52 protein-coding genes and 1 pseudogene (2 of these 53 running past the window's edge) are annotated in these 56,126 nt (G+C 73.8%); 25 read left to right on the plus strand and 28 right to left on the minus strand.

What is annotated here, in order from left to right; all coding sequences use genetic code 11:
• Positions 1-393: the 5' portion of a two-component system response regulator AfsQ1 gene (gene afsQ1 / locus ABT345_RS19425; RefSeq protein WP_185993866.1), read on the minus strand. The gene continues 285 nt to the left of window position 1, outside the view; 393 of the gene's 678 nt are visible here — the first part of the coding sequence; it begins with the start codon at positions 391-393; its stop codon lies beyond the left edge, outside the window.
• 289 nt (positions 394-682) lie between these two features.
• Between afsQ1 and ABT345_RS19430 the strand changes: the two genes are divergently transcribed.
• On the plus strand, positions 683-1,441 hold the full coding sequence (locus ABT345_RS19430; protein ID WP_345090010.1) for a SigE family RNA polymerase sigma factor: 759 nt from the start codon (positions 683-685) through the stop codon (positions 1,439-1,441).
• Between the two features lie 368 nt (positions 1,442-1,809).
• Here the strand turns inward: ABT345_RS19430 and ABT345_RS19435 are convergent, their stop codons facing one another.
• Positions 1,810-2,301 carry an OsmC family protein gene (locus ABT345_RS19435; protein WP_345090007.1) on the minus strand — a complete coding sequence of 164 codons (492 nt, stop codon included), beginning with the start codon at positions 2,299-2,301 and terminating at the stop codon, positions 1,810-1,812.
• A gap of 72 nt (positions 2,302-2,373) precedes the next feature.
• A complete protein-coding gene (locus ABT345_RS19440) occupies positions 2,374-3,069 on the minus strand; it encodes an ATP-binding protein (RefSeq protein WP_345090003.1) in 696 nt (231 codons plus the stop codon).
• A 207-nt stretch (positions 3,070-3,276) separates the two neighbouring features.
• Between ABT345_RS19440 and ABT345_RS19445 the strand changes: the two genes are divergently transcribed.
• Entirely contained in the window at positions 3,277-3,663 is a 387-nt protein-coding gene (locus ABT345_RS19445) for a hypothetical protein (RefSeq protein ID WP_345090001.1), read from the plus strand.
• 68 nt (positions 3,664-3,731) lie between these two features.
• Here the strand turns inward: ABT345_RS19445 and ABT345_RS19450 are convergent, their stop codons facing one another.
• From ABT345_RS19450 to deoC, 3 genes are read right to left on the minus strand one after another with little or no spacing between them, the layout of a single operon-like run.
• Positions 3,732-4,592, minus strand: coding sequence for an aldehyde dehydrogenase family protein (locus ABT345_RS19450; protein WP_345089998.1), 861 nt, complete (start codon positions 4,590-4,592; stop codon positions 3,732-3,734).
• The gene (locus ABT345_RS19455) at positions 4,585-6,060 is read right to left on the minus strand and encodes an aldehyde dehydrogenase family protein (RefSeq protein WP_345089995.1); all 1,476 of its coding nucleotides are present in this window, start codon (positions 6,058-6,060) and stop codon (positions 4,585-4,587) included. Before ABT345_RS19455 ends, ABT345_RS19450 begins: the two co-directional genes overlap by 8 nt.
• A 7-nt stretch (positions 6,061-6,067) precedes the next feature.
• Entirely contained in the window at positions 6,068-7,063 is a 996-nt protein-coding gene (gene deoC / locus ABT345_RS19460; protein WP_345089993.1) for a deoxyribose-phosphate aldolase, read from the minus strand.
• Positions 7,064-7,327: 264 nt separating this feature from the next.
• Between deoC and ABT345_RS19465 the strand changes: the two genes are divergently transcribed.
• On the plus strand, positions 7,328-7,951 hold the full coding sequence (locus tag ABT345_RS19465; protein WP_345089990.1) for a PH domain-containing protein: 624 nt from the start codon (positions 7,328-7,330) through the stop codon (positions 7,949-7,951).
• Positions 7,952-8,430: 479 nt separating this feature from the next.
• Here ABT345_RS19465 and ABT345_RS19470 read toward each other — a convergent pair whose 3' ends face one another.
• The 3 genes from ABT345_RS19470 to ABT345_RS19480 all read right to left on the minus strand — a co-directional run bounded on the left by ABT345_RS19470 (position 8,431) and on the right by ABT345_RS19480 (position 11,739).
• Entirely contained in the window at positions 8,431-10,110 is a 1,680-nt protein-coding gene (locus ABT345_RS19470) for a phospho-sugar mutase (protein WP_345089987.1), read from the minus strand.
• Between the two features lie 207 nt (positions 10,111-10,317).
• Positions 10,318-11,139 (minus strand): purine-nucleoside phosphorylase, encoded by an 822-nt coding sequence (locus ABT345_RS19475; RefSeq protein WP_345089984.1) that lies wholly within the window; start codon positions 11,137-11,139, stop codon positions 10,318-10,320.
• A 162-nt stretch (positions 11,140-11,301) separates the two neighbouring features.
• On the minus strand, positions 11,302-11,739 hold the full coding sequence (locus ABT345_RS19480; RefSeq protein WP_345089979.1) for a gamma-glutamylcyclotransferase family protein: 438 nt from the start codon (positions 11,737-11,739) through the stop codon (positions 11,302-11,304).
• Between the two features lie 114 nt (positions 11,740-11,853).
• Here ABT345_RS19480 and ABT345_RS19485 point away from each other — a divergent pair, with 114 nt between their 5' ends.
• The gene (locus ABT345_RS19485) at positions 11,854-13,299 is read left to right on the plus strand and encodes an NAD(P)H-quinone dehydrogenase (RefSeq protein WP_345089976.1); all 1,446 of its coding nucleotides are present in this window, start codon (positions 11,854-11,856) and stop codon (positions 13,297-13,299) included.
• 236 nt (positions 13,300-13,535) lie between these two features.
• Positions 13,536-14,492 carry a DeoR/GlpR family DNA-binding transcription regulator gene (locus tag ABT345_RS19490; protein ID WP_345089973.1) on the plus strand — a complete coding sequence of 319 codons (957 nt, stop codon included), beginning with the start codon at positions 13,536-13,538 and terminating at the stop codon, positions 14,490-14,492.
• A gap of 78 nt (positions 14,493-14,570) precedes the next feature.
• On the opposite strand, the gene helR is transcribed toward ABT345_RS19490, so the two are convergent.
• Both helR and ABT345_RS19500 read right to left on the minus strand, forming a co-directional pair.
• Positions 14,571-16,742, minus strand: coding sequence for an RNA polymerase recycling motor ATPase HelR (gene helR / locus ABT345_RS19495; protein ID WP_345089970.1), 2,172 nt, complete (start codon positions 16,740-16,742; stop codon positions 14,571-14,573).
• A 405-nt stretch (positions 16,743-17,147) separates the two neighbouring features.
• A complete protein-coding gene (locus tag ABT345_RS19500; RefSeq protein WP_345089967.1) occupies positions 17,148-17,765 on the minus strand; it encodes a TetR/AcrR family transcriptional regulator in 618 nt (205 codons plus the stop codon).
• Positions 17,766-18,101: 336 nt separating this feature from the next.
• Here ABT345_RS19500 and ABT345_RS19505 point away from each other — a divergent pair, with 336 nt between their 5' ends.
• Positions 18,102-19,286: an alpha/beta hydrolase gene (locus ABT345_RS19505; RefSeq protein WP_345089964.1), complete on the plus strand. Its 1,185-nt coding sequence runs from the start codon at positions 18,102-18,104 to the stop codon at positions 19,284-19,286.
• Between the two features lie 131 nt (positions 19,287-19,417).
• Here the strand turns inward: ABT345_RS19505 and ABT345_RS19510 are convergent, their stop codons facing one another.
• Complete coding sequence (locus tag ABT345_RS19510) at positions 19,418-21,187, minus strand: acetyl/propionyl/methylcrotonyl-CoA carboxylase subunit alpha (RefSeq protein ID WP_345089961.1); 1,770 nt, start codon at positions 21,185-21,187, stop codon at positions 19,418-19,420.
• Positions 21,188-21,687: 500 nt separating this feature from the next.
• Between ABT345_RS19510 and ABT345_RS19515 the strand changes: the two genes are divergently transcribed.
• A complete protein-coding gene (locus ABT345_RS19515; protein ID WP_345089958.1) occupies positions 21,688-22,155 on the plus strand; it encodes a hypothetical protein in 468 nt (155 codons plus the stop codon).
• Between the two features lie 174 nt (positions 22,156-22,329).
• Here ABT345_RS19515 and ABT345_RS19520 read toward each other — a convergent pair whose 3' ends face one another.
• The 4 genes from ABT345_RS19520 to ABT345_RS19535 all read right to left on the minus strand — a co-directional run bounded on the left by ABT345_RS19520 (position 22,330) and on the right by ABT345_RS19535 (position 25,197).
• Positions 22,330-22,941, minus strand: coding sequence for a Maf family protein (locus ABT345_RS19520; RefSeq protein ID WP_345089954.1), 612 nt, complete (start codon positions 22,939-22,941; stop codon positions 22,330-22,332).
• A 142-nt stretch (positions 22,942-23,083) separates the two neighbouring features.
• Positions 23,084-23,212 (minus strand): morphogenic membrane protein MmpB, encoded by a 129-nt coding sequence (gene mmpB, locus ABT345_RS19525; RefSeq protein ID WP_345089951.1) that lies wholly within the window; start codon positions 23,210-23,212, stop codon positions 23,084-23,086.
• A gap of 164 nt (positions 23,213-23,376) precedes the next feature.
• A complete protein-coding gene (locus tag ABT345_RS19530) occupies positions 23,377-23,583 on the minus strand; it encodes an acyl-CoA carboxylase subunit epsilon (RefSeq protein ID WP_345089947.1) in 207 nt (68 codons plus the stop codon).
• A gap of 24 nt (positions 23,584-23,607) precedes the next feature.
• Positions 23,608-25,197: an acyl-CoA carboxylase subunit beta gene (locus ABT345_RS19535; RefSeq protein ID WP_345089944.1), complete on the minus strand. Its 1,590-nt coding sequence runs from the start codon at positions 25,195-25,197 to the stop codon at positions 23,608-23,610.
• 130 nt (positions 25,198-25,327) lie between these two features.
• Here ABT345_RS19535 and ABT345_RS19540 point away from each other — a divergent pair, with 130 nt between their 5' ends.
• The 5 genes from ABT345_RS19540 to hutH all read left to right on the plus strand — a co-directional run bounded on the left by ABT345_RS19540 (position 25,328) and on the right by hutH (position 31,873).
• Positions 25,328-26,272, plus strand: coding sequence for a biotin--[acetyl-CoA-carboxylase] ligase (locus tag ABT345_RS19540; RefSeq protein ID WP_345089941.1), 945 nt, complete (start codon positions 25,328-25,330; stop codon positions 26,270-26,272).
• 186 nt (positions 26,273-26,458) lie between these two features.
• Positions 26,459-27,721 (plus strand): adenylate/guanylate cyclase domain-containing protein, encoded by a 1,263-nt coding sequence (locus ABT345_RS19545; protein WP_345089938.1) that lies wholly within the window; start codon positions 26,459-26,461, stop codon positions 27,719-27,721.
• Between the two features lie 157 nt (positions 27,722-27,878).
• Positions 27,879-28,667 carry an enoyl-CoA hydratase/isomerase family protein gene (locus ABT345_RS19550; RefSeq protein WP_345089935.1) on the plus strand — a complete coding sequence of 263 codons (789 nt, stop codon included), beginning with the start codon at positions 27,879-27,881 and terminating at the stop codon, positions 28,665-28,667.
• Positions 28,668-28,905: 238 nt separating this feature from the next.
• Entirely contained in the window at positions 28,906-30,153 is a 1,248-nt protein-coding gene (locus ABT345_RS19555; protein WP_345089932.1) for a GGDEF domain-containing protein, read from the plus strand.
• Positions 30,154-30,334: 181 nt separating this feature from the next.
• On the plus strand, positions 30,335-31,873 hold the full coding sequence (gene hutH / locus ABT345_RS19560) for a histidine ammonia-lyase (RefSeq protein ID WP_345090084.1): 1,539 nt from the start codon (positions 30,335-30,337) through the stop codon (positions 31,871-31,873).
• 58 nt (positions 31,874-31,931) lie between these two features.
• On the opposite strand, the gene ABT345_RS19565 is transcribed toward hutH, so the two are convergent.
• Positions 31,932-32,270, minus strand: a complete 339-nt coding sequence (locus ABT345_RS19565) for an LAETG motif-containing sortase-dependent surface protein (RefSeq protein ID WP_345089929.1) — start codon at positions 32,268-32,270, stop codon at positions 31,932-31,934.
• 107 nt (positions 32,271-32,377) lie between these two features.
• Between ABT345_RS19565 and ABT345_RS19570 the strand changes: the two genes are divergently transcribed.
• Together ABT345_RS19570 and ABT345_RS19575 are read left to right on the plus strand one after the other, a co-directional pair.
• A complete protein-coding gene (locus ABT345_RS19570; RefSeq protein ID WP_345089926.1) occupies positions 32,378-32,725 on the plus strand; it encodes a hypothetical protein in 348 nt (115 codons plus the stop codon).
• A gap of 341 nt (positions 32,726-33,066) precedes the next feature.
• On the plus strand, positions 33,067-34,371 hold the full coding sequence (locus tag ABT345_RS19575; protein WP_386459607.1) for a L,D-transpeptidase: 1,305 nt from the start codon (positions 33,067-33,069) through the stop codon (positions 34,369-34,371).
• Positions 34,372-34,472: 101 nt separating this feature from the next.
• On the opposite strand, the gene ABT345_RS19580 is transcribed toward ABT345_RS19575, so the two are convergent.
• The gene (locus tag ABT345_RS19580; RefSeq protein WP_345089920.1) at positions 34,473-35,546 is read right to left on the minus strand and encodes an alkene reductase; all 1,074 of its coding nucleotides are present in this window, start codon (positions 35,544-35,546) and stop codon (positions 34,473-34,475) included.
• 120 nt (positions 35,547-35,666) lie between these two features.
• Between ABT345_RS19580 and ABT345_RS19585 the strand changes: the two genes are divergently transcribed.
• On the plus strand, positions 35,667-36,074 hold the full coding sequence (locus ABT345_RS19585) for a MerR family transcriptional regulator (protein WP_345089918.1): 408 nt from the start codon (positions 35,667-35,669) through the stop codon (positions 36,072-36,074).
• A 301-nt stretch (positions 36,075-36,375) separates the two neighbouring features.
• Positions 36,376-37,581: a DUF2786 domain-containing protein gene (locus tag ABT345_RS19590; RefSeq protein WP_386459674.1), complete on the plus strand. Its 1,206-nt coding sequence runs from the start codon at positions 36,376-36,378 to the stop codon at positions 37,579-37,581.
• Positions 37,582-37,710: 129 nt separating this feature from the next.
• Here the strand turns inward: ABT345_RS19590 and ABT345_RS19595 are convergent, their stop codons facing one another.
• Together ABT345_RS19595 and ABT345_RS19600 are read right to left on the minus strand one after the other, a co-directional pair.
• A complete protein-coding gene (locus ABT345_RS19595) occupies positions 37,711-38,358 on the minus strand; it encodes a GNAT family N-acetyltransferase (protein WP_345089912.1) in 648 nt (215 codons plus the stop codon).
• 101 nt (positions 38,359-38,459) lie between these two features.
• Positions 38,460-39,095, minus strand: coding sequence for a hypothetical protein (locus tag ABT345_RS19600; protein WP_345089909.1), 636 nt, complete (start codon positions 39,093-39,095; stop codon positions 38,460-38,462).
• Positions 39,096-39,249: 154 nt separating this feature from the next.
• Between ABT345_RS19600 and ABT345_RS19605 the strand changes: the two genes are divergently transcribed.
• Positions 39,250-39,765 carry a hypothetical protein gene (locus ABT345_RS19605; RefSeq protein ID WP_345089906.1) on the plus strand — a complete coding sequence of 172 codons (516 nt, stop codon included), beginning with the start codon at positions 39,250-39,252 and terminating at the stop codon, positions 39,763-39,765.
• 48 nt (positions 39,766-39,813) lie between these two features.
• On the opposite strand, the gene ABT345_RS19610 is transcribed toward ABT345_RS19605, so the two are convergent.
• The 4 genes and pseudogenes from ABT345_RS19610 to ABT345_RS19625 all read right to left on the minus strand — a co-directional run bounded on the left by ABT345_RS19610 (position 39,814) and on the right by ABT345_RS19625 (position 44,452).
• Entirely contained in the window at positions 39,814-41,382 is a 1,569-nt protein-coding gene (locus ABT345_RS19610) for a S41 family peptidase (RefSeq protein WP_386459612.1), read from the minus strand.
• Between the two features lie 193 nt (positions 41,383-41,575).
• Positions 41,576-41,671 (minus strand): annotated as a pseudogene (locus ABT345_RS19615) (peptide-methionine (S)-S-oxide reductase MsrA); the annotation flags it as partial.
• Between the two features lie 791 nt (positions 41,672-42,462).
• The gene (gene msrA, locus ABT345_RS19620; protein ID WP_345089903.1) at positions 42,463-43,131 is read right to left on the minus strand and encodes a peptide-methionine (S)-S-oxide reductase MsrA; all 669 of its coding nucleotides are present in this window, start codon (positions 43,129-43,131) and stop codon (positions 42,463-42,465) included.
• 181 nt (positions 43,132-43,312) lie between these two features.
• Complete coding sequence (locus ABT345_RS19625) at positions 43,313-44,452, minus strand: hypothetical protein (protein WP_345089900.1); 1,140 nt, start codon at positions 44,450-44,452, stop codon at positions 43,313-43,315.
• Positions 44,453-44,591: 139 nt separating this feature from the next.
• On the opposite strand from ABT345_RS19625, the gene ABT345_RS19630 reads away from it, so the two are divergent.
• On the plus strand, positions 44,592-45,752 hold the full coding sequence (locus ABT345_RS19630) for a cystathionine gamma-synthase (protein WP_345089898.1): 1,161 nt from the start codon (positions 44,592-44,594) through the stop codon (positions 45,750-45,752).
• 88 nt (positions 45,753-45,840) lie between these two features.
• Here the strand turns inward: ABT345_RS19630 and ABT345_RS19635 are convergent, their stop codons facing one another.
• The gene (locus tag ABT345_RS19635) at positions 45,841-46,341 is read right to left on the minus strand and encodes a MarR family winged helix-turn-helix transcriptional regulator (protein ID WP_345089895.1); all 501 of its coding nucleotides are present in this window, start codon (positions 46,339-46,341) and stop codon (positions 45,841-45,843) included.
• 167 nt (positions 46,342-46,508) lie between these two features.
• Here ABT345_RS19635 and ilvA point away from each other — a divergent pair, with 167 nt between their 5' ends.
• The gene (gene ilvA / locus ABT345_RS19640) at positions 46,509-47,768 is read left to right on the plus strand and encodes a threonine ammonia-lyase (protein WP_345089892.1); all 1,260 of its coding nucleotides are present in this window, start codon (positions 46,509-46,511) and stop codon (positions 47,766-47,768) included.
• Positions 47,769-47,857: 89 nt separating this feature from the next.
• Here the strand turns inward: ilvA and greA are convergent, their stop codons facing one another.
• The gene (gene greA / locus ABT345_RS19645) at positions 47,858-48,355 is read right to left on the minus strand and encodes a transcription elongation factor GreA (protein WP_345089889.1); all 498 of its coding nucleotides are present in this window, start codon (positions 48,353-48,355) and stop codon (positions 47,858-47,860) included.
• A 220-nt stretch (positions 48,356-48,575) separates the two neighbouring features.
• Positions 48,576-48,992 carry a DUF4307 domain-containing protein gene (locus tag ABT345_RS19650; protein ID WP_345089886.1) on the minus strand — a complete coding sequence of 139 codons (417 nt, stop codon included), beginning with the start codon at positions 48,990-48,992 and terminating at the stop codon, positions 48,576-48,578.
• Between the two features lie 128 nt (positions 48,993-49,120).
• On the opposite strand from ABT345_RS19650, the gene mca reads away from it, so the two are divergent.
• The 3 genes from mca (at position 49,121) to ABT345_RS19665 (ending at position 51,029) form a co-directional block, all read left to right on the plus strand.
• On the plus strand, positions 49,121-49,993 hold the full coding sequence (mca, locus tag ABT345_RS19655; RefSeq protein WP_345089883.1) for a mycothiol conjugate amidase Mca: 873 nt from the start codon (positions 49,121-49,123) through the stop codon (positions 49,991-49,993).
• Positions 49,994-49,997: 4 nt separating this feature from the next.
• Positions 49,998-50,252 (plus strand): RAMP4 family protein, encoded by a 255-nt coding sequence (locus ABT345_RS19660; RefSeq protein ID WP_345089881.1) that lies wholly within the window; start codon positions 49,998-50,000, stop codon positions 50,250-50,252.
• Between the two features lie 246 nt (positions 50,253-50,498).
• Entirely contained in the window at positions 50,499-51,029 is a 531-nt protein-coding gene (locus ABT345_RS19665) for a hypothetical protein (RefSeq protein ID WP_345089878.1), read from the plus strand.
• A gap of 498 nt (positions 51,030-51,527) precedes the next feature.
• Here the strand turns inward: ABT345_RS19665 and ABT345_RS19670 are convergent, their stop codons facing one another.
• Positions 51,528-52,595, minus strand: a complete 1,068-nt coding sequence (locus tag ABT345_RS19670) for a helix-turn-helix transcriptional regulator (RefSeq protein ID WP_345089875.1) — start codon at positions 52,593-52,595, stop codon at positions 51,528-51,530.
• A gap of 313 nt (positions 52,596-52,908) precedes the next feature.
• Between ABT345_RS19670 and ABT345_RS19675 the strand changes: the two genes are divergently transcribed.
• The 3 genes from ABT345_RS19675 to ABT345_RS19685 all read left to right on the plus strand — a co-directional run.
• Positions 52,909-53,142 carry a response regulator transcription factor gene (locus ABT345_RS19675; RefSeq protein WP_345089872.1) on the plus strand — a complete coding sequence of 78 codons (234 nt, stop codon included), beginning with the start codon at positions 52,909-52,911 and terminating at the stop codon, positions 53,140-53,142.
• 188 nt (positions 53,143-53,330) lie between these two features.
• Positions 53,331-55,403 carry a thioredoxin domain-containing protein gene (locus tag ABT345_RS19680; protein ID WP_345089869.1) on the plus strand — a complete coding sequence of 691 codons (2,073 nt, stop codon included), beginning with the start codon at positions 53,331-53,333 and terminating at the stop codon, positions 55,401-55,403.
• Between the two features lie 100 nt (positions 55,404-55,503).
• Positions 55,504-56,126 carry the 5' portion of a zinc-binding dehydrogenase gene (locus ABT345_RS19685; protein WP_345089866.1) on the plus strand. The gene runs 382 nt beyond the window's last position, so the window shows 623 of its 1,005 coding nt (coding positions 1-623); its start codon is at positions 55,504-55,506; the stop codon falls past the right edge of the window.

Genomic DNA, 56,126 nt, shown 5'->3' on the forward strand with positions numbered 1-56,126 from the left:
CGAACCGAACGTCGCCGAATCGCTGGACTCCCGCTCCCCGCGGCGCAGCACGGCCCGGATCCGGGCGTCCAGCACCCGGCCCTGCACGGGCTTGACCACGTAGTCGTCCGCCCCGGACTCCAGACCCACCACGACGTCGATGTCGTCGTTGCGCGCGGTCAGCAGGATGATGGGCAGTTGGTCCGTACGCCTGATCCGCCGGCACACCTCGAAACCGTCGATGCCCGGCAGCATCACATCCAGCACGATCAGGTCCGGCCGCTGCTCACGCAGCAGCTGGAGGCCGTCCTCGCCCGACGCCGCGGTCACCACACGGTGACCTTGGCGCGACAGGGAGAGTTCGAGAGCCGTGCGGATGGCGTCGTCGTCCTCGATCAGCAACAGGAAAGGCACGCCCGCCATTCTGGCCCATGGCCCCCCGCCGCATCGACCGGCCGCCGTCGGGGAGCACCGTCCCGTTTCAGGGGCGCCGCCGGCCGCTCCACGAAGAGCGCAAAAAGCCCCCCAAGGCACATCTCCCACCGCTGTGACGTGCACATCGAGCATGTCGCGGCCCCCTGTGACACGGCTGTGACAGTCGACGGACAACGCGATGAAACTGGGTTGGCAGGGTTCTTGGCACCGGGAGGGACACCGACCGGAACAGACCGACGAACCAGGCTCTACCGACGGGGGGCGCGAGATGAACACCAAGCACGCCACGAGCACCAGCGCGGTGATCACGCGTCTCCACGACGTCGCACGGGCCTCCGAGAAGTCCGGTGCTGCGGGAGGGCGGGGGTGCTTCCGCGGCACCGGACGTCAGCGGCAGCCGTACCGGATCGCCGTCGACGCCACGGTGAACGGCCCGGCACCCGCCGCGGCGGCCCCGGAGCGCACCGCGACTGCCGCGTCCGCCGCGTCCACTGCGTCCGCCGCCTCCGACGCCGACTTCACCGCCTATGTGCAGGAGCGCCGCGCCGCGCTCTACGCCACCGCCTACCACCTGACCGGCGACCGCTACGAGGCCGAGGACCTGCTGCAGAGCGCACTGTTCTCGACCTACCGGGCCTGGGACCGGATCAGCGACAAGGCGGCGCTCGGCGGCTACCTGCGGCGCACCATGACGAACCTGCACATCAGCGCGTGGCGCCGCCGCAAGCTGAACGAATACCCCACCGAGGAACTGCCGGAGACGGCAGGCGACGTGGACGCGATGCGCGGCACGGAACTGCGTGCGGTGCTCTGGCAGGCGCTGGCCCGGCTTCCTGAGCCGCAGCGCACGATGCTGGTCCTGCGCTACTACGAGGGCCGCACCGACCCGGAGATCGCGGACATCCTCAACATCAGTGTCGGCACGGTCAAGTCCAGCATCTGGCGCTCGCTGCGCCGGCTGCGCGAGGACGAGGTCCTCAGCTTCGGCCGTGACGAGGAGGAGTCCTTCGGCGAGCTGGTGGCCTGAAGGACGGGGAGAAAGCCCGAGGGGATAAAGGGGCTGCGGACACGTCCCGGACACGGGGGATACGGGGGAGCCGGCCCGAGCGGAGCACTCCGCGACGGCCGGACGTACCCGGGACGCGTCCGCGAACAAGGGGAAAACGGGGGAACACGGGGGGATCAGGGGAAACACGGGGGAAGACGGAGCGGGTTCGGACTGCCGGGGGGGCTGTCCGAACCCGCTCCGTCGTGTGTGCGGGCGGGCGGGCGCCGGCGGCGGCGCCGGGCGGCTGCGGCACGAGGCCCGGGCGAGGCGCCGCCCCACAACGCAGCCCCACAACGCCGCCCCGGGACAAGGCGCCCGCCGGCAGGAACCCTTACCGCCCTACTGCCCTACTGGTATACGTCCGCCTGTACCTCGATCGTCGGCTCGCACCGGACCGGGAACGCCACCGAGTTGGCGATGAAGCACTTGCGGTGCGCCTCCGCATGGAGTTCGAGCGCCCGCTCGCGCATGGTCTCCGACACCACCCGCACCCTCGGGTGCAGCACCGCCTCCGTGAACGCGCCGCCCCCGGCGCCGTCCTCCGCCATCGTGGCGCCGGAGTTGTCCTCGTAGCCGTTGACCGTCACGCCGTTCAGGGAGCACAGCGCGAGATAGGTCAGCATGTGGCACTGCGACAGCGAGGCGAGCAGCAGCTGTTCCGGGTTCCACGCCTCGGCGGAGCCCAGGAACGCCGGGTCGGCGGTGCCGACGAGAGGGGGCGGGCCCGCGGAACTCACCTCGTGCTCGCGGTCGTAGTCGCGGTAGCCGCTGGTGCCCGTGCCCTGGTCGCCGGTCCAGACGACGCGGGTGCGGTAGGTGTGTTCCCTGGCCTTCGGCATGAACGTCCTCCCAAGACGCCGTTCGCGTTCCGGTTGCCGGATCCCGGCACCGGACTCAGGAGCCTACGTGCGTCACTTCCGGCCCGCCGCCCGTACGGGGGATCCCCGCTCTTCGGAGGGCCCGTCCGCCCCGGGGGCCGCGCCGCCCGGCCCCGCCGTCCGCGCCGCCGCTATCCGGGCCAGCGCCTCGGGACGGGCGCACGGATGCGCGCCGAGCGCCGTCTGCCGCGCCACCACGGAGCGTTCGGTCCGCAGCAGCCGCAGCCCGCGGCGTATCAGGTACGGCACCGGCTTGCGGCTCTCGCGCACATCGCGCAGCAGCCGCCGGCGGAACGTCGTGGTCGGGCGTCCGCGCAGGCAGAGCGCGTCGGCGAGCAGTCCGGCCGCCCGGCAGCGGTCGATCACCTCGGCGGCGAAGATGCCCTCCGCGACGAAGAGCGCGGCGCCGTCCAGCGTGACGTCCGCGCTGCCGGTGCGGGCGCTGGCCCCGATGTCGTACACCGGGACGGCCGCGCGGCCCTCGTGGCAGAGGGCGGCGACGGCGGCGAGCGCGGCGTCCGCGTCCCAGGAGAGCGGGGAGTCCCAGTCCGCGCCGCCGCCGTCGGGCAGCTGCGGCAGCGTCGGGTCGGTGCCCTCCTTGTAGAAGTCGTCGAGCCGGAGCACCGGCAGGCCCGTACGGGCGGCGAGGGAGGACTTGCCGGACCCGGAGGGACCGGTCAGCAGCAGGACGCGGGCGGCGGGGTGCCGGGCGGCGGACGGAAAGCTCACGGGAGCCCATTGTCCGGCATACGGCCCGCCGGGCCACCCCCTGGGGCGTGACGTCGTGCCGGACCCGGGGCGTGCCGCCGTCCCGCCGGGAACTGGATCGCCCGGCGGCCCATCAACTACGCTGTGGAGTCAAGCGATTACCAATGGTTCCCTCTCCCGTGGAAGGCTCCCCGTCGGGCGCCTTCCCCCACAGGCAGGTGGCAGCGCATGGCCTCACACGCACGTCCCAAGCCCGCTCGGCTTCCCCGTACGCTCCTGCGGGCCTCGCTCGCGGTCTCCGCGGCCGGCGCCGCGCTCGTGGCGGGCGGCGGCGCGGCGAGCGCGGCGCCGGTGAAATCCAGCGACACCGGCGCCACCGCGTCCGCCCTCACCGGCGCCCTCACCCACTCCCTGGCCGGGGTCACCGGCCCGGTCAAGGGCCTTCAGATCGATCCGCTGGCCAACACCCCCGTCGACCCGCTCGGCAACGCCGTCGGCACCCAGATCGCCGACTTCAAGCCCGTCGGCACCCAGCTGGCGACGGGCCCGGTCACCAAGGGCGGCGCGCTTGAGGACCTGCCGCTGGTCGGGCCGGCCACCCGGCTTCTGCCGTAAGCGCTTCCGGAAAGCCGTACGGGCCCCGATCCGCGGAGGATCGGGGCCCGTATCGCCGTGCCGGGGCGTCAGACGCCCGTCGGGTGCCACACCGTCTTCGTCTCCAGGAAGGAGAGGAGGCGGCCGGTGCCGGGGTCGGCGGACCAGTCCACCGGCGCCGGGCGGCGCACCCGCTTGAGGTTGTCGGCCGCGGCGGTCTCCAGCTCCGCCGCCAGCTCCGCGTCCGCGCCCGCCAGATCGATGGCGTTGACGTCCTGGTGGGCGGCGAGCGGCGCGCCCAGCTCCGCGGTGCGGCCGGAGAGGAGGTTCACCACGCCGCCCGGCAGGTCGGAGGTGGCCAGCACCTCGGCCAGCGACAGCGCGGGCAACGGAGCCCGCTCCGACGCCACCGCGACCACGGTGTTCCCGGTGACGATCGCGGGCGCCAGCACCGACACCAGCCCCAGGAACGACGACTCCTGCGGCGCCAGCACCGCGACCACGCCGGTCGGCTCGGGCGACGACAGGTTGAAGTACGGGCCCGCGACCGGGTTGGCGGAGCCGGCGATCTGGGCGACCTTGTCGGACCAGCCCGCGTACCAGACCCAGCGGTCCACGGCCGCGTCCACCTGCGCCGCGGCCTCGGCCTCCGCCAGCCCCTCGGCCGCCGCGACCTCCGCCGTGAACTGCGCCCGGCGGCCCTCAAGCATCTCCGCGACGCGGTAGAGGATCTGGCCGCGGTTGTACGCCGTCGCGCCCGACCAGCCGCCGAACGCCTTACGGGCCGCGACGACCGCGTCCCGCGCGTCCTTGCGGGACGCCAGCGGGGCGTTGGCCAGCCAGTTGCCCTCGGAGTCGGTCACCTCGTACACCCGCCCGCTCTCGGACCGGGGGAACTTCCCCCCGACGTACAGCTTGTAGGTCTTGAAGACGGAGAGTCGGTCAGCCATGGTGCTCGCCCTTCGGGGTCGACGGGGTCAGATACGCCGCCAGACCGTGGCGCCCGCCCTCACGGCCGTGGCCCGACTCCTTGTAGCCGCCGAACGGCGACGTCGGGTCGAACTTGTTGAAGGTGTTGGACCAGACGACCCCGGCGCGCAGCTTGTTCGCCATCCACAGCATCCGCGAACCCTTCTCCGTCCAGATACCGGCGGAGAGTCCGTACGGCGTGTTGTTGGCCTTGACGACGGCCTCCTCCGGCGTACGGAACGTCAGCACCGACAGCACCGGGCCGAAGATCTCCTCGCGGGCGATGCGGTGCGCCTGGGTGACGCCGGTGAAGAGCGTCGGCGCGAACCAGTAGCCGGACGAGGGGAGTTCGCACTCCGGGGACCAGCGCTCGGCGCCCTCGGCCTCGCCCGCGTCGGCGAGCGCGGTGATCCGGGCCAGCTGCTCGGCGGAGTTGATCGCGCCGATGTCGGTGTTCTTGTCGAGCGGGTCGCCGACCCGCAGCGTCCGCATCCGGCGCTTGAGCGCGTGCAGCAGCTCGTCCGCGACGGACTCCTGGACCAGCAGCCGCGAACCGGCGCAGCAGACGTGGCCCTGGTTGAAGAAGATGCCGTTGACGACGCCCTCGACGGCCTGGTCGAGCGGGGCGTCGTCGAAGACGATGTTGGCCGCCTTGCCGCCCAGCTCCAGCGTCACCTTCTTGTCGGTCCCGGCGACCGTGCGCGCGATGGCCTTGCCGACCTCGGTGGAGCCGGTGAAGGCGACCTTGTTCACGTCCGGGTGCGCGACCAGCGCGGCGCCCGTGGAGCCGTCGCCGGTCAGGATGTTGACGACGCCCTTCGGCAGCCCCGCCTGACGGCAGATGTCCGCGAAGAACAGCGCCGACAGCGGCGTCGTCTCGGCGGGCTTCAGCACCACGGTGTTGCCGGTGGCCAGCGCCGGGGCGACCTTCCACGCCAGCATCAGCAGCGGGAAGTTCCACGGGATGACCTGCCCGGCGACGCCCAGCGGGCGCGGGTTCGGGCCGTAGCCCGCGTGCTCCAGCTTGTCGGCCCAGCCGGCGTAGTAGAAGAAATGGGCGGCAACCTGCGGCAGGTCCGCGTCGCGCGACTCGCGGATCGGCTTGCCGTTGTCCAGCGTCTCCAGGACGGCCAGCTCCCGCGAGCGCTCCTGGATGATCCGGGCGATGCGGAAGAGGTACTTGGCCCGCTCGGCACCGGGCAGCGCGGACCACGTCACGAACGCCTTACGGGCGGCGGCCACGGCGCGGTCGACGTCGGCGGCCTCGGCCTGCGCGACCTCGGAGAGCACCTCCTCGGTCGCGGGGGAGACGGTCTTGAAGACCTTGCCGCCCGCCGCCGGGGCGAACTCTCCGTCGATGAAGAGTCCGTACGACGGCGCGATGTCGACCACCGCACGGGACTCGGGCGCCGGGGCGTAGGTGAAGGGGGTGGATGCGTCGAAAGTCATGGGAGCCTCAGTCCACCGTGACGTAGTCGGGGCCGGAGTAGCGGCCGGTGCTGAGCTTCTGGCGCTGCATCAGCAGGTCGTTGAGCAGGCTGGAGGCGCCGAACCGGAACCAGTCGGGCGTCAGCCAGGGCGCGCCCAGCGTCTCGTTGACCATGACCAGGTACTTCAGTGCGTCCTTGGTCGTCCGGATGCCGCCGGCCGGCTTCACGCCGACCTGGACGCCGGTGGCCTCGTGGAAGTCGCGGACCGCCTCCAGCATCAGGAGGGTGACCGGCGGGGTGGCGTTGACGGCGACCTTGCCGGTCGAGGTCTTGATGAAGTCGGCGCCCGCGAGCATCGCGAGCCAGGAGACCCGGCGGACGTTGTCGTACGTCTGCAGCTCACCGGTCTCGAAGATCACCTTGAGGTGGGCGGCGCCACCGTCGGGACGGGCGCACGCCTCCTTGACGGCCTTGATCTCCTCGAAGACGGAGCGGTACCGGCCGGCGAGGAACGCGCCACGGTCGATGACCATGTCGATCTCGTCGGCGCCGGCGGCGACCGCGTCCCGGACGTCGGCCAGCTTGACCGGCAGCGCGGCGCGGCCCGCCGGGAAGGCGGTCGCGACGGACGCGACATGGATGCCGGAGCCGGCGAGCGCCTCCTTGGCCGTCGCGACCATGTCCGGGTAGACGCAGATCGCGGCGACCTTGGGGACGGAGCGGTCGGTGGGGTCCGGGTTGATGCCCTTGGCGCACAGCGCCCGCACCTTGCCGGGGGTGTCGGCTCCTTCGAGCGTCGTCAGGTCGATCATCGAGACGGCGAGGTCGATGGCGTACGCCTTCGCCGTCGTCTTGACCGAACGGGTACCGAGGGTGGCGGCACGGGCTTCGAGGCCGACCTTGTCGACGCCGGGGAGGCCGTGCAGGAAGCGGCGCAGCGCGCCGTCGTCGGCGGTCACGTCCGCCATCGACGCCAGCCGCCCCGCGGCTTCCTTGCCGTATGCGGGAACTGTGGTGGGCATGGTCACGAGGGGAGCATATCTACGCGCGTAGCGGCCTGTCATCCCCCGTGGGAAGGTCGAACGCGCGGGGGCGTACGGGGGCGGGGCGTGCGCCGGGGCGGGAGCCTTGAGCGTACGGCCAGGGGCGCGGGTCGTGGGGCGCGGGCCGTGGGCGGCGGGCGCGGGTCGTGGGGCGCGGGCCCGCCCGCACCTCCCGGGGCCTTCCGCCCGACCGATGCCGTAACGCAATGTCCGACTTCCGGACGGTCAGGCAGAATCGGCAGCATGACGCGCCAGGAATCCGCCAGCACGGCCCCGCAGACATACGCCGAGCGCAGCTACCGCTCGCCCATGGGCCTGGTCGGTGGCGCCATGCTGATCGCGCTCGGCCTCTGGCTCGGCGGCGACGCCCTGGTGCGCGGCGCCGCGGAAACCAAGCTGACGGCGCTCTTCGCGCTGGTGCTCGGCGTACCGCTGGTGGCCGCGTTCACGCTGCGCCCCGTGGTGAAGGCGGGCGAGGACCGCCTGCTGGTCCGCAACCCGTTCCGCACCCTGACGCTCCCCTGGGGCGCGGTGGAGGACCTGCGGGCGTCGTTCTCCTGCGAGGTGTTCACCACCGGCGGCCGCAAGTACCAGCTCTGGGCGGTCCCGGTCTCGCTCCGCCAGCGCAAGAAGGCGGGCCGCCAGGCGGCGCGCGGAGCGGCACCGCGCCGTTCCGTCCTGGGCGGCGACGCCGGCCCGGTGCCGCGCGCCATGGCCGACCAGACGATGGACGAACTGCGCGAGATCAAGGCACAGGCGACCCACCGCGAGGGCGCGAGCGGGGAGCCGGTGGTGCGGTGGGCGTATGGGGTGATTGCGCCTTGTGTGGTGGGGGCGATCGGGTTGGCGATCATGGCGGCCGTTTAGGCGAAGCTTCGCCCCCGCGGGCGCGGGGTCGACCGCTGCGCCAACTTGGCCCACATCCGGTACTGGGGACCACCCCCGCACCCGCGGGATCGACGTCGCCGTGCCTGTCCTCGTGACCTAGGTCGTGGGACCACCCCCGCACCCGGGGCTCGACTTCCTGTGGGGCTCGGTGCGAGTGCAGCTCATCGGACCACCCCCGCACCCGCGGGGCCAACATCCGGTGGCGCAGCAGCCATCCAGGAACGCGCGGACCACCCCCGCACCCGCGGGACCAACACTCCCTCACCTGCCCCTTTGCCCCAACACACTCTGCTTTTCCTTCAGTTGGTGGGGGCGGGGAGCCCGCATAGCCTACCCGCCCCCCCCGTACGTCAGCAGCGGCGAAGCCGCCCCAGGCCCCCACCGCCACCGGAAATCGCGACGGCGGTACGGCCCCGCCAACCCTGGGCCCGTACCGCCGCGCGAAAGGATGTCGCAGGTCAGATCCCCGCAGCCCGCCCCAGATCCGTCTTCAGCTCCGCCAGAACCTCCGCCGCCCGCTCCCGGGCCGCCGGCAGGGCGTCGAGCGACGCGACCGGCAGGACCACCTCCAGGTAGCACTTGATCTTGGGTTCGGTGCCGCTCGGGCGGACCACGACGCGGCCGGCCGCGACGCCGCGCTCCGGGGCGCCGGCGAGCGTGTAGCGCAGGCCGTCCGTCGGGGGCAGCGACGCGGTGCCGCGGGCCAGGTCCTCGGCCTCGGCGACCGGGAGTCCGGCGAGCGTGGCCGGGGGCGTCTCGCGCAGGCGGCGCATGGCGTTCGTGATCAGGGACAGGTCCTCGACGCGGACCGACAGCTGGTCGGTGGCGTGCAGGCCGTACTCGACCGCGAGGTCGTCCAGCAGGTCGGTGAGGGTCCGGCCGGAGTGCTTCAGTTCGGCGGCCAGCTCGGTGATCAGCAGGGCGGCGGTGATGCCGTCCTTGTCGCGGACGCCCTCGGGGTCGACGCAGTAGCCCAGCGCCTCCTCGAACGCGTACCGCAGGCCGTCCACCCGGGCCAGCCACTTGAAGCCGGTCAGCGTCTCCTCGTACGGGAGCGTGGCGGCGGCGGCGATCCGGGCGAGGAGGGACGACGAGACGATGGTGGTGGCGAAGGTGCCGGCGGCCTGCTTGCTGACGAGGTGGGCGGCGAGCAGCGCGCCGACCTCGTCGCCGCGGAGCATCCGCCAGCCCGCGTCGGTGCCGGGCGCGGGCACGGCCACCGCGCAACGGTCCGCGTCCGGGTCGTTGGCGATGACGAGGTCGACGCCGGGGCCCGCGGCGCGGGCGGTGGCGAAGGCCAGGTCCATCGCGCCGGGCTCCTCCGGGTTGGGGAACGCGACGGTCGGGAAGTCCGGGTCCGGTTCGGCCTGTTCCGCGACGACCAGCGGTGCGGGGAATCCGGCGCGGGCGAATGCGGCCAGCAGCGTGTCCCGGCCGACGCCGTGCATCGGGGTGTAGACGGCGCGGGCACCCCGCGCCGAGCCCGGGGTGAGGACCGCGCCGGTCCGCTCCAGGTAGGCGGCGAGGACGTCGTCCTCCAGGGTCTGCCAGCCGGACGCGGGGCGTGCCACGTCGTGCAGCGAGCCGATCGCGGCGATCTCCGCGGCGATCTCGCCGTCGGCGGGCGGCACGATCTGGGAGCCGTCGCCGAGGTAGACCTTGTAGCCGTTGTCGCGCGGCGGGTTGTGGCTGGCGGTGACCTCGACGCCGGCGACCGCGCCCAGGTGCCGGATGGCGAACGCCAGGACCGGGGTGGGCAGCGGGTGCGGCAGCACCGCGGCGCGCAGGCCCGCGCCCACCATCACGGCGGCCGTGTCGCGCGCGAAGTCGGCGCTCTTGTGGCGGGCGTCGTAGCCGATGACCACGAGGCCGTCGCCGTCGCCGCGGCCCTTGAGGTACGCGGCGAGCCCGGCGGCGGCGCGGATGACCACCGCGCGGTTCATCCGCATCGGGCCCGCGCCCAGCTCCCCGCGCAGCCCCGCGGTGCCGAACTGGAGGGTCCCGGCGAACCGGTCGGCCAGCTCGTTCACGTCACCGGCGTCGATCAGCCGGGACAGCTCGTCGCGGGTCTGCGGGTCGGGGTCCTCGGCCAGCCAGGTCTGGGCGAGACGGATCAGCTCCGCGGGATCGGTGGCCACGTGATGCTCCTGACGACGGTGGGTGGGGCGGGGTTGCGCGGGACGGACCGGGGGTGCGCGGGGACGGGACCGGGGCGGCGTCCGGACGGACGGGCGGGCGCCGGTGGCTTACGGGGCCAGGGCGGGCGGCGGGGCCGGGCGGCGGGGCCCGCCCCGGCCCGGCCGGACGCGGGGTGCCCGCCCGGCCCGCCGCCCCGGCCGCCGGGCTCAGAGCTTGCCGAGCACCTGGGCCAGCAGGCTGCCCATCCGCGTGGCGGAGTCGCGGCCGGCCTGGAGGACCTCTTCGTGGTTGAGCGGCTCGCCGGTCATGCCCGCGGCGAGGTTGGTCACCAGGGACAGGCCCAGCACCTCGGCGCCCGCCTCACGGGCGGCGATGGCCTCCAGCACCGTCGACATGCCGACCAGGTCGGCGCCGAGCGTGCGGAGCATCCGGATCTCGGCGGGCGTCTCGTAGTGCGGCCCGGGGAGCTGCGCGTAGACGCCCTCCTCCAGGGTCGCGTCGACCTCCTTGCACAGCGCGCGCAGCCGCGGCGAGTACAGGTCCGTCAGGTCGACGAAGTTCGCGCCGGGGATCGGGGAGGTGGCGGTGAGGTTGAGGTGGTCGCTGATGAGCACCGGCTGCCCCGGACGCATCCCGTCGCGCAGACCGCCGCACCCGTTGGTGAGCACGATCGTCTTGCACCCGGCGGCGACCGCGGTCCGCACCCCGTGCGCCACGGCGGCCACACCGCGGCCCTCGTAGTAGTGCGTACGGCCCAGGAAGACCAGCGCGCGCTTGTCGCCGATGCGGTACGAGCGGATCTTGCCGCCGTGGCCCTCGACGGCGGGCGGCGGGAAGCCGGGCAGCTCGGTGACGGGGAACTCGTGCTCGGGCGCGCCCAGCTCCTCCGCTGCCGGGGCCCAGCCGGAGCCCATGACCAGGGCGACGTCGTGGCTGGTGGCGCCGGTGAGTTCGCGCAGGCGGGCGGCGGCGTCCCCGGCGGCGGCCTGCGGGTCGCGGGCGGGGTCCGTGGTAACAGATGCGTTCACGCGGACGAGGGTAGCGGGAAATCTCCTACGCGCGTAGATGCCGCTGCGTACACGGCCGGAAGGCGCGGGTGGGAAGGGGCGCGCGGAGGCCCGGTGGTCCTTTTGGGGGACGCCTCCCGGGGGCCGTCGTGCGTGGCGCGCCCGTGGGCGCGCCGGCCGGCCTCAGCAGGGCCGCTTGCGCAGCTCCATGACGTAGTCGTGCGGGGCGCCGGCGGATTCGGCCGCGTCGGCGATCTCGCCCAGATAGCGGGCGGAGGGCAGCCCGCCCTCGTAGCCGTTGAGGACGTAGACCCAGGCGGGCTCCTCGCCGTCGAGGGTGTGCACGCGCACCCGCATCCGGCGGTAGATGTCGAGGCCGACGCCCTCCCAGCGGTCCATGGAGTCCTCGTCCATCGGGGCGATGTCGTAGAGCGCGACGAAGACCTGGGTGCGCGGCGCCTCCACGATGGTGGCGAGGGCGCCCTCCCAGCCCAGCTGCTCGCCGCCGAACGTGAGCCGCCAGCCGTTGAGCCAGCCGGTGCCGCGCAGCGGGGAGTGCGGTGCGCGGCGGGACATCAGCCGCGCGTCGAGGTTGCCGGCGTACGCGGCGTAGAGCGACATGGTTCGAGGGTACGGGAGGCGGGCCCGCGCGCTCCTGGGGAACGGGGGATCCGGAGCCGGGAAATCCGCCGCCCGCCGCACCCCGCCGGGAAGCACCGCGCGGCGTGCGGGACAATGGAGGGCGTGACTCGGATCGTGATCATCGGTGGCGGACCCGGCGGATACGAAGCGGCCCTGGTGGGCGCCTCGCTCGGCGCGGAGGTGACCGTCGTCGACTGCGACGGTCTGGGCGGGGCGTCGGTGCTGACCGACTGCGTCCCGTCGAAGACTCTCATCGCGACGGCCGAGGTGATGACGACCTTCGACTCCTCGTACCAGGAGCTGGGCATCATCGTCGAGGACGGCACGCCCGACCCGGAGCGGCCCGCCCGGGTCGTCGGCGTCGACCTCGGCAAGGTCAACCGCCGCGTCAAGCGCCTCGCGCTGGCGCAGTCGCACGACATCACCGCTTCGGTCACCCGCGCCGGTGCCCGCGTGCTGCGCGGCCGCGGCCGCCTGGAGCCCGGGCAGGCCACGGACGGCTCCCGCAAGGTCACGGTCACCGCCGCCGACGGCACCGAGCAGACGCTGATCGCGGACGCGGTGCTGATCTCCACCGGCGCGCACCCCCGCGAGATCCCCGATGCCCTCCCCGACGGCGAGCGCATCCTGAACTGGACGCAGCTCTACGACCTCGACGAGCTGCCCGAGGAGCTGATCGTGGTCGGCTCCGGTGTCACCGGCGCCGAGTTCGCCGGTGCCTACCAGGCGCTCGGCTCCCGCGTCACGCTCGTCTCCTCCCGCGATCGGGTGCTGCCCGGCGAGGACCCGGACGCCGCCGCCGTCCTGGAGGACGTCTTCCGGCGCCGCGGCATGAACGTCATGGCCCGCTCCCGCGCCGCCGCCGTCAAGCGCGTCGGCGACCGCGTCGAGGTGACGCTCGCCGACGGCCGGACGATCTCCGGCACCCACTGCCTGGTCGCGGTCGGCTCCATCCCGAACACCGCCGGGATCGGTCTGGAGGAGGCCGGGGTCCAGCTGAAGGAGTCCGGGCACATCCGCACCGACCGGGTCTCGCGCACCTCCGCGCCCGGCGTCTACGCCGCGGGCGACTGCACCGGCGTCTTCGCGCTGGCGTCGGTCGCCGCGATGCAGGGCCGGATCGCGATGTACCACTTCCTGGGCGACGCGGTCACGCCGCTGAACCTCCGGACGGTCTCCGCGAACGTCTTCACCGACCCGGAGATCGCCACCGTCGGCTACTCCCAGGCGGATGTCGACGCGGGCAAGATCGACGCCCGGGTCGTCAAGCTCCCGCTGCTGCGCAACCCGCGCGCCAAGATGCAGGGCATCCGCGACGGCTTCGTGAAGCTGTTCTGCCGCCCGGGCACCGGCATCGTCGTCGGCGGCGTCGTGGTCTCGCCGCGCGCCAGCGAGCTGATCCACCCGATCTCGCTCGCGGTCGACAACAACCTCACCGTCGAGCAGATCGCCAGCGCCTTCACGGTCTACCCGTCGCTGTCCGGCTCGCTCGCCGAGGTCGCCCGCCAGCTGCACACCCGTAAGGCGGCAGACGAGTAGCCGCCTTCGGGGGACGGCGGGTGGGAACGTTCGTTCCCCGGGTGCCTGCCGCGGGTGAGGGGCGCCGGGGCGCGATCCCGGGCGCCCGGCGCTGACCAGCGATCATGTCGCCGTCGCCGGGCGGGAGTTCGGGGCAGGAGCCCTCTATACCACTCGGTCACCCACGGCGTGCACAATTTCCGTTAATTGGTGCAACCTGCTGAAAACAGACGGTCGTTGGCGTTACTGTCAGTTTCGTGTTCGCTGCAGAACGTCGCCAATTGATCCTTGAAATGGTGCGGGCCAACGGAGCGGTGTCGCTCCGGGAGCTCGCCCGTGTCGTCCAGACCTCCGAAGTGACCGTACGCCGGGACGTACGCGCGCTGGAAGCGGAAGGGCTCCTCGACCGCCGGCACGGCGGAGCGGTCCTCCCGGGCGGTCTCGCCCGGGAATCCGGTCTGCCCCAGAAATCCCATCTCTCGACCGCGGAGAAGACGGCCATCGCCGATCTCGCCGCCGGTTTCGTGGAGGAGGGGGAGGCCATCGTCGTCGGAGCCGGCACCACCACCCAGGAGCTGGCCCGCCGGCTCGCCCGGGTGCCCGGACTGACCGTCGTCACCAACTCCCTGCTGGTCGCCCAGGCGTTGGCCCATGCCAACCGCGTCGAGGTCGTCATGACCGGCGGAACGCTGCGCGGCTCCAACTACGCCCTGGTCGGCAGCGGTGCCGAGCAGTCCCTCCAGGGGCTGCGGGTGTCGCGCGCCTTCCTGTCGGGCAGCGGGCTGACCGCCGAGCGCGGCCTGTCCACGTCCAACATGCTCTCCGCCAGCGTCGACCGGGCGCTCGTCCAGGCGGCGGGCGAGGTGGTGGTCCTCGCCGACCACACCAAGCTCGGCGCCGACACGATGTTCCAGACCGTGCCGACGGACCTCATCACCCGGCTGGTCACCGACGAGCCCCCGGCCCACGACGACCGCGCCGCGACGGAGCTGCAGGCCCTCGCCGACCAGGGCGTGCAGATCGCCGTGACCGGCACCGCCGCCGGCGCGGCCACCACCACGGACGGCCCCGCGGACCGGCGCGGCCACCGCCGGGAGGTGCCGCTGCCGGGCCAGCGCCGCAACCACCCGCCGAGCGGCGCGGCCCCCGCCCTGCGCTCCCCCTCCCTGGGCGACGCGCCCCGCGTCGCCGATCTCGCCCCCCGGCGCCGCTGAGACGTCCCGGGGCCCGGCGGCACGTCCGCGGGGCCCCGGGAGGCCTCAGTACGCCCGGCGCACCGGGGCGCGCGGTCGTCAGGGGCGGGTGAGGACCACCAGCTGCCGGGTCGCCCGCGTCATCGCCACATAGCGGTCGACGGCGCCCGCGATGCCCGTCCCGAACGACTCCGGGTCGACGAGCACGACCAGATCGAATTCGAGCCCCTTCGACAGCTCCGGCGTCAGCGCCCGGACCCGGGGGCGTGCCCGGACCGCCGCCCCGCCGTCACCGTCGGCCCCGATGACACAGGCGGTCCCGTCGTCGTGCGCGGCCAGCCAGGCGTCCAGGACCGCGTCCCGCTCCGCGACGGAGCCGTGGACGACGGGGACGCCGCTGCGGCGGATGGACGCCGGCACGTTGGCGTCCGGCAGCGCGGCCCGGATCGCCGGCTCCGCCTCCGCCATGACCTCCTCCGGCGTGCGGTAGTTGATGCTCAAGGACGCCACCGTCGCCCGGTCGAGCCCGACCCGGGCCAGCCGCTCCTGCCAGCTCTCGGTGAAGCCGAGCCGGGCCTGGGCGCGGTCGCCGACGACGGTGAAGCTGCGGGACGGACAGCGCTGGATCAGCATCTGCCACTCGGCGTCCGTCAGTTCCTGCGCCTCGTCCACGACGACATGGGCGAACGGCCCGGCGAGCAGGTCCGGTTCGGGGGCCGGCAGCCCGGAGTCGTCGATCAGGGTGTCCTGGAGGTCCTGGCCGTGCAGCATCGTCACGGCGCCCTCGCCGTCGTCGTCCGCCCGCAGGATGCCCTCGATGACCTGGGCCCGGCGGGCGCGTTCGGCGGCGACGGCGGCGTCGTGGCGGCGCTTGCGGCGGGACGCCTCCGGGTCGCCGAGCCGCTGCCGCGCCGCGTCCAGGAGCGGCAGGTCGGACACGGTCCAGGCGTGGGCGTCCGCACGTTGGAGGCGGCGCACCTCGTCGCGGTCGAGCCAGGGCGCGCAGCGGCGCAGATAGGCGGGGACCGACCAGAGGTCACCGATCAGGTCGGTCGGCTCCAGCGTCGGCCAGACGCGGTGCAGGGCGGTGATCAGCTCCCGGTTCCGCAGCAGCGCGCGGCGCAGCAGCGTGGGGGAGAGGTCGTCGCCTTCCGTGCCGTGCTTGTCGATCAGCAGCGTGAGCAGCTCCTCCAGGATCTGCTCGCGCGCCTCGTTGTGCGGGGTGCCCGGCTCGACGGCGGCGAACGCGACGGCCCAGTCGGCGGGGCTCAGCCACACCGTGGACCAGGGCGTGGTGACCGTCATCCCCTCGGTGGGCGGCTCCTCGTAGAGGGCGACGGCCGGTTCGACGGCCCGCACCATGTCCGCGGACGCCTTCAGCCGGGCCACCTCCGGGTCGGCCTCGGCCACCGCCCGCGCCCCCTCGGCGACGAGATCGCGCACGGTGCAGGTCTGGACGCCCTCCTCGCCGAGGCTGGGCAGGACGTCGGCGACGTAGTGGAGATAGGGCCGGCTCGGGCCGACGAAGAGGACGCCGCCGCGGCGGTGGCCCAGCCGGGGGTCGGCGTACAGGAGATGGGCGGCGCGGTGCAGGGCCACCACGGTCTTGCCCGTGCCGGGGCCGCCGTCGACGACGAGCGCACCGCGCGAACCGGCCCGGATGACGGCGTGCTGATCGGCCTGGATGGTGGTGAGGACGTCCCGCATCCGCTCGGAGCGGCCCGCGCCCAGGCTCGCGATGAAGGCGGACTGGTCGTCGAGGGCGGCGTGGCCCTCGCGGCCGTCCGCGGTGAACACCTCGTCCCAGTAGTCGCCGATCCGGCCGCGGGTCCAGCGGTAGCGGCGGCGGCGCGCCAGGCCCATCGGGTCGGCGTGGGTCGCGGCGAAGAAGGGGGCGGCGGCCGGGGAGCGCCAGTCGACCAGGAGGCGGCGGCCGGTGGCGTCGGTGAGGCCGAGGCGGCCGATGTAGACCGGCTCGGGGTCGTCCGCGCGCACGAAGTGGCCCAGGCAGAGGTCCAGACCGAAGCGGCGCAGGGTGCGCAGGCGGCCGGTGAGCCGGTGGACCTCGGTGTCCCGGTCCATCGCCGCCCGGCCGAGGCCGCCGGGGGAGCGGCGGACGGCGTCGAGCCGCTCGGAGAGTTCGGCGATCGTCTCCTCCAGCGTCGCGGCGACGGCGGCGAAGTGCCGCTCGTCGCCGCCGATCAGCGCCGGATCGGCCTTGGCGGCGAGCCGTTCGGGCAGCGCGAACGCGCCGGTGATCGGGGTCGTCATCTCAGCGGCTCCCTTCCGGGGCCGCGGACACCGGCGCCGCCGTTGCCCGTCCCCGCTGTCCGGGCCGCTGCGGGTACGGCGCGGGCCCTCTCCGCGGCGCGACGCCACCGCACGGCCCATGAACCGACAACACCACACGCACTTCGTGAATCTCCGATTTCCGCAGGATCCGGCAACGGCCTGAGATTCTGCGGCACGAGGGGGGCCTTGCCGCAAGGCCCCCAGTGCGTTATACGTTGTATACGGCGGGGTTGTTCGTATGCCCCGTGACCTGCGGATCTGATCGCCTTCGCCGATCGGCCGCCCGGACGGACAGGCGCACGGCGCCGCGTCCCTTCCCAACTCCTCTTCCGCACGGCCCGGTTGGGGACATCCCCGTGGGTCCGCCGGCGCCGGCCGCGGGGTTCACTCCGCCGTCGGGCGGTCCGCCTTCAGGCCGGTCAGGGTGAGGGTCAGCAGGCGGTCGGCGAGGTGCGGGTCGTCCGGGGACTCCTCGGCGGCCAGCGCGATGCCGTTGGTCAACTGCATCAGATCCCCGATGGTGACGTCCGGGCGTACCGCGCCGGCGCGCTGCGCGCGGGCCAGCAGGGCGCCGCCCGCCTCCCGCATCGGCACGCTGCACCGCGCCATCCCGGAACTCTCGTCGGCCGTCGCCGTCATCAGCGCCCGCGACAGGCCCCGGTACGTCCCGGCGTGGGTGATGATCGCGCGCAGCCACTCGACCAGCGCCCGGCACGGCTGCGGGGCGTCCGCCAGCTCCCGCGCCTGCGCCAGCAGCGCCTCCACCTCGCTCTGGAAGACCGCGCCCATCAGCGACGTACGGTGCGGGAAGTGCCGGTAGAGGGTGCCGATGCCGACCCCGGCGCGGCGGGCGATCTCCTCCAGCGAGGTGTCGGTGCCGTGCTCGATGAAGGCGGTACGGGCCGCGGCCAGCAGCCGCTCGTAGTTGCGCCGGGCATCGGCCCGCATGGGCCGCGGGCCGCCCGCCGCCTCGCTCCGCCGCCCTGCCGTCTCGGTCGCCATCGCCGTCCTTCCTCGTCCCGGCCGGTCCCGGCCCGGTGGCTCCAGGATGCCACTGACCGGGGCCGCGGCGGCCGCCCGCCCGGGGCGCACGGGGGCGCCGCGCACGCCCCCCCGGGCCCGGCCGGTGGACGGGCGGCGTCTCGTGGCCCAATCCCCGGTGGCCGTCCGGCGACACCTGGCCGAACACCGCGGCGGGTCGCAACGACGCGCCCCCGAACACCATCAAACCTGGCGCAACACGGTGTTCCGGGCCGGTACGTGCCCCGGGCCGCCGGCACACCGAGGGGTCGGCGCGGGCGCGCGCTTCGCGGACCTCCCAGACCTGGGGAAGACGTCATGGGGCTCACCAGCCGCCCGCTGCTGTACGCCACCGTCCTGGCCGCGCTGGCCGCGGTCGCGCTGACCTGCCGGCTGTGGCCGCGCTTCGCCGGACGCGGCCCGCGGGCGCTGCTCGGCCGGCTCGGCTCCCTCCTCGCCACCCAGCTCGCCCTCGTCGCGGCCCTCGCCCTCGCCGTCAACGCCAACTTCCAGTTCTACGGCTCCTGGCACGAACTCCTCGGCCTCTACGACGACGCCCCCGGCGCGGTCGCCAAGTGGGGCGGCACCACGGGCGTCGGCCCCGCCGGGGACCCCGCGCAGGGCCTCGTCCAGCCGTCCGGCCCGGAAGGGCTCGACAAGGTCCACGGCCTGCCCAAGGGGCCGCCCGCGGTCAACGGAAAGGTGGAGACCGTACGCATCGTCGGCAAGCGGACCCGGCTGGTCGACCCGGCGTACGTCTACCTGCCGCCGCAGTACTTCCAGGCGGCCTACGCCCGCCAGCGGTTCCCCGTCGTCGTGGCGCTCAGCGGCTATCCGGGCGGCATCTACCTGCTCGGCCAGCACCTGCGGCTGCCGCAGACCGCGGCGGCGCTCCAGCGCTCCGGCGAGGTGCAGCCCACCGTCATCGTGATGCTGCGGCCCACCGTCGCCCCGCCCCGGGACACCCAATGTGTCGATGTGCCCGGGGGCCCGCAGGCCGAGACGTTCTTCGCCGAGGACGTGCCGGACGCGCTGCGGTCCCACTACCGGGTCGGCCACGACCCCGGCGGCTGGGGCGTCCTCGGCTACTCCTCCGGCGGCAGCTGCGCCCTCCAGCTCGCCATGCGCCACCCGGAGACGTACACCGCGGCGGCGGCGCTCTCCCCGGACTACAAGGTCACCCCCGACCCGACCACCGGCGATCTGTTCGGCGCCGGCCGCGACCGGGTGCGCCGGCGCGAGGAGCACGATCTGATGTGGCGGCTGCGCCATCTGCCGCCGCCGCGGGTGTCGGTGCTGATCGGGACCAGCCGCCACGGCGAGAAGAACTACCCGGCGGCCCGGGAGTTCCTGGCCGCCGTCCGGCCGCCGATGCAGGCGGACGCCGTCCTCCTCGACCAGGGCAGCCACAACTTCGCCACCTGGCGCCGCGAACTGCCCGCCGCGCTGCGGTGGATGAGCAAGGAGCTGACGTTCCCGGAGGACGTGGTGGGCGCGTCGTAGCGGACGGACGGGCCGGGGCGCGCACCTCGCCTGCGCGCCCCCACGGCCGGGCGCGCGCCCCGGCCGGCCCCGGGTATGCGGAAGGCCCCGGCACACCCGTGCCGGGGCCTTCCGTCGCGTACGGCCGGACGTCAGTCCTTGATCTCGCAGATGACGGCGCCGGAGGTGAGGGCGGCGCCGACCTCGGCGGTCAGGCCCTTCACGGTGCCCGCGCGGTGGGCGTTGATCGGCTGCTCCATCTTCATCGCCTCCAGGACGACGACCAGCTCGCCCTCGGCGACGGTCTGGCCCTCCTCGACGGCGACCTTGACGATGGTGCCCTGCATCGGGGACGCCAGCGTGTCACCGGAGGCGGCCGAACCGGACTTCTTCGCCGCCTTGCGCTTGGGCTTGGCGCCCCCGGCGACGGCGGCGCGGGCCAGCGGCATGCCGAGCGAGGAGGGCAGCGAGACCTCCAGGCGCTTGCCGCCGACCTCCACCACGACCGTCTCGCGGGCGTCGGCCTCCGCCTCGTCCGTGCCGGTGGCGGCGAACGGCGGGATGTCGTTGACGAACTCCGTCTCGATCCACCGGGTGTGGACGGTGAACGGGTCGGCGGAGCCGGTCAGTTCGGGGGCGAACGCCGGGTCCTTGACGACCACGCGGTGGAAGGTGAGGGCGGTGGCCATGCCCTCGACGGTGAACTCGTTCAGCGCGCGGGCGGCGCGCTGCAGGGCCTGCTCGCGGGTGGCGCCGGTGACGATCAGCTTGGCCAGCAGGGAGTCCCACGCCGGGCCGATGACGCTGCCGGACTCCACGCCCGCGTCCAGCCGGACACCCGGGCCGGACGGTGCGTTGAAGGCGGTGACGGTGCCGGGCGCCGGGAGGAAGTTGCGGCCCGGGTCCTCACCGTTGATGCGGAACTCGAAGGAGTGGCCGCGCACCTCCGGGTCGCCGTAGCCCAGCTCCTCGCCGTCGGCGATACGGAACATCTCGCGGACCAGGTCGAGGCCGGTGACCTCCTCGGTGACCGGGTGCTCGACCTGGAGGCGGGTGTTGACCTCCAGGAAGGAGATGGTGCCGTCCTGGCCGACCAGGAACTCGCAGGTGCCCGCGCCCTCGTAACCGGCCTCCTTCAAGATGGCCTTCGACGCGCGGTACAGCTCGGCGTTCTGCTCCTCGCTCAGGAACGGCGCCGGGGCCTCCTCGACCAGCTTCTGGTGGCGGCGCTGGAGCGAGCAGTCACGGGTGGAGACGACGACGACGTTGCCGTGCTTGTCGGCCAGGCACTGCGTCTCGACGTGGCGCGGGCGGTCGAGGTAGCGCTCGACGAAGCACTCACCGCGGCCGAACGAGACGACGGCCTCGCGGACGGCGGAGTCGTACAGCTCCGGGACCTCTTCGAGGGTGCGGGCGACCTTCAGACCGCGGCCGCCGCCGCCGAACGCCGCCTTGATCGCGATCGGCAGGCCGTGCTCCTTCGCGAAGGCGACGACCTCGTCCGCACCGGAGACCGGGTCGGGGGTGCCGGCGACCAGCGGCGCACCGGCGCGCTGCGCGATGTGGCGGGCGGCGACCTTGTCGCCCAGGTCGCGGATGGCGTGCGGGGGCGGACCGATCCAGGTCAGCCCGGCGTCCAGGACCGCCTGCGCGAACTCGGCGTTCTCCGACAGGAAGCCGTAACCGGGGTGGATCGCGTCCGCGCCGGAGTCCTTGGCCGCCTGCAGCACCTTGGCGATGTCCAGGTAGCTGGTGGCCGGGGTGTCACCGCCCAGGGCGTAGGCCTCGTCGGCCGCGCGGACATGCAGGGCATCCCGGTCCGGGTCGGCGTAGACCGCCACACTCCCGATCCCGGCATCCCGGCACGCACGCGCAACGCGGACAGCGATTTCGCCACGGTTGGCGATGAGCACCTTGCGCACGATGGGTCCTTCCTTGGCGCTACGCCGCAACACACTGAACGCAGCGAGTTTAGGGACTGGCGACACCGCGTGCCGACCCGTTCCCGGAGGTGACCTTCCCCACACGGAGCGTGGCACGTGCGCCAGTGAGGGTGCGAAGCCCCCTGACAGCCCAGGGTAGGCCCGGTTTCGCGGCGGTGACCGGGCGACTCGATGTGGTCTAGGTCTCTGCGCCGACGCGCGCGGCGGACCGTCAATTCTTTGTGGAGTCCCTACGAATGGGCGAAGGAAAGTTTGCGCTCGGCGCGGCGCCCGCGATCCCCCGGGCGGCGCACCGGCCCGCCCGTCCTCCGGAGCGTGCACGCCTCTTGCCCCCGCCGTTACCCGTTAGTAGCGTGCGCGCTGTCTTCTGTACTCGCGGTGACACGGCACGGCCCGCAGCGCGCGGGCGCACGGCGGCGGGCGCCCCCTCGGCCCCGCCGGTAAGGGCGGCTCGGTACGGACGGAAGCAGGTGGCTGCGGTGGCGGCGCGGAGACCGGTGGCGGCGGTGGCGGCCGTGGTGCTGATCCTGGAGGCGGGCGGCGTCGTCCTGCTGAACTGGATCCTGAGCATCGTCGTCGACCGGCAGCAGATGTCCCTGGCGGGGCTGCGGCCCGGCGCGATGACCTCGGGCGCACTGGCCGCCGGCGCCCTCGCCGCGCTCTGCCTCCTCGGCTGCGCGGCGCTGCTGCTGCGCACCGCGCTCCGCGACCGCCCGCCCGGCACCCTCGCCCGGATCGCGCTGATCGTCTGCGCCGTGGCCCATGCGGTGCTCGGCGCCCTCGCCGTCGGCATGCTCGGCTGGCCCGCCTTCGCCGGGCTGATGGCCGTCCTCGCGCTGCTGGTGGCGACGCTGGTGGCGTACGGGGAGCCGCGGCCCGCCGCACCGGTGAGCGAGGCGGACGCGGACGGCGGCGGCCCGGCTCCGGCGGCGCCCACGTCGGCGTGAGCCCGGCGGGTGCGGCCGCCTCGCACCCGGAGGCGGGCGCGTGCGGGCACCCTGACCTGAGCCCGCAGGACGGCGGGCCGCGGCCCCTCGGGCGGCGGCTCCTCGGGCGGCCCGGGGCACGCCGCCTCTTACGCCTCCGTCCGCCTCACGCCCACAGGTGCGCCTCCGTAGGCCTCACGCCCACAGGTCCGTGATGCGGACGTCCAGCTCCGCCAGCAGGCGGCGGAGCAGCGGGAGGGAGAGGCCGATGACATTGCCCGGATCGCCGTCGATGCCGTCGATGAACGGGGCCGAGCGGCCGTCGAGGGTGAACGCGCCGGCGACGTGGAGCGGTTCGCCGCTCGCGACATAGGCGGCGATCTCGGCGTCGTCCGGCTCGCCGAAGCGGACCGTGGTCGAGGCGGTGGCGGAGGTGCGGCGGCCGCTCGCGGTGTCGATGACGCAGTGGCCGGTCCGCAGCACGCCGGAGCGGCCGCGCATCGACTTCCAGCGGGCGGTGGCGTCCTCGGCGTCGACGGGTTTGCCCAGCGCCCGGCCGTCCAGCTCCAGCACCGAGTCGCAACCTATGACGAGCGCCCCGGCGGCCTCCGGGCGGGCGGCGACCGCGGTGGCCTTGGCCTCGGCCAGCACCCGGGCCAGCTCGCCGGGGGTGGGCGCGGTGAGCGCGTCCTCGTCGACCCCGCTGACGATCACCTCGGGGGCCAGCCCGGCCTGACGGAGCAGGCCCAGGCGCGCGGGGGACTGGGAGGCGAGGACGAGACGGCGGGGGCGGGGCTCTTCGGTCATGCCCGCCATCGTACGGAGCGCCGAAGCGGCGCGGCGGGGCCTGTGGACAACCGCCGGGACGGGCGGTGCAACCATCCGCGGTCCGTGGTGCGTCCTCGGTCGTGGAGCGGTCCCCGGACCGGCCGGCGGGAACGATTACACGTCAGCGCCCGGCCACCAGCACCATGGTGAGCATCGAGGCGACCGCCATCACCAGACCCAGCCGGCGGAGCCGTTTTTGCGCATGGCGCAGCTCCTCGGGAGGCTCGTCGGGCGGATCGGACCACAGCATGGTTCCGATCCTGCGCCCGTCACGCCCCGGGCGCCTGAGTACGCGTACTCAGGCGCCCTTGAGCGCGGAACGCCCGCACCTGGACGACCAGGGTGAACGCGGCGTATGCGACGTACCTCACAAACCATCGCGACGGCGTGGTGCACCGCCGCCCCGGGAGCGGTTCAGCGCGGCCAGTAGCTGGTGCGCCAGGCGCGCGGGCCCGGGTGCGGGGTCCGGCGGGCCGGGATGCGCGCCGCCGGATCGGACCACTCCGAGACCGGCGCCGCCTCCGGCTCGGCGCTTCCGGCAGCGGCGGCGCGGACCTGCACCACCGCGAGCGCTGCGGCCAGCTCCTCGGGGGTGGGGTTGCCCCGTACGACCTTGATCATGGTCTCGACCTCCTGCGACGCGGGCTACAGCGGGATGTTGCCGTGCTTCTTCGGGGGCAGCGCCTCGCGCTTGTTGCGCAGCGCGCGCAGCCCGCGGACGATGTGGCGCCGCGTCTCGGACGGCATGATCACCGCGTCGACGTAGCCGCGCTCGGCCGCCACGTACGGGTTGAGCAGCGCGTCCTCGTACTCCTGGATCAGCTCCCGGCGGCGGGCGTCCTGGGCCTCGGGGTCCTCGATGGCGGCGAGGGTGCGGCGGTGCAGGACGTTGACCGCGCCCTGCGCGCCCATGACCGCGATCTGCGCGGTCGGCCAGGCGAGGTTGAGGTCCGCGCCCAGGTGCTTGGAGCCCATGACGTCGTACGCGCCGCCGAACGCCTTGCGGGTGATGACGGTGATCAGCGGGACCGTCGCCTCCGCGTAGGCGTAGATCAGCTTGGCGCCGCGGCGGATGATGCCGTCCCACTCCTGGTCGGTGCCGGGCAGGAAGCCGGGCACGTCCACGAAGGTGAGGACGGGGATGTTGTACGCGTCGCAGGTCCGCACGAAGCGGGCGGCCTTCTCGGACGCCTTGATGTCGAGGGTGCCCGCGAACTGCATCGGCTGGTTGGCGACGACGCCCACCGAGTGGCCCTCGACCCGGCCGTAGCCGGTGAGGATGTTCGGCGCGTACAGCGGCTGGACCTCCAGGAACTCCCCGTCGTCCAGGATGTGCTCGATCGCGGTGACCATGTCGTACGGCTGGTTCGCCGAGTCCGGGATCAGCGTGTCCAGCTCGCGGTCCAGGTCCGACGTCTCCAGGTCCGCCTCCTCGGGGAAGGCGGGCGGTTCGGAGAGGTTGTTGGACGGCAGGTACGACAGCAGCGCCTTGACGTACTCGACGGCGTCCTTCTCGTCGGACGCCATGTGGTGCGCGACGCCGGAGGTGGCGTTGTGGGTGCGGGCGCCGCCCAGCTCCTCGAAGCCGACGTCCTCGCCGGTGACGGTCTTGATGACGTCGGGCCCGGTGATGAACATGTGCGACGTCTGGTCGACCATCACCGTGAAGTCGGTGATCGCGGGGGAGTACACCGCACCGCCCGCGCACGGGCCGACGACCAGCGAGATCTGCGGGATCACACCGGAGGCATGGGTGTTGCGGCGGAAGATCTCGCCGTACATGCCGAGCGAGACCACGCCCTCCTGGATGCGCGCGCCACCGGAGTCGTTGATGCCGATGACCGGGCAGCCGTTCTTCAGCGCGAAGTCCATCACCTTGACGATCTTCTCGCCGAAGACCCCGCCGAGCGCGCCGCCGAAGACCGTGAAGTCCTGCGAGAACACCGCGACCGGACGGCCGTCGACGGTGCCGTAGCCGGTGACCACGCCGTCGCCGTACGGGCGGGTCTGCTCCAGCCCGAAGTTGGTCGAGCGGTGCCGGGCGAACTCGTCGAGCTCGACGAACGAGCCCTCGTCGAGGAGCAGGTCGATCCGCTCACGCGCGGTCAACTTGCCCTTCGCGTGCTGCTTTTCCACCGCGCGGGCGGAACCGGCGTGCGTGGCTTCGTCGATCCGCCGCTGCAAATCCGCCAGTTTGCCCGCGGTGGTGGTGAGGTGTGCTTCCGGCTCGGACATCGGGATGCGGCTCCTGCTCGTCCTGGACTGGTGCGCGTACGGGGGGACGTACGGCCTTGCTACCGCTTCGTAGCGTATCGGCGGGGGTGCTCGGCGGCAGTGCGTCGTTGACCACACCTAGGGTGGTCCCATGACACCTCAACCGCCGGAAAACCAGGACAAAGACGGCCGCTCGCCGGAGCCCGGGGACGGCTCCGGCGCGCCGGGCGCGTCCGCCGCGGCCGGCGGTGGCCGCTGGAGCGATCTGGAGCGGCCGCCGCTCGACGTCCGGGCGCTCCGGCGGGCGCTGCTGCGGCCCGGTTCGCTGTGGACCGCGCTCGACGTCGTCGACGCCACCGGCTCCACCAACACCGACCTCGCGCTGCGCGCCGCCGAAGGGGCACCCGAGGGCACCGTGCTCGTCGCCGAGGAGCAGACCGCCGCCCGCGGCCGCCTGGACCGCCGCTGGAGCGCGCCGCCCCGCTCCGGGATCTTCGTCTCCGTGGTGCTGACCCCGCGCGTCCCCCAGGAGCGCTGGGGCTGGCTGCCGCTGCTCGCCGGGGTCGCCGTCGCCACCGCGCTCTCCCGGGCGGCGGGCGTGGACACCGCACTCAAGTGGCCCAACGACGTCCTGCTGACCGTGGACGGCGCCGAGCGGAAGGCCGGCGGCATCCTCGCCGAGCGCGCCGGGGACGGCATCGTCCTGGGGATGGGCCTCAACGTCTCGCTGCACGAGGACGAGCTGCCGGTGCCCACCGCCACCTCCCTCGCCCTGGCCGGTGCGCACACCACCGACCGCGACACCCTGCTGCGGGCCGTGCTGCGTTCCCTGGAGACCTGGTACGCCGCCTGGCAGGACGCGGACGGCGACCCGGCGGCGAGCGGGCTCCAGGAGGCGTACGCCGCGGGCTGCGCGACCCTGGGGCGCGCGGTCCGCGCCGAGCTGCCCGGCGACCGGACGGTGCGCGGCGAGGCGGTGGCCCTCGACGGCGACGGGCGGCTGATCCTCGCGACCGGGGACGGCGTGCAGCAGCCGGTGGGCGCCGGGGACATCGTCCACCTGCGGCCGGACACAGAGGGTGGCGGCTACAGCTGACCGCTCCGCCGGGGCGGCCGGTGGCCGAAACGCCGAGCGGCGGCGCCGGCCGGACGCCGCTGACCGGGCACGGGAGAGTGAGCCAGAGCACACCTGCCGTATCGTTGAGGCGGCCCGCCGGGGAGCGGGCCACCGGCGAGCAGTGATCGGAAGGGCAGTGCGCAGGGAGCGGACAGGGAGCGGCGGATGACCGCCGGCGACGCGGGCGGACCGCCCGAGAGCGCGGCCACGCCGGACGGAGTCGCCACGGGCTCCGGCGACGCCGCATCCGACGACGGCCCCGGTGAGCGGGGCCCCGGCGACGCGGCGGCCCCCGCCGCCCCGGACGAGCCCCTGCCCGGGGCGGCCCCCGGCGCGCCGGGCGGCGGCCCGACCGCGGCCGCCGACCCCGACGACACCATCGCCATCCGCCTGGAACAGCTGATCCTCGGCGCCGACCGCCGCTACACGCCGTTCCAGGCGGCCCGCAGCGCCGGGGTCTCGATGGATCTGGCGGCCCGGTTCTGGCGCGCCATGGGCTTCGCCGACATCGGGCAGGTCAAGGCGCTGACCGAGGCCGATGTGCTGGCGCTGCGGCGGCTGGCCGGTCTCGTCGAGGCCGGGCTGCTGAGCGAGGCGATGGCCGTCCAGGTGGCGCGCTCCACGGGCCAGACCACCGCCCGGCTCGCCGACTGGCAGATCGACTCCTTCCTGGAGGGCCTCACCGAGCCCCAGGACTCCGGGATGACCCGTACGGAGATCACCTACCCGCTGGTCGAACTCCTCCTGCCGGAGCTGGAGGAGTTCTTGGTGTACGTCTGGCGGCGCCAGCTGGCGGCCGCCACCGGGCGGGTCGTGCGGGCGCAGGACGACGACGAGATGGTCGACCGGCGGCTCGCCGTCGGCTTCGCCGACCTCGTGGGCTTCACCCGGCTGACCCGGCGCCTGGAGGAGGAGGAGCTGGGCGAGCTGGTCGAGGCGTTCGAGACCACCTGCTCCGACCTGGTCGCGGCGCACGGCGGCCGGCTGATCAAGACGCTCGGCGACGAGGTGCTGTTCTCCGCCGACGACGCCGGGGTCGCCGCCGAGATCGGGCTGCGGCTCATCGAGACGATGACGCACGACGAGACCATGCCGGAGCTGCGCGTCGGCATCGCCTTCGGCACCGTCACGACGCGGATGGGCGATGTGTTCGGCACGACCGTCAACCTCGCCAGCCGGCTGACGTCGATAGCGCCGAAGGACGCCGTCTTCGTGGACCAGGCGTTCGCGGAGGAGCTGGGCCGCACCGGCGAGGCCCCGGTCTCCGAGGCGGCGGCCGCGGCGGCCGAGAAGGCGGCGGCCCAGGCGGCGGCGAGCGGGCTGACGCCGGAGCTGCCGACGTACCGCTTCGCGCTCCAGCCGATGTACCAGCGGCCGGTGCGCGGGCTGGGCGTCATCGAGCCCTGGCAGCTGACCCGGCGCGGGTGAGGCGGCGCGTCCGGGCAGGTCCCGGGCGCGGCGTCCTCCGGGGCGCTCCGGGCGCCCGCGCGTCCCCTTGGGGCCGATCGGCCCTGTTCCCGCCCGCGCCGAGCTGACATGATCCCGGCGGAACCGAATCAACGGTCGTTAACACCGGGAGGGTCGTATGCAGCGGTTCGGCGAATGGGTCCGCGTGGAGCGGCACGGCTACGTGGCGGAGCTGGTCATGGACCGGCCCGAGGCGATGAACGCGGTCTCGACGGCGATGGCCGACGCGCTGTCCGAGGCGTGCGCCTCGCTCGCCGCCGACGCCGCCGTCCGGGCGGTCGTCCTCACCTCCACCCATGAGCGGGCGTTCTGCGTCGGCGCCGACCTCAAGGAGCGCAACTCCTTCACCGACGCGGACCTGCTGCGGCAGCGCCCGCGCACCCGCGCCGCCTACACCGGCGTCCTGGAGCTGCCGCAGCCCACCGTCGCCGCGGTGCACGGCTACGCGCTCGGCGGCGGCTTCGAGCTGGCGCTGGCCTGCGATCTGATCGTCGCGGACGGCAGCGCGGTGGTCGGGCTGCCCGAGGTGTCGGTGGGCGTCATCCCCGGGGGCGGCGGTACGCAGCTGCTGCCGCGCCGGGTGGGGGCGGCGCGCGCCGCCGAACTCGTCTTCACCGCCCGCCGGGTGCGCGCCGAGGAGGCCGTCCGGCTGGGGCTGGTCGATCAGCTCGCGGACGTCGGCACGGACCGGGCCGAGGCGCTGGAGCTGGCCGCCCGGATCGCGCGGAACTCGCCGGTGGGGCTGCGCGCCGCGAAGCGGGCGATGCGGCTGGGGCACGGCCTCGACCTGCGCGCCGGGCTGGAGGTCGAGGACGCCGCCTGGCGCAGCGTGGCCTTCTCCGGCGACCGCGCCGAGGGCGTCGCGGCGTTCAACGAGAAGCGGGAGCCGGACTGGCCCGGGGAGTGAGCCACGGGGCGCGGCGGTGCGGGGGCGCCCGACCCGCCGCTCCGCGCCCCCGGTGCCCGCCGTCCCGCGCCCGGTCCGCCCCGCCGTCCCCGCGGGCGGCGTGGATCGCCGTGGGCGTAGATCACCGTGGGTGAGGATGACCTCCCCGTGTGGGAGCCGCGCGTAAGGGGCGAAACGGGTTAAACATTCCTACGCTGTAGTACAGAGTGTGCTCACGGTTACGGAATGTGAGGGCCCGGTGACGGACGATGCGAGGCTGCGGGCCGTGGTGGAGCTGGCGCAGGCGATGGCGGCGGCGCACACACCACGCGAATCCGCGCACGCCGCGGCGGAGAGCGTACGGCTGGCCCTGGGCGGCTCCTTCGCCGCGATCTCGAAGTGGGAGCGCGAGCGGGGAAAGCTGCGGGTGCTGGTCAACGTCGGGGAACTCGCCGACGGCGAGCAGGAGTTCCCGGAGGACGAGTCGTATCCGGTGCACGAGTTCCCGGAGATCGTCGGCCTCCCGCACGAGCGGCGGACGCCCGCCGGCGGGCCCGACGCCTGGGTGGAGCGCGCCGACGGGCCCTGCGCGGTGAGCGGCGCGCCGCTGGGCGTGGTGCCCGCGGCGGCCCGCCCCCAGGACGCGCCGCTGTCCTCCGCCCCGGCGCAGGTGACGGCCGCGGCGCCGGAGGGCGGCGGGCGCGGCGGAAGCGCCAACCGGCGGCGGGTGGCCGCGCTGCGCCGTCGCGGCCGGGGCTGCTGTGTGGTGGCGCCGCTGGTGCTGCGCGGGCGGGCGTGGGGCGAGCTGTATGTGGCGCGGGCGGCGGGCGAGCCGGTGTTCGGGGCGGCGGACGCGGAGTTCGCGACGGTGCTGGCCGCGGTGACCGCCGCCGGGATCGCGCAGACCGAACGGCTGGCGGAGGCCCGGCGGCTGGCCTTCACCGATGCGCTGACGGGGCTGGCCAACCGCCGCGCCGTCGACATGCGGCTGGACGAGGCGCTGGAGGCGCACCGCCGGGAGGCGGCCGTGGTCAGCCTGGTGGTCTGCGATCTCAACGGCCTCAAGCAGGTCAACGACTCGCGCGGCCATGCGGTCGGCGACCGGCTGCTGGAACGATTCGGCTCGGTCCTCTCGCTCTGCGGCGCGCGGCTGCCCGGCACGCTGGCCGCCCGGCTCGGCGGCGACGAGTTCTGCCTCCTCGCGGTCGGCCCGCCGCCCGACGACGTGGTCGAGGTAGCCGCCGAACTCTGCCTGAAAGCAGCGGAGTTGGGACTCGGCGACGGCGTCGCGGTCGGTGTCGCCTCGACCGGCGACCCGATCGGCCCGGTGCGCACCGCCCGCCGCCTCTTCCGCCTCGCCGACGCCGCCCAGTACCGCGCGAAGGCCGCCCGCGCCCGGGAGCCGGTGGTGGCCGGCCGGCACGGCGGCGCCGCCGACCCCGTCGTCCGCCTCGCCGACACCCCGGAGCGGCGGCCGGGCACGGAGCGACGGCGGTTTCGCAGGTGAGGGCGGTGCGGGGCGCCGCGGTCGCGGGACGGGCCGCGGCCGGCCGGCCCGGAGGCCTGCGGTCCGGCCCCGTAACGGCCGGTCCGCAAGGGGCGGTTGGGGCTCCGGAGAGAAGCGGGGACGGCGGGGCGCAAGGTGGTGACATCCCGGGATTCACTCTCTACTGTTCGTGAATATGGATATGCACACTGTGGTGCTCGGGACGTCCGGCGTGACCGCCGAGGACGTCCTCGCCGTGGCCCGCGGCGCCGCCCGGGTCGCGCTCTCCGAGGACGCCCTCACGGCCGTCGCCGCCTCCCGTGCCGTGATCGACGACCTCGCGGCCCGGCCCGACCCCGTCTACGGCGTCTCCACCGGCTTCGGCGCCCTCGCCGTCCGCCACATCAGCCCCGATCTGCGGGCCCGCCTCCAGTGCAACATCGTCCGCTCGCACGCCGCCGGAATGGGCCCGTACGTCGAGCGCGAGGTGGTCCGCGCGCTGATGTTCCTGCGTCTGAAGACCCTCGCCTCCGGGCACACCGGCGTCCGCCCGGTCGTCGTCGAGACGATGGCCGCGCTGCTCAACGCCCGGATCACCCCGCTCGTCCACGAATACGGCTCGCTCGGCTGCTCCGGCGATCTCGCGCCGCTGTCGCACTGCGCCCTGACGCTGCTGGGCGAGGGCGACGCCGAGGGCCCCGACGGCACCGTGGCGCCCGCCGCCGATCTTCTCGCTGCACACGGCATCGCTCCCGTGGCGCTGCGCGAGAAGGAGGGGCTGGCGCTCCTCAACGGCACCGACGGGATGCTCGGCATGCTGGTCATGGCCTGCGCCGACCTCGCCCGGCTCTACACCTGCGCCGACATCACCGCCGCGCTCTCGCTGGAGGCGCTGCTCGGCACCGACAAGGTCCTCGCGCCCGAGCTGCACACCATCCGGCCGCACCCCGGCCAGGCCGCGGCCGCCGCCAACATGCGCAAGGTCCTGGCCGGTTCCGGCCTCACCGGTCACCACCAGGACGACGCGCCGCGCGTCCAGGACGCCTACTCGATCCGCTGCGCCCCGCAGGTCGCGGGTGCCGGCCGGGACACGATCGACCACGCCCGGCTGGTCGCCGACCGCGAACTGGCCGCCGCCGTCGACAATCCGGTGGTCCTTCCCGACGGCCGGGTCGAGTCCAACGGCAACTTCCACGGCGCGCCCGTCGCGTACGCGCTGGACTTCCTCGCCGTCGCCGCCGCCGACCTCGGCTCCATCGCCGAGCGCCGCACCGACCGGCTGCTGGACAAGAACCGCTCGCACGGCCTGCCCGCCTTCCTCGCCGACGACCCTGGTGTGGACTCCGGGCTGATGATCGCTCAGTACACGCAGGCGGCGCTGGTCAGCGAGATGAAGCGGCTGGCGGCGCCCGCCTCCGTGGACTCCATCCCGTCCTCCGCGATGCAGGAGGACCACGTCTCCATGGGCTGGTCGGCGGCGCGCAAGCTGCGGACCGCCGTCGACAACCTCGCCCGGATCCTCGCCGTCGAGCTGTACGCGGCGGCCCGCGCGGTGGAGCTGCGCGGCGGCGGGCGGCCGTCGCCCGCCACCCGTGCCGTGGTGGCCGCCGCCCGCGAGGCCGGCATCGCGGGCCCCGGCGGCGACCGCTTCCTCGCGCCCGACCTGGAGCGCGCCCATGCGTTCGTCCGCTCCGGCGCGCTGATCACCGCCGCGGAGACGGTCACCGGGCCGCTGGCCTGAGTGTGAAAGTACGACTTCGGCGGCCGCTCCCGAGGGGCGGCCGCCGGAATCCGTACGCCTAGAGCGCCCCGCCGTGGCTGCGGCGCACCGAGTAGCTGACCAGTCCGGCGCCGAGGGCCAGGCAGGCGGCGCCGCCGATGACGTACGGCGTGGTGTCGGGGGAGCCGGTCTCGGCGAGGGAGCGGGCGGACGTGCCGTCGGGCCGCGGGGCCGGAGCGCTCCGATCGGCGGTCACCGCATCGGAGCCACGCGTACCGCCGTTCGAGACGGTGGCGGCGGTGGTCCGCGGGCCGGTGTCCGGGGCGTCGACGATCGCATGCGCGGACGGGACGAACCACAGGGCGATCAGCACCGACCCCGCGGCTGCGGCGGTCAGCAGTGGTCGGCGTGCGGTCACAGAACAATCCCCCTTGCAGGTCCGGCGAATTGGCCGCTGACCTCAGATGTTAGTGACCGCCGCGGGTCGCGGGAAAGTCAGGCCCCGCAGTGCTTACCCTCCGTCTCATGAGCAATGGCGAGACATCACGGTTTGTACGGCTTCATATCGAACTGGTCATGGAGGTCACCGACGCCGGTCTGCTGACCGCCGCGGCGCTCGACCACGTCGCCGCCGACCCCTCCCTCCCGGACGGCGGGCGCCGGCAGGCCCAGGAAGCGGTGCGGGAGGACCCGGCGGAGGCGCTGGCCCACCTCGTCGACCCGTCCGACCTGGTCACCACCGTCCCCGGCACGACCCTCGCGCAGGCCTCCTGGAGCTGCGAGGAGCGGTCCGACGACGATCTCGACGCGGCGTGGGACGCCGACGAGTGGGATCTGGCGAGCGATGCCGTCCCCGTCGAGGAGGAGGTCTGATCCGGCCCCGCCCTCACGGAGCGTGACCGCTGTCCGTGCGCCCTCCGGGAGCCCCGCGCCCCCGCCCCGGCGCCCCCGCGGCCCTCGTACGACACCCGTCGTACGAGGGCCGATTCACGTCTCCTGAGAGGAGGGGGCCGTGTCCCGTACGGGCCCGGAACCGTGGGCCCGGGGCGGGTTCCGGGCGTGATCCACGGGGTCTTCGGGGCGTGTGCCCGCGTTGGGTGTCCTTGCCCACACTTTGTCCGGATCCGGCGCATGGCACGGGAAAAATGGCGTTTCCTGGACGTCGGCCGGGGAGGCTGCACCCGGTCTGCTGCTCGGGGATTCCTATCGGACCAATGGAGAAGCGTGTGATGACGGACAGCAAGCGCCGCAAGGGCTTCATAGCCACCGCCGCGCTGGCCGGGGGCGTGGTCGTGCTCTCGGCCTGCGGCAGTGCGAGCGGCGTGGGCGGCGGCGACAGCCACGCGGGCGGCGGTGCCTCCACCCCGGCACACGACAGGGCTCGGCAGGTCGACGAGGCCGCGGCGCAGGACGCCTCACACGCCAAGATCAAGATCACCCCCAAGGACGGTTCGTCCACCGCGGGCATCAGCAAGGACGCGAAGGTCACCGTCAAGAGCGGCAAGCTCACCTCGGTCACCATGACCGCCGTCGAGTCCAAGAAGACCGTCGCCGGCACGCTCGCCGCCGACGGCTCGTCCTGGACCCCTTCGCAGGACCTCGCGCGTGCGACCCAGTACAAGATCACCGCGCACGCCGTGGACTCCGCGGGCCGCAAGGCGGTCGAGAACTCCACCTTCACCACCGTCTCCCCGGCGAACAGCTTCATCGGCAACTTCACGCCCGAGGACGGCTCCACCGTCGGCGTCGGCATGCCGGTCTCGCTCCACTTCGACAAGCCGGTCAAGGACAAGAAGGCCGTCGAGTCCGCGATCACCGTCGCGGCCAGCAGCAACCAGAAGGTCGTCGGCCACTGGTTCGACGACACCCGCCTCGACTTCCGCCCCCAGGAGTACTGGAAGGCGAACTCCGACATCACCGTGAAGCTCGCGCTCGGCGGCGTGGAGGCGTCGCCCGGTGTGCAGGGCATCCAGAACAAGACCGTCCGCTTCCACGTCGGCCGCTCCCAGGTCTCCACCGTCGACGCGAAGACGCACCTGATGACGGTCGTGCGCGACGGCAAGACCCTCAAGACCATCCCGATCTCGGCCGGCAGCGCGGACCACCCGACCTACAACGGCCGGATGGTCATCTCCGAGAAGTACGAGCAGACCCGGATGGACGGCTCCACCGTCGGCTTCACCAACAACGACGGCAAGGGCGAGTACGACATCCCCGACGTCCCGCACGCCATGCGCCTGTCGACCTCCGGCACCTTCATCCACGGCAACTACTGGGGCAAGGGCATCTTCGGCAACGTCAACACCAGCCACGGCTGCATCGGCCTGCCGGACGCCAAGGGCGCGGGCGACCCGTCCACGGACGGCGCGTGGTTCTTCAACCACTCGCTGATCGGCGACGTCGTCACCGTCGTCAACTCCCCGGACCGCACGATCCAGCCGGAGAACGGCCTCAACGGGTGGAACATGAGCTGGCAGCAGTGGGTGGCGGGCAGCGCCCTGGGCGGCTCTCCCTCCTGACCAGGGCTCCCGCCGAGGCCCTCTGAGCCCCGGCGGAGCGCGCACCTGCGGAGCGGCGACCGGCACGGACCGGCCGCCGCTCCGCCGTCTCCGGGGCCGCGTCAGGCCGGGTACGAGTAGGCCGGATAGGTCAGATAGCCCCGGTCGCCGCCCTCGTAGTACGTGGCCTCGTCGGCGGGCGCGAGCGGGTGGCCGGCGCGCAGCCGCTCGACGAGGTCGGGGTTGGATATGTAGGCGCGGCCGAAGCTGATCAGGTCGGCGCCGAGCCCGAGCCAGCGGTCGGCGTCCGCCCGCCCGGTCTGCTCCCGGCCCATCGGCAGCACCGGATTCATGATGAGCGCGCCCGGCCAGGACCGGCGCAGCGCGAGCAGCAGCTCGTCGTCGGCGGTCGCCTCCAGATGGACGTACGCCACATCCAGGCGGGCCAGTTCGGCCAGGAGGGCGGCGTACAGCTCCGGTACGTCGCGCTCCTCCACGCCCCAGAAGCCGGTGCCGGGCGAGAGCCGGATGCCGGTGCGGGCCGCGCCCACCGCCTCGACGGTGGCGGCGGTCGCCTCGACGGCGAACCGGATGCGGTGCGCCACCGGACCGCCGTAACGGTCGGTCCGCAGATTGGCGTTGGACGAGAGGAACTGCGAGATCAGATAGCCGTTGGCGCCGTGCAGCTCCACCCCGTCGAAGCCGGCGTCGACCGCGCGCCGGGCGGCCAGGGCGTACGACCGCGCGTGCTCGGGCACCTCGGCGCTCTCCAGGGCGCGCGGCACCGGGGCGGGCTGCCGCCCGGACGGGGTGAACACGTTGCCGACGGCGGGGACGGCCGAGGGGCCGGCCGGCTGCATGCCGATGGTCTCGGGGTGGGAGACCCGGCCGCCGTGCATGATCTGGGCGAAGATCCGGCCGCCGTTGGTGTGCACGGCGTCGGTCACCGGGCGCCACGACGCGACCTGCTCATCGGTGTACAGCCCGGGCGTCCCCGGGTTGGACTGCCCGATGAGGCTCGGCTGCACCCCCTCGCTGATGAGCAGCCCGGCCGTGGCGCGCTGGGCGTAGTAGGCGGCCATCGACGGCGTCGCCAGCCCGCCCGCGGCGGCCCGGACGCGGGTCATCGGGGCCATCGCCACCCGGTTGGGCAGCGTCATCTCACCGAGCCGGTAACCGGAGAAGAGGGTGGTCATGTCCGGGCTCCTTCGCAGTCCGCGGTGCCCGCGCATCGGGCACAGCGGCTACGCTAAAACCTGACATCCATGTGAGAGGCAAGCGCTGTGGCGCACGCCACGGGCGGGGCGGAGGCTGTCGTGCGGATCGGGGAACTCGCGTCACGGACCGGCGTCAGCGTCCGGTCCCTGCGCTACTACGAGGAGCAGGACCTGCTCCACAGCGCCCGCAGCCCCAGCGGCCAGCGGCACTACGAGGAGACCCACATCGAGCGGGTCCTGTTCATCCAGCAGCTGTACGCGGCGGGCCTCTCCAGCCGCGTCATCGCCGAACTGCTGCCCTGCGCCGACGCGCCCAGCACGGAGAACTCCGACTCCGCCCTGGTGCGGATGGCCCAGGAACGCGACCGGCTCACCGCCCACATCGCCGACCTCATCCGCACCCGCGACGCCCTCGACACCGTGATGGCCAAGGCGCGCACCTACCGCGAGCAGCTGCGGACGGGCCAGGGGGACGCCACCGCGGCCTGCCGGCCCTCCGTACAGTGACCTGGTGAGCGGGCGTATGGACAGCGGACGGGCGGACGCGGACGGGCGTCCCGGGGGCGACGGAGACCGCCGGGGGCGGTCCGCGGACGGCCGAGCCGGAGCGGGCTCCTCCGGGGGCGAGGGGCGGTCCCGTACGGGTGCGGATCGGCGGTCCCGTACGGGCGGCGACCGGAGGTCCCGTACGGGTGGCGGTGAGCGGGCCGGTGCGGGCGGTGGCCGGGGCGCCGGCGGCCGTGGCGGTCGCTCCGGAGGCGGTTCGTCCGGCCGGACCGCTGACGGCCGGGGCCCGGACGCCGACGCGCTGGTCGGCGAGGTCCTCGGCGCCGTCCGCTACGCCGCCGACGGCACACAAGCCGAGGACGCCGCCGAGGCGGGCGCCTCCCGGCTCGCCGCCGCCCCCGAGGGCGCGGAAGCCGTCTCCGCCGCCGTCCTGCGCGCCGCCGCCGACGCCGTACGCCGCTGCTGGGCGGGCGGCTGGGAACCCGCCGACCTGGAACGCATCGTCCGCCGCGACGCCACCGACCCCGCGCACGCCGAAATGGTCGTGGACGCCATCGCCGCCGATGCCCGCCGCGGCACCCGCCCGCCGGCCGCCACCGACCGCTGGGACGCCCAGCTGCGCCGGCTCGGCGCCGAGGTCTGGTGGCAGTCCGACGGCGGCTACCTCGACGCGCTCGCCGCCCGCCGCCGCGCCACCCGCTTCGAGATCACGTACACCGTCCTCCTCGCGCTGCGCGCCCTCGCCCGGCTGCCGCGCCTCGCCCCGCTCCCGGCCGCCCCGCCGCCCGCCGCCCGCACCGCGTCCCCGGGCGCCTCCCGCGCCCTCGGCCGGATCCGCGGACTGCTGGCCAAGGCCGAGGCGACCGACTACGCCGAGGAGGCCGAGGCGCTGTCCGCCAAGGCCCAGGAACTGATGGCCCGTCACAGCATCGACGAGGCGCTGCTGGCCGGGGCCGGCGCGGCCGCGGGCGGCGGCCCCACCGCGATCCGCATCGGCATAGAGGGCCCGTACGAACAGGCCAAGGCCCTCCTCCTCGACGCCGTCGCCACCGCCAACCGCTGCCGGGCCGTCTGGTCCTCCGACACCGCCTTCTCCACCCTCGTCGGCTACGAACCCGACCTGGAGGCCACGGAGTTGCTCTACACCTCCCTCCTCCTCCAGGCCACCACCGCCATGCACCGCGCCGCCGACGTCCACCACACCCGCGGCCGCGCCCGCCGCACCCGCGACTTCCGCCAGACCTTCCTCGTCGCCTACGCCGACCGCGTCCGCACCCGCCTGACCGCAGCCACCGAGACCGCCACGACCGAGGCGGCCACCGGCGCGGACGCGGGAGCGACCGGCGGCCTCCTCCCCGTCCTCGCCGCCCGCGCCCTGGCCGTCGAGGAGACCACCGGCACCCTCTTCCCCGACACGTCGCCTGTCCGCCTCCGCGGATTGAACGACGCGGAGGGCTGGCGCCAGGGCCGGGCGGCGGCGGACCGGGCGCGGTGGGGGGAGGGCTGAGGGGCGCTCCGCGAGGGTTTCCCGCGCCTGGATGGCCCCGGCGCAGCCGGACGGTCCCGGTGTACCCGGAGGCTCCGGTCTACGCGGACGGCCTCGGCTCACCCGGACGGCCCGCGGCCCGCTACCCGCTCACGCCACCCCGAACCACGGCAGGCACTCCGGCAGCCCCGCCGTCTCCACCGGGACCGTCCGGTGCTGCCGCCACCGCTCGGCGGTGAGGCGGAGCCTGCGCAGTACGGCCGGTTCACCGCGTACGACATGACGTTCCACGCCGTCGTCCTCGTAGCCGAGCCTGCGCGACACCGCCAGCGAGGCCGCGTTGTCGGCGAACGCCCCGGAGACGGCGTGCTGCGCGCCGAGCCCGGCGAAGGCCAGATGGAGGACGGCCGCGCGCATCTCGGTCCCCAGACCCTGGCCGTGGTGGGCCAGGCCCAGCCAGGAGCCGGTGTCCACCTCACGGCGGACCGGGAAGTCCCGGGCGCTGATGCCCTGCGTCCCCACGACGGTGCCGTCCCGTACGACGACCAGGTTCAGCTCCCAGTCCTCCGGCCGCCACGCGCCCAAGCCGCGCCAGTGGAACTGCAGGACACTCCGCGCACGCTCCTCGGGCCCGACATCGGTCCACGCCACGGGGAACGGCTGCACCGCCGGATCGTGCACCCCCTCGGCGGCCAACGAGGCCAGTGCGGCCAGCTCCTCCGGATCCGGCAACCGCAACTCCAGCCGCGGCGTGAACAGCCGCAGCCCGGCAAGCGGCCAATGCGTCAGTAAGGTCATGACCAGGGATTCTTCCGATCCCCAGCCATCGAGGCCACCGGTTTGGGCGGGCGGACGCCGCGCGCGGGCGGTGGGCCGACCCGCCCTCTCCCGCCCCGTTCTCACCCCGGAAAGGGCGGCGGCGCCACCGGCGGCCGCACCGGGAAGCGGGCCGCCTGCTGCCGCCGGTGCTCCTCCACTAGGCGCAGATTCGCGTCATAGCTCTTCCGCAGAAGGCGCGGCGCCAGCGCGGCGCCCACCAGACTCACCACCCCCAGGAGGCCGAACGCCGCACAGAGGGGCAGCGTCTCGCGTACGGCCGCGGCCAGTACGGCGAAACCGGTGGCGACGGCGATGAGCAGGAGCGGGGTCCGAGCGGCGGATGTCTCCTCGTAGAACGCGACGAGCCGCTCCGCCCGCGCGGCGCGCAGCGGCGTGACGAGGTTCAGGGCGAAGGGCTGCACGGGAGTCGCGGGCGCCCCGGGAGCCGCGGGCGCCGCCGCCACCGCGAGCCAACTGCCCGCCGCCCGCGCCCGGGCCAGGGCCGCCTGCGCCCGCTGCCGCGCGAGCGGACTGTCGTCCCGCGTGTACCGGAGCCGGTACTGCCCCTTCCCGGGCCGCTCCTCGGCGCTGAGCCGGTATCCCAACTCCTCGGCCAGCCAGGTGATACGTCCGACGTGGTGCGCGGAGAACGCACCGAGGTCGAACTCGACGGACGGCCTCCCGTCGAAACGCGCTGCCGTTGCCTCGTCGTTCATGCGGCTGCCCTCGTTGTCGGATCGGTTGGCGGGCCGGTGTGCGGCGCCCCGGAGAAGGGGCGACCCGACGCTATCGCGGGGCCCGCGAGTCCGGCCTTCTATGGTTGATCTCCATGCTCGCCTACGTGGCCGATCGGCCGGGCCGGGGGGATCCGTGAGCGGCAGCAATCCGGTGTGGGCCGAGCGCACGCCGCCGGCGTTCTTCCGGCGGTGGCGCGCCGAGTGGCGGGACGAGGGGCTTTCCCCGGCCCACTACCTGGACTTCGAGGGCGGTCTGCGTGCCGTCCTGGTGGCGGCCTGGCTGTTCTGCCCCGAGACGGTGGCGTACCGGGGGTGCGTGTTCCTCAAGGAGCGCTTCTGCCGGGGCACCGTCGACGACTGGTTCGCGAAACCGGGCGACGACCGGCAGCGCATCGAAGCCGTCGTCAACCATGTGGAGTTGTGGGACACGTTCGCCAACACCCCGCTGACCGACGGCGATCGGCTTGGTGAAGAGCTGCCTCAGCTCGCGCTGGCTCTGGGGGAGTGCTGGCGGGGCGTGCTGTCCGTACGCCATCCGGAACGGAAGATCACGGTTGAGGTGAGCGACGAGGAGGACGGTTCCTACGGGCCGACGGTGACCTTCTGGACGCGCCCGGCCACCTCGGCCTTCGGCCGGTCCGGCCCGTGAAGCGCCACCGACCCGTCGCGGTGGCTCACCCTCCGCCCGGGCGATCCGCTACCGCCCGTGGCGGCGCAGGGCCGTGAGAGCCCGGGTGAAGGCCGAGTCCCGGGCGTCCGTCGCGACCTCCTGGAGGAAGTCGCCCGTGCGGATGTCCGGAGGGATGCCCGGGCCGTCGAAGGTGGTGCCGGACGGCGTGAGGTACTCCTCGTTCGGCAGGCCGAAGGTCCAGCCGTTCGGCAGCCTCCGCTCCAGGACGTCCGAGAAGACGCCCTGGGTGTTCCGGCCGACCCGGACGGTCCGGGACGGGCGCTGCATCAGGGCCTGGGTCAGGGTCTCGCCCGCGCTGTAGGTCTCGCCGCCGGTCAGCACCGCCAACGGGCCGGTGAACCGGAACCGGTCGGGCGACGGCCGTACGGGGATCCGCTGCGGGTGGGTGAAGCGCCCCGCGTCGACGGGTGAGTTGCGGGCCCGCTTGGTGTACGCGAGGTAGGGGCGGTCGGTGAGGCGTTCGGCGACCTGGAGCGCCAGCGCGTCCGAGCCGCCGCCGTTGATCCGCAGGTCCAGGACGAGGTGCCGCAGCCCCGGCCGGATGGCCTCGCTGAGCGCGCGGTCCAGCGCGGCGCTGTTGCGCGCGTGGGCGGGGCTGCCGGCGTCGTATCCGCCGAAGCCGGAGATCCGCAGATAGCCGGTGCCGTCGGGCAACCGGGCATAGCCGATACGGCCGTTGGCGAAGCGCCGGAGCCGCGCGTCGCCGAGGTCGCGCCGCTCCACGAAGCGCTGGACCTGCTGATCGAGCGTGGGGGAGGGGATCGTGGTGCCGGGGCGGCTCTGCGCGAAGAATCCGGTGTCACCGGCGTCGAGGGACACATGCGCGTCGTGCAGCGGGCGCACCATCTCCCGGAGGACGGCGAAGAGTTCGGCGGGCGTCATCCCGTCGTGCACCTGGGCCCGGTAGCGGTCCCGGACCGCCTGCCAGTCGATCCGCTTGGCGGCGAAGAAGGGGTAGTTCTCCCGGAAGGTCCGCCAGAAGACGTCGAAGGTGGCCACGGCCCCCTTCGGCGCCGTCTCCGCGCAGCGGTCGGGCAGCGCCGGTATGCGCCGCAGGGCGCGGTCCCCGACCGAGCCGTCGAAGTGCAGGGTGGCGCTGGTGCCGTCCGCCGCCGGGCGTATCCGGTAGACGGTCGCGTCGTCGCCGGTGTAGGTCACGGTGCCGGTGCCGGTACCTGTCTTGTTGGCGTTGGCGTTGGCGTTGGCGTTGGCGTTGGCGTTGGCGTTGGCGTTGGCGTTGGCGTCGGCGTTCGCGTTGGTGTGGGAGTCGGCCTTGGATGTGCCGGTGCCGGTGCCGGTGCTGTTGCCGCTCGTCCGCTGGGCGGTGTCGCCGGGCAGACAGCTCGTGGTGGTCGTCTGGTACTCCTGCAGCCGCCCGTCGTGCAGGGCGAGCACGGTGCCGTACCCGTCGGCGCGCCATACGCCGTCCACCCGGTCGGCCCCGTACGACGCGGCGGCGACGGGCCCCGCGGCCGCCGCGGTGCCTGCCGCGACGGCGAGCAGCACAGCCACCGCGGCGCCCTTCCGCCACGCCCGCTTCCCGCGCCCGCTCCCCGCCTCACTCCTGATGTGCACGTTCGCCCTCCCCGTCGGCCTTCTCAGCTCCTGTGAGCTCCTGTCAGCCAGGATCCGCGACGGCGGCCCGACCAGGAATCCGGCTGACCGGCCGAGGCACAGGGGGGCTGGCCCCACCCCGGAGGGCGGGGCAGGGCGTCACCGGACGGGCCGACGCCACGCACCACACGGCGAGGCAGGCGCCGCCCGACGCTCACCCGCCGGCCCGGGCCACCCCCACCGGGCACGAAACCCCCGTCCCCCCGAACCCGCAGTACCCCGCCGGGTTCTCATCGCGGTACTGCTGGTTGCAGAGGGCACTTGCGACGAGCGCTGGTCCGACTGCGTCGACTGGGCTGGGCTGGGCTCGTAATGGCGGTTCCGGTCTTGCCGCGGTGGGGCGGGGCGCCATTGCCACAGAGGCCGGCCATACCGACGGCAGAGACCGCGATGGAGGCGCAGCCTTGTGAGCCAGCGCAAGGGCGTGCGCGAGGCGTACCGGACGTACAGCGGCGTCGCCATGATGAGACGGGAAGTCCACTCCCCGTTGGGCAAGTTCAGGATCCGCCTTGGCAACACCCGCGGGAGGACGCCCCTGCCCCCGCCCAGCCCGCAGTACCCGTTGATCTCGCGCGAGAGACGGTGCTGGTATCGCCAGTCGCTTGCGACGGGCTGCCCTCGCCGCGGGCCTCACCCGGCCCAGGAAGAGGCTCCCGTGCTCACTCGCCGTGGGGCACATGGTCGGAATCGAGCGTGAGCGTCCGCGGGTCGGGCCACGTCCTGACAGGAACGTCGGAGACCGAGTACACCTCCAGGCAGGAGAGGTAGCCGTCCGCGGCGAAGAGGAGTACTCCGGCTCCCTCCGGGGTGCCAGGGACGTGGAATGTTGCGGATGCGGCTACCGGGGCGTCTTCCTCACGCAGTGCGGCCCCGGGTACGGCCGACCGGTCCACGAGGAGATCAACGGTCGCGCACCCGCAGCCGCACCGCCGGCTCACCACGGTGTGCGGCAGTTGGCGAAGCAGCTCCTCCCGGGCAGGGGTGCCTGGCGGGAGGAGTGCCTCGATGGTGGCCGCGACGTCACCGGGCAGGGAAGGGCGCTCAGCGGCCATCGAAGTTGGCCACGCCGATCGGGCACGAAACCCCCGTCCCCCCGATCCCGCAGTACCCCGCCGGGTTCTTGTCCAAGTACTGCTGGTGGTACCCCTCGGCCGGGTAGAAGGGGAGGTCGGCGGCGGGCAGGATCTCGGTGGTGATGTCGCCGTAGCCGCGGGAGCGCAGGACCTCGGCGTAGGCGTCGCGGGAGGCCTCGGCGGCCTGCTGCTGGGCGGGGGAGTGGGTGTAGAGGGCGGAGCGGTACTGGGTGCCGACGTCGTTGCCCTGGCGGAAGCCCTGGGTCGGGTTGTGGGACTCCCAGAAGAGCTTCAGGAGCGTGGCGTACGGGACGACGGCGGGGTCGTAGACGACGCGGACGGCCTCGGTGTGGCCGGTGTGGCCGCTGCAGACCTCTTCGTACGTCGGGTTCGGGGTGTGGCCGCCCTGGTAGCCGACGAGGGTGGTGTGGACGCCCTCGGTCTGCCAGAACTTCCGCTCGGCGCCCCAGAAGCAGCCGAGGCCGAAGTCGGCGATCTCGGTGCCCTGCGGGTACGGGCCGAGCAGGGAGGTGCCGAGAACGGTGTGCCGCTCGGGGACGGCGAACTCCCGCTCCGGGCGGCCCTTGAGGGCTTCCTCGGGGGTCGGGAGGTGGTTGGGGAAGCGGGAGAACAGCATCGCGATCAGGCTCCGGGGAGGACGGCGTGGCACGGCAGGCGGCCGCCTGCCGTGAGGACGGTGGCCTCAGCTGCAACATCGGGCGGGGCGGTGGAATTCCGGGCGGCCGGGGCAGCTCAGAGGGCGCTCCCGGCCGCCCCGGCCGAAGCCCGCCATCCGTGCGATGGCGCCCCGCCCGTCCTCACTCCGGCCGTATGCCGCCCGTGGCCGTCCCCCCGCTCCGCTCCCAGCCGGCCACCGCGAGGGCGCGGTAGGCCGCGTACTCCGCCGCGGGGCTGTGGCCGTACGACCACGGGACGGCGCCGACGTGGCCGTCGACCTCGCGCAGCTGTTCCAGGGCCTCGCCGTAGCGTTCGGCGCGGACCAGGAACCAGATCAGCAGGTGGCGGACGTGCGGGGCCATCGGGTGGTCCGCGGGGGCCTCGCGGAGGGCGTAGTGGGCGCCCTCGACGGCCCGCTCGATCACGGCGCTCTGGTAGAGGCCGCGGACCATGTTGGCCTCGGGGAGGTGCTCGTAGACGGCGAAGAGGGGCAGGGCCGGGAGCAGGCTGCCCGCCGGTGCGCCGGCGGCGGCGCGCTCCGCGAACGCCTCCGCCTCCTCGCGCGAGCCGTGCCACTTCTGCGACCAGTACGGGAGCGCCGCGAGGTGGGCGCCCATGTGGTGCGGTGCGCGGCGGGCGACCTTCTCCCACAGCTCGGCGTAGTCGGCGGGGCGGTCGTGCAGCCCGCGGGCGACGGCCAGCTCGATGACGTACGGGATCGGGCTGCCCGGGGCCAGCAGGGCCGCCTCGCCGCAGACCGTCCGCGCCTCCTCCAGGATCATGCGGAAGTCCTCCGACCCCGGATCCCGCAGCGCCTGGAGGACGAGGAACTGGGCGTGCGTCTGCGCGCCCCCGGCGTCCTTCGGGTCCTCCAGCCGCCAGCGCCGCAGCCACACCCCGCCGCTGTGCGGCGCACCGGGCGCGGCGTCCGGGGCGTCCTGCTCCCGGGCGAGGTCGAAGGCGGCCGCCCCGGCCAGCGTCTGGACGCGCTGCCAGCGCCGCTCGTCGTCCTCGGGGGTGGCCCGCAGCAGCGCCGCCGCCGGGCGCCAGTCGTGGCCGCGCCGGATCTCCGCGAGGACGCGCTCCAGCTCCTCGTCGGGGCCCGGCAGGCGGACGTCCAGCGCATCGAGCGGGACGAAGCCGTAGCCCGCCACCGGGTCGGAGACCTGCGGCGGGCCCTGCTGCCGGAACTGCTCGGCGGCCCGGCGGCGCCGCAGCCAGGGCAGGAGGACGACACCGCCGAACGCGGCGGCGGCGAGGAGTACGAGCAGAGCGTCCATGAGGCGTTTCCCGGTCGGAGGCAGGGCGGCGGGCGGAGCGGCGGACGCGTGGCGTACACACGTCCTGCACTCTCCACTCCCCAGCGAACCAGAAAGTTCCGCAGATCGTCCCGCCCGATGGCGACTACCCTCGCTGTTCATGAGCGAACAGCGCGACCAGCGCCACCAGCACTTCGAAACCCTCGCCATCCACGCAGGTCAGGAGCCCGACGAGGCGACCGGCGCGGTGGTGACGCCCATCTACCAGGTGTCCACATACAAGCAGGACGGCGTCGGTGGGCTGCGCGGCGGCTACGAGTACAGCCGCAGCGCCAACCCGACCCGTACCGCCCTGGAGGAGAACCTCGCCGCCCTCGACGGCGGCCGCCGCGGCCTGGCCTTCGCCTCCGGCCTCGCCGCCGAGGACTGCCTGCTGCGGACGCTGCTGACCCCCGGCGACCACGTCGTCATCCCCAACGACGCCTACGGCGGCACCTTCCGGCTGTTCGCCAAGGTCGCGGAGCGCTGGGGCGTGGAATGGTCCGTCGCCGACACCTCCGACCCGGAGGCGGTGCGGGCCGAGCTGCGCCCCCGTACGAAGGCGATCTGGGTGGAGACGCCCAGCAACCCGCTGCTCGGCATCAGCGACATCGCGGCGCTCGCCGTCATCGCCCGGGAGTCCGGCGCCCGTCTCGTCGTCGACAACACCTTCGCCAGCCCCTACCTCCAGCAGCCGCTGGCGCTCGGCGCGGACGTCGTCGTCTACTCCACCACCAAGTACATGGGCGGCCACTCCGACGTGGTCGGCGGCGCCCTCGTGGTCGGTGACGACGCCCTCGGCGAGGAGCTGGCCTACCACCAGAACGCGATGGGCGCGGTCGCCGGGCCGTTCGACGCCTGGCTGGTGATGCGCGGCATCAAGACCCTCGCCATCCGGATGGACCGGCACAGCGCCAACGCCGCCCGGGTGGCGGAGCTGCTGACCGCGCACCCCAAGGTGACGCAGGTCTACTACCCGGGGCTGCCGCAGCACCCGGGGCACGAGGTCGCGGCCAAGCAGATGCGGTCCTTCGGCGGCATGGTGTCGTTCCGCGTCGCCGGGGGCGAGCAGGCCGCGGTCGACGTCTGCGACCGGGCGAAGCTGTTCACCCTCGGGGAGTCGCTGGGCGGCGTCGAGTCGCTGATCGAGCACCCGGGCCGGATGACGCACGCCTCGACCGCCGGTTCCGCGCTGGAGGTCCCCGCCGACCTGGTGCGGCTCTCCGTCGGCATCGAGTCGATCGACGACCTGCTGGCCGACCTCACCCAGGCGCTGGGCTGAGCACCCGGTGCGGTCTCCCGCAGGGGAGGCCGTACGGGCTTCCACCGGGGCGCGCCGGTTTCCGGCGCGCCCCGGTGTGCCGCGGGGCTCAGGAGGCCGCGCCCGCCGGCGGCATCGTCGCGGTGACGGCGGCGAGGGAGACGTTGAAGCGGGTCAACAGCGTGCAGAAGACGGCGCGTTCCTCCTCCGTCCACTCGTCGGTGACCATCTCCATCAGCGCGCGCCGCGAGGCCCGGACCTCGCCGAGGCGGGTGCGGCCGCGCTCGGAGAGCTGAAGGACGACCGCGCGGCCGTCCTCGGGGTGCGTGGCACGGCTGACCAGCCCGGACTCGACCAGCGGCGCGACCTGCCGGGTGACGGTCGAGGAGTCGATCCCCATCCCGGCGGCGAGCGCCTTGACGCCCATCGGACCTTCCTGGTCCAGGCGGTTGAGCAGCAGATACGCGGCGCGGTCCATGGAGTTGCGCGCCTGGCCGACCCCGCCGAGGCGGCTCTGTTCGGCGCGGCGGGCGAACACGGCCACTTGGTGCTGCAGCGCGTCCAGAACGGCGGGATCGGTGGGGGTCGTCATGTCCGAAGAGGTGGGCATGGCCGGGAGCTCGCTTCATGGGGGGCGTAGGGACCGGGGGACAAGGTTACGCGGAAGTGGCCGGGGACCGTCCGCCGGAAGCCGCCGCGCTCCGGCCCCGTTCCCCCGTCCTGTCCGCACCTTGGCCGGAAAAGGCCCGGTGGCCGCCGGACTGCCAGACTGGCGTCATGCCCGACCACACGTCGACCCCGCACCCCGCGTCCCCCCTGGCCGGCGCGGCCGCGCTCACCGTCGAGGACGTCCGTGAGGCCCACAAACTGCTCTCCGGCGTCGCCCGGGCCACCGTCCTGGAGAGCAGCCGCTACCTCTCCGGACTGGTCGGCGCCCCGGTCCACCTCAAGTGCGAGAACCTCCAGCGCACCGGCTCCTTCAAGATCCGCGGCGCCTACGTCCGGATCGCCGGGCTGACGGCGGCGGAGCGGGCGGCCGGAGTGGTGGCGGCCAGCGCCGGGAACCACGCGCAGGGCGTCGCGCTCGCCGCCTCGCTGCTCGGGGTGGGCTCCACGGTCTTCATGCCGGTCGGCGCCCCGCTGCCGAAGGTCGCCGCGACCCGCGACTACGGCGCCGAGGTGCGGCTGCACGGCCAGGTGGTCGACGAGACGCTGGCCGCCGCCCAGGAGTACGCCCGGCGCACCGGCGCGGTCTTCATCCACCCCTTCGACCACCGGGACATCATCGCAGGCCAGGGCACCGTCGGGCTGGAGATCCTGGAGCAGTGCCCGGAGGTGCGCAGCATCGTGGTCGGCGTCGGCGGTGGCGGACTGGCCGCCGGGGTGGCCGTCGCGGTCAAGGCGCTGCGCCCGGACGTCAAGGTCATCGGCGTCCAGGCGGCGGGCGCGGCCTGCTACCCGCCGTCGCTGGCCGCCGGGCACCCGGTGGCGGTCGAGGGGCTGGCGACGATGGCCGACGGCATCAAGGTCGGGCGGCCCGGCGACATCCCGTTCCGGATCGTCGAGGCGCTGGTGGACGAGGTCCGTACGGTCTCCGAGGACGCGCTGGCCGGGGCGCAGCTGCTCTGCCTGGAGCGGGCGAAGCTGGTGGTGGAGCCCGCGGGGGCGAGCCCGGTGGCCGCCCTGCTGTCGGACCCGGGGGCGTTCGAGGGCCCGGTCGTCGCGGTGCTGTCGGGCGGCAACGTCGATCCGCTGCTGATGCAGCGGATCCTCCGCCACGGCATGGCCGCCGCCGGCCGCTACCTCTCGCTGCGGCTGCGGCTGACCGACCGCCCCGGGGCGCTGGCGACGCTGCTCGGCGTGTTGTCGCAGGCCGACGCCAACGTCCTCGACGTCGGCCATGTCCGCACCGGCCCGCGCCTGGGCCTGACCGAGGTCGAGGTGGAACTCCAGCTGGAGACCTCAGGACCCGAGCACCGCGCGGAGGTCACGGCGGCGCTGCGCGATGCGGGCTACACGCTGTCGGAGCCGGAGTGAGCGCTTGTCGCGGCACGGGAAAGCGGCCCGGAGCGGAGTGCTCCGGGCCGCTTCCGCGGACGTCGTGGATCAGCCGGCAGGCGGCGTGATCAGCCCGAGTACGGCTTGGCGTCGAGGATCTTCACGCTGGCCTTCTTGCCGTTCGGAAGCTCGTACTCCGCGTCGGCGCCGACCTTCTTGCCGTTCACGCCCTCGCCCAGCGGGGACTGCGGCGAGTAGGTCTCGATGTCCGAGCTGGCGTACTCGCGCGAGGCGAGCAGGAACTCCAGGGTGTCGTCCGGGTCTCCGTCGAACGCGATGGTGACGACCATGCCGGGAGCGACGACACCGGTGGCGGCGGGGGCCTCGCCGACCTTCGCGGTCTGCAGCAGCTGGGTGAGCTGGCGCACGCGAAGCTCCTGCTTGCCCTGCTCCTCCTTGGCCGCGTGGTACCCGGCGTTCTCCTTCAGGTCACCTTCCTCGCGGGCCGCCGCGATCTTCTCGGTGATCTCGGCGCGTGCGGGACCAGACAGGTACTCCAGCTCGGCCTTGAGCTGGTCGTACGCCTCCTGGGTCAGCCAGGTGACGCTTTCGCTGGTCTGGGTCACAGGTGCTCCTCGTCGGTACTGGGGATAAATCAAACGCCCTACCAGGGAAGGATTGCGCCTTCACGGGTGGGCGAAACCACGAGCCTAACAATTCCGGCACAAAACGGGGAAGAGGAAATCTTCAGGGAACCTCCCTGAGCGTGAATTCCCTGGTCGGAAGGGGTGACCGCGCGTCGGGCCGACGATCGCCCGGGCATGCCGGGGGCCGGAGGCCTCGCGCTCAGTGACCGCCGGAGGACGCGGACGAACAGCCGACCAGCTCCGCCGCCGTCGCCCGGCCCGTCGTCCGCAGCGTCACCTCGGTGTCGATCTGCTCCCCGCGCTCGCCGACGGTGACGTCCTTGCGTCCCACCTCGGCCTTGTCCGCGGAGAGCACCCGCAGCGTGCACACGCCCGTGGCGTCGCGGTCCTTGACGACCTCCAGATGCACCTTCACCGTGCCGTCCGGCACCGCCGCCCAGGCGATCACGCGTCCGCTGACCTTCTCGCCGCCGATGTACGAGATCCCGCTCCAGGCGACCACGCCGAGCAGCGCCGCTCCCAGCACCCCGCCGACGATCTTCAGCCCGCGGTCGTTCCGCCCCTTCGAGGACCGTCCGTAGCGGCCTTCGGGAAGCCCGTCGCGTACCGCGGTCATGCTCTGTCCTCCTGCTACCGGGGCGGGGAGGGTCCGGCCCCGCGGGTTCCCGTCCGGGGAATACACGGCCCCCTCGCTTCGGTCACTATAGGAGGCATCTTCTCCCAGCCTTTACTGAGGATCGAGTCTTGACTGAGCAGCTGCGATTGATGGCGGTCCACGCCCACCCCGACGACGAGTCGAGCAAGGGTGCGGCCACCATGGCCAAGTACGTGTCCGAGGGGGTGGACGTGCTGGTCGCCACCTGCACGGGCGGGGAGCGGGGCTCCATCCTCAACCCCAAGCTCCAGGGCGACCCGTACATCGAGGAGCACATCCACGAGGTCCGCAAGAAGGAGATGGACGAGGCCCGGGAGATCCTGGGCGTCAAGCAGGAGTGGCTCGGTTTCGTCGACTCCGGGCTGCCCGAGGGCGACCCGCTGCCGCCGCTGCCGGACGGCTGCTTCGCCCTTCAGGATGTCGAGGCGGCGGCCGAGCCGCTGGTGAAGCTGATCCGCTCGTTCAAGCCGCAGGTCATCACGACCTATGACGAGAACGGCGGGTACCCGCACCCCGACCACATCATGACCCACAAGATCACGATGGTGGCCTTCGAGGCGGCCGGCGACCCGGAGAAGTACCCCACCGCCGGCGAGCCCTGGCAGCCGCAGAAGCTCTACTACAACCAGGGCTTCAACCGCCCCCGCACCGTCGCCCTCCACGAGGCGCTGCTCGCCCGCGGCCTGGAGTCCCCGTACGGCGAGTGGCTGGAGCGCTGGAAGGAGTTCGAGCGGCGCGAGCGCACGCTGACCACGTACGTTCCCTGCGCCGACTTCTTCGGGATCCGTGACAAGGCGCTGATCGCCCACGCCACCCAGATCGACCCCGACGGCGGCTGGTTCCGCGTCCCGATGGACATCCAGCAGGAGGTCTGGCCGACGGAGGAGTACGAGCTGGCGAAGTCGCTCGTCGACACATCCCTCCCCGAGGACGACCTCTTCGCGGGCATCCGCAACAATTGACCTCATGATGAGCGCGACCAGCACCCTCGCCCTGACGCACTTCGTCACCCTTGCCGACTCGTTCGACAAGGACAAGGTGACCCCCGGCATCCTCGGCTTCATCGTCTTCGCGGTCATCGGCGGCGCCGTGTGGCTGCTGATGAAGTCCATGAACCGCCACATGGGGAAGGTGGATTTCGAGGAGAAGACGGCGGGAGCCACGGCCCCCGCCTCCGCCTCCGCGGCCTCCCCCGCCAAGGGGGAGGCGGACGCCGGCTGATTCCTGGGCCCGGCCGCCCGGGCGGGGGGTGCCCCGGGGCCCGGCCCCGGGCCGCCCGGGGCCGGAGCCTGCCGGTCCGGCTGGCCGCCGGTCCGGCTGGCCGCCGGCCCGGCCCGTCGGCCCGTCGGCCGGCCGCCGCGGTGCGCCCTGTCACTTGTTGTCGTGTCTAGCAGGCCCGGCCGGTATGGAAAATACTCGCCGAGTGTCCTGCGAACCGCCGGCATGTCATCACGTGAGGGGCGCTCGATGGACGCGTCGTACGACTGGGATTTCCTATCGGACGGGAAGCCGTCCGGGCGCGATGCCTCCGGCGCCCGCGCCCGGAGCCCCCTCGAAGATCACGTGGACGAGCTGGCGCTCTTCCTGTCGGTCCATCTGGGCCGGACCCCCGGGCTGCTGTGGCCGGAGGCCGAACATCCCGCACAGGGCTGCACGGACGCCTCCCCGTGGGACGCGTCCGACCTCCGCGACCTCGCCCGCCACCTGGCCGCCCGCACCGGGCTGGCGTGCTCGTCGGAGCAGTTCGTCTCGCCGCCGCTGGGCGGCCACCCGCGCGGCGGGGGAGGCGGCGACATGCTGGTGCACCAGCTGGAAGGGGCCGGTTCGTGGACGACGGCCGCGGAGGCCGGGGGCGGCAGCCGCTCCTGGCTGCACTGGCGGCTGCTGCCCGGCGAGGTGCTGTACATCCCCGACGGCCGGTTCCGTCACATGACGTCGACGGTGGCGGTGCGGTACGTGGTCACCCGGCTCTCGGGGGAAGCCCGTCAGGGGGAGTGAACCCGCGAAGGCGCCGCACACCCGGTGGGCCCGCGGGGACCTGCCGTGGCGCTCAGCCGCCCCAGGACGTGTCGTCGGGGTCCCCGGATCCGTCGACCGCGGCCGTGTGACCGCCGACATACCACCGATCCGCTGTTTTCGCTGCGTAGCCGAGCGGTTCCTGGGCTACGGTCGTGGAGGCGGGAACGGCGGGTGCGGCTGCGAACGCTAAGCGCTTGGGCATGATCAATCCTCACGGGAGTTCGGTCATGTAACGGCAGTCCAACCAGCCTTTGCGGAAAGCTGGTTGAGGTCCGTCGCCACCTCCACTCTGACGGGGTGATCACGGCCTACGGGGTCGTTCCGGCACTCATCAAGTTGCCTGACCTGAACGTGACGGGGGGCGTACGCGGATGTACCCGCATGAACCGGTGAAGAGTGGTGTACGTGCGGACATTCCGCGGCGCCCGGCCGTCACCTCCGTGACGCGGCCGCGTGGAGCAGCCGCCGCCCGTGCGGTCAGTGTCTTTCCGGCGCGCCCTGCACGTCACCGTTCGCCGAGGGCTCGTGCCAGGGCTCTTCCGCGGCGTTTCCGTCCAGGTCGAGCAGGCCCCGCGCCATGGCCGCCACGCCTGCCTGGAAGCGGCTGCTCGCGTCCAGCTCGTCCATGATGTCGGCGATGTGGCGGCGGGCGGTGCGCAGTGACATCCCCAGTCGGCGGGCGATCGCCTCGTCCTTGAGCCCGGCGCCCAGGAGGCGGACGATCGTTTCGTTGATCTCGCGGGACACCTGCCCCAGGTCCTGGCCCGAGGTGCTGGAGAAGGGGGTGGCCATGTCCCAGGTGCGCTCGAAGATGTCGCAGAGGTACGCGACGGTGGAGGGTTCGCGGATCACCACCGCGCCCCAACTGCCGTCGGCCACCGGGATGAAGGCGACCTCGCGGTCGAAGGCGATGAACCGGCCGAAGAGTTCGTGGGCGGTGCGGTACTGCGCGCCGAGCCGGGACGCGGCGACGACATACGCCTGGCTCGGGCCGTTGAAGCGGGCCGTGTGGTGGTAGAGGGTGCGGATGGATATGCCCCGGCGCAGCATCGTCTCGTCGCGGCGCAACGCCTCCTCCATCGCCTCCGGCACCCGCGCGCCCCCGCCCGGCTGGCAGCTCAGCACCTCCCGGCTGCACGTGACGGACGCCTGGTTGAGGGCGCCGCGGACGTCCTGGACGTTCTCCAGGACGTCCAGGGACTCGGGGTTCGAGCGCCGGCGCAGATAGCAGGGCAGAAAGCGGCCGAGGTTCTCGCGGATGTCCCTGATGACCCGCTGCCGCTCGCCGATCTGCGCCTCCAGGGGCGCCACGAGCTGCGCCACCGCGGTGTCCGGCGCCACGACGTAGGCGGCTTCGGCGTCGTCCGGGTCGACGTGCAGCAGGCGCGAACTCCGCAGCCGGCTCACACTCGACGTGACGGCCTTGATCGTGTGCCCCGTGGCGGCGGCGATGGCCGTCACGTCCCCCGTGCGGTGCTCCAGCACCCAGGCATACACGTCGAGGTCCAGGTCGTTGAGCCTGTGTAGCTCTTCCGGTGCCACCATCGTCCCCTCTTGTCGCGTTCGCCCCCGCATCGCGTTACTGCCAGGCATGTTGCTGAGCCCCCTGGCCGCTGGCGTCAGGATAAGCAAACCGGAACTCTCAGAAGGATCTTGCAACGAGGTGCGCGAAGGGCGTGTCGACGACTGTCAGGGACACGTCGTACATGGCCGCCGGCCGGGAAGCGTGCCGTACGGATCCGGGGCCCGTGCGCCGCAGGGCCCCCGTCCGCACGAGGCGCGTCCCGGTCGCGCGGCCGGTCCTGCCCGGTGTCCGGCCACCCTCCCGTACGCCTCCCCCGACCGCCAAGGAGTCGCCGTGAGCAACCTCCCCGCCCCCACCTCCCCGCTCTTCGACGACCTGTCGTCACTGACCCCGCGCGAAAGAGAGGTGCTCGGCCACCTCGTACAGGGCGAGACCTACCGGACGATCGCCCGCCGCATGGGGCTGAGCCCGCACACGGTGGACACCTACCTGCGGCGGCTGCGCAGCAAGACCGGGGCGACCAACCGCACCCAACTCGTCGCCCTCGCCTTCCGGTTGGGGTACTGAAGGTCACGGTCCGCGGCCGGCGCGGGGCTCTGCCCGGCGGCCTCCCGCCGGGCCGGGCCCGCGACCGGCCCTCGCCGTTTCACCGGAGCCGGGTGGAGCGGCGGGGGAATCGAACCCGCCAAGGCCGCGCCGCCCGCCCCGGCTCCCGATTGCCGCTCCCGGGCACCGGATCGTGCGACGATGCCGGTATGAACCGCCTGGCCAACTCCCAGTCGCCCTACCTGCTCCAACACGCCGACAACCCCGTGGACTGGTGGCCGTGGGGTCAGGCGGCGATGGCGGAGGCCGCGCGGCGTGATGTGCCCGTTTTTCTGAGTGTGGGGTACAGCGCGTGTCATTGGTGTCATGTCCTCGCCGAAGAGAGCTTCGAGGACGAGGCGACCGCCGCGTTCATGAATGAGCACTTCGTGTCGGTGAAGGTGGACCGCGAGGAGCGGCCCGACGTCGATGCCGTCTACATGGAGGCGGTGCAGGCGGCCACGGGGCAGGGCGGGTGGCCGATGTCCGTGTTCATGACGCCGGACGGGGAGCCCTTCTACTTCGGGACGTACTTCCCGCCGGAGCCCCGGCACGGGATGCCGTCGTTCCGGCAGGTGCTGGAGGGCGTGCGCAGCGCCTGGGCGGAGCGGCGCGGCGAGGTCGGGGAGGTCGCCGGGCGGATCGCCAAGGATCTGGCCGGGCGGTCGCTCGCCGGGTCGCTGTCGGCCGACGCGCCTCCGGGGCCGGGCGATCTGGCCGCCGCGCTGATGGCGCTGACCAGGGACTTCGACGCCGTGCACGGCGGTTTCGGCGGGGCCCCGAAGTTTCCGCCGGCGATGGCGTTGGAGTTCCTGCTGCGCCACCATGCGCGTACCGACTCCGAGGGCGCCGTGGAGATGGTCGAGGCGACGTGTGAGGCGATGGCCCGCGGCGGGATCCACGATCAGCTCGGCGGCGGGTTCGCGCGGTACGCCGTCGACGCGACGTGGACCGTGCCGCACTTCGAGAAGATGCTGTACGACAACGCGCTGCTCTGCCGGGTCTACGCGCATCTGTGGCGGGCCACCGGCTCCAGCACGGCCCGCGCTGTCGCGCTGGCGACCGCCGACTTCATGGTGCGGGAACTGCGCACCGTCCAGGGCGGGTTCGCCTCCGCGCTGGACGCGGACAGCGAGGTCCCGTCCGACAGTGAGGACGCACCGGGCAGCGGGCGCCACGCCGAGGGCGCCTATTACGTATGGACCCCTGACCAGTTGCGGGCGGTGCTCGGGGAGGCGGACGGGGAGTTCGCCGCGGCGTACTTCGGGGTGACGCGGGAGGGCACCTTCGAGGAGGGCGCCTCGGTGCTGCAGCTGCCGGACGGCGTCGGCCCGGTGGACGCCGAGCGGGTGCGCTCGGTGCGGGAGCGGCTGCTGGCGGCGCGGGAGCGGCGGCCGCGGCCCGGGCGGGACGACAAGGTCGTCGCGTCCTGGAACGGTCTGGCCGTCGCCGCGCTCGCCGAGACCGGCGCGTACTTCGAGAGGCCGGACCTGATCCAGGCGGCCACGGACGCAGCCGACCTGCTCGTTCGCGTCCACATGGACGGGCAGGCGCGGCTGCACCGCACCTCGAAGGACGGCGTACCCGGCGACAACAGCGGCGTCCTGGAGGACTACGCGAACGTCGCCGAGGGCTTCCTCACCCTCGCCTCCGTCACCGGCGAGGGCGTCTGGGTGGACTTCGCGGGCCTCCTCCTCGACACGGTGCTGGTGCAGTTCCGGGCCGAGGACGGTTCGCTCTACGACACGGCGGCGGACGCGGAGGCGCTGATCCGCCGCCCGCAGGACCCGACGGACAACGCCACCCCGTCCGGCTGGACCGCCGCCGCCGGCGCCCTGCTCTCCTACGGGGCGCTCACCGGCAGCGCCCCCCACCGCGAGGCGGCCGAGCAGGCGCTCACCGTGGTGACGGCGCTGGCCGGGCGCGCACCGCGGTTCATCGGCTGGGGGCTGGCCGTCGCCGAGGCGGCGCTGGACGGGCCGCGGGAGATCGCCGTCGTCGGCCCGCCGGACGGTGCGGCCACCCGGGCGCTGCACCGCACCGCGCTGCTCGGCAACACCCCCGGCGCGGTCGTCGCGCTCGGCGAGCCGGGCACGGACGACGCCGACGCGATCGCGCTGCTGCGGGACCGGCCGCTGGTCGACGGCGCGCCCGCCGCGTACATCTGCCGCCACTTCGCCTGCGAACGGCCGGTCACCGACCCGGACGAGCTGAGCGGACGGCTGCGCGGGACGGTGCGGTGACCGGCGGGCCCGGACGGTGGGGTCGACGGCCGCTCGGTCGGAAGTGCTCCGTCCAACGGCGGAGTTGACTCCGGTGCGTAATCGGGCGTGAGATCGATACATGACGCAGCGCACCGCACGTGAAGTCCACCTGAAGGCCCGTCCCCAGGGCCCGGTCACCGACGAGCTCTTCGAGATCGTGGAGGTGCCGGTTCCCGACCCCGCGCCCGGCCAGGTTCTGGTGCGCAACACCCTGATGAGCGTCGCCGCCGTGATGCGCACCCTCATGGACGAGTCGAGCGTGGTGCCGCTCACGCCGTTCGCGCTGGGTGCGCCGCCGGCCGGACCGGCCATCGGCGAGGTCGTCGCCGCGCCCGGCGGCGAGGTGGCCGTCGGCGATCTGGTGCAGCACCGCCTCGGCTGGCGCGAGTACGCGCTGCCGGCCGCCGCGGCCGTGCAGCGCATCGACCCGGCGGAGCTGCCCGACCCGGCCGCCCATCTCTCGCAGGGGCCGACCGCGTGGATGGGCGTCGTCCGGGGCGCCGAGGTGCGGCCCGGGGACACCGTGTTCATCAGCGGGGCGGCCGGCGGCGTCGGCACGCTGGCCGGGCAGATCGCCCGGCAGCGGGGCGCCGCCCACGTCATCGGCAGCACCGGTTCGCAGGCCAAGGCCGACCGCCTGGTCGAGGAGCTCGGCTACGACGCCGTGGTGATCCGGGGTGCCGGACCGATCGAGGAGCAGCT

This window comes from Streptomyces sp. NPDC000404, from assembly GCF_040300365.1.
Lineage (GTDB): Bacteria > Actinomycetota > Actinomycetes > Streptomycetales > Streptomycetaceae > Streptomyces > Streptomyces ramulosus.

Coding starts and splice junctions, on each gene's coding strand:
- hutH (WP_345090084.1), top strand. CDS start 30,335: ATGCACACTGTGGTGCTCGGGACGTCCGGCGTGACCGCCGAGGACGTC.
- ABT345_RS19595 (WP_345089912.1), bottom strand. CDS start 38,358: ATGACCTTACTGACGCATTGGCCGCTTGCCGGGCTGCGGCTGTTCACG.
- ABT345_RS19670 (WP_345089875.1), bottom strand. CDS start 52,595: ATGGTGGCACCGGAAGAGCTACACAGGCTCAACGACCTGGACCTCGAC.
- ABT345_RS19635 (WP_345089895.1), bottom strand. CDS start 46,341: ATGCCCACCTCTTCGGACATGACGACCCCCACCGATCCCGCCGTTCTG.
- ABT345_RS19430 (WP_345090010.1), top strand. CDS start 683: ATGAACACCAAGCACGCCACGAGCACCAGCGCGGTGATCACGCGTCTC.
- ABT345_RS19505 (WP_345089964.1), top strand. CDS start 18,102: ATGGGGCTCACCAGCCGCCCGCTGCTGTACGCCACCGTCCTGGCCGCG.
- ilvA (WP_345089892.1), top strand. CDS start 46,509: ATGCCCGACCACACGTCGACCCCGCACCCCGCGTCCCCCCTGGCCGGC.
- deoC (WP_345089993.1), bottom strand. CDS start 7,063: ATGCCCACCACAGTTCCCGCATACGGCAAGGAAGCCGCGGGGCGGCTG.
- ABT345_RS19575 (WP_386459607.1), top strand. CDS start 33,067: ATGGAGAAGCGTGTGATGACGGACAGCAAGCGCCGCAAGGGCTTCATA.
- ABT345_RS19550 (WP_345089935.1), top strand. CDS start 27,879: ATGCAGCGGTTCGGCGAATGGGTCCGCGTGGAGCGGCACGGCTACGTG.
- ABT345_RS19625 (WP_345089900.1), bottom strand. CDS start 44,452: ATGGACGCTCTGCTCGTACTCCTCGCCGCCGCCGCGTTCGGCGGTGTC.
- ABT345_RS19445 (WP_345090001.1), top strand. CDS start 3,277: ATGGCCTCACACGCACGTCCCAAGCCCGCTCGGCTTCCCCGTACGCTC.
- ABT345_RS19600 (WP_345089909.1), bottom strand. CDS start 39,095: ATGAACGACGAGGCAACGGCAGCGCGTTTCGACGGGAGGCCGTCCGTC.
- ABT345_RS19520 (WP_345089954.1), bottom strand. CDS start 22,941: ATGACCGAAGAGCCCCGCCCCCGCCGTCTCGTCCTCGCCTCCCAGTCC.
- ABT345_RS19570 (WP_345089926.1), top strand. CDS start 32,378: ATGAGCAATGGCGAGACATCACGGTTTGTACGGCTTCATATCGAACTG.
- ABT345_RS19580 (WP_345089920.1), bottom strand. CDS start 35,546: ATGACCACCCTCTTCTCCGGTTACCGGCTCGGTGAGATGACGCTGCCC.
- helR (WP_345089970.1), bottom strand. CDS start 16,742: ATGACGACCCCGATCACCGGCGCGTTCGCGCTGCCCGAACGGCTCGCC.
- ABT345_RS19480 (WP_345089979.1), bottom strand. CDS start 11,739: ATGTCGCTCTACGCCGCGTACGCCGGCAACCTCGACGCGCGGCTGATG.
- ABT345_RS19680 (WP_345089869.1), top strand. CDS start 53,331: ATGAACCGCCTGGCCAACTCCCAGTCGCCCTACCTGCTCCAACACGCC.
- msrA (WP_345089903.1), bottom strand. CDS start 43,131: ATGCTGTTCTCCCGCTTCCCCAACCACCTCCCGACCCCCGAGGAAGCC.
- ABT345_RS19500 (WP_345089967.1), bottom strand. CDS start 17,765: ATGGCGACCGAGACGGCAGGGCGGCGGAGCGAGGCGGCGGGCGGCCCG.
- ABT345_RS19530 (WP_345089947.1), bottom strand. CDS start 23,583: ATGATCAAGGTCGTACGGGGCAACCCCACCCCCGAGGAGCTGGCCGCA.
- mmpB (WP_345089951.1), bottom strand. CDS start 23,212: ATGCTGTGGTCCGATCCGCCCGACGAGCCTCCCGAGGAGCTGCGCCAT.
- ABT345_RS19540 (WP_345089941.1), top strand. CDS start 25,328: ATGACACCTCAACCGCCGGAAAACCAGGACAAAGACGGCCGCTCGCCG.
- ABT345_RS19660 (WP_345089881.1), top strand. CDS start 49,998: ATGATGAGCGCGACCAGCACCCTCGCCCTGACGCACTTCGTCACCCTT.
- ABT345_RS19435 (WP_345090007.1), bottom strand. CDS start 2,301: ATGCCGAAGGCCAGGGAACACACCTACCGCACCCGCGTCGTCTGGACC.
- ABT345_RS19455 (WP_345089995.1), bottom strand. CDS start 6,060: ATGACTTTCGACGCATCCACCCCCTTCACCTACGCCCCGGCGCCCGAG.
- ABT345_RS19630 (WP_345089898.1), top strand. CDS start 44,592: ATGAGCGAACAGCGCGACCAGCGCCACCAGCACTTCGAAACCCTCGCC.
- ABT345_RS19450 (WP_345089998.1), bottom strand. CDS start 4,592: ATGGCTGACCGACTCTCCGTCTTCAAGACCTACAAGCTGTACGTCGGG.
- ABT345_RS19545 (WP_345089938.1), top strand. CDS start 26,459: ATGACCGCCGGCGACGCGGGCGGACCGCCCGAGAGCGCGGCCACGCCG.
- ABT345_RS19535 (WP_345089944.1), bottom strand. CDS start 25,197: ATGTCCGAGCCGGAAGCACACCTCACCACCACCGCGGGCAAACTGGCG.
- ABT345_RS19650 (WP_345089886.1), bottom strand. CDS start 48,992: ATGACCGCGGTACGCGACGGGCTTCCCGAAGGCCGCTACGGACGGTCC.
- ABT345_RS19485 (WP_345089976.1), top strand. CDS start 11,854: ATGGAGGGCGTGACTCGGATCGTGATCATCGGTGGCGGACCCGGCGGA.
- ABT345_RS19465 (WP_345089990.1), top strand. CDS start 7,328: ATGACGCGCCAGGAATCCGCCAGCACGGCCCCGCAGACATACGCCGAG.
- ABT345_RS19665 (WP_345089878.1), top strand. CDS start 50,499: ATGGACGCGTCGTACGACTGGGATTTCCTATCGGACGGGAAGCCGTCC.